We start from the raw sequence: 55,547 nt of genomic DNA, 5'->3' as shown, positions 1-55,547 counted from the left end.
ACGGTCTAAATAGGCTGATTCAAGGCATTTACGGGAGAAAAAATCGGCTCAAACATGAAGAAATGAAATGACTGAGTCAGCCGAGAAGAATTTCCCCGCTTATTCGCACCTTCCCAAACACTTCGCGTTTGGCGGGTAGTCTGAATGCCATAATTTGTTTTACTTTAGTAAAAAATCATAATATATCAGACACATATTACAATTAAAATGATATCGCACCTGGAATGTACCCTGCATTCCTGTCATTTTACCCAGCGAAGACGTAACTATACCGACCGACTTTGCGAAACCCTGTCTGCCGGGTTAAATCCTTCGTTTATAGCGAGTCAGATACGCCACGAAAATGCTAAGATAGTCCATGAGGTATATTCAAAGTGGATTGCAGGTATGAAAGTGCATCGGGTTGTGACGCTGAGTGACCGACTGCAAACGTTACTGCCCCATTATGCCCTCAGGCTTAAACGATACTGGATAATGTCGTTTAAAATTAGTAGGATAGCCACTTCATATTTAATACCTTAAAAATTATGCGTCTGGTTTTATCATCCTTTTTTGCACTTGGTCTGTTTAGCAGCCAGGCCTTTGCCGCGCCCGGGCAAACGCAGCAGCCTGACATTCGTGACAGCGGCTTCGTCTATTGCGTAAGCGGCCAGGTGGATACCTTCAACCCGCAAAAAGCGGGCAGCGGCCTGATTGTGGATACCCTTGCCGCGCAGCTTTACGATCGTCTGCTTGATGTAGACCCGTACACTTACCGTCTCGTGCCCGAGCTTGCGGAAAGCTGGGAAGTGCTGGATAACGGCGCAACCTACCGTTTTCACCTGCGCGATGATGTTGTGTTTCAGCGCACGCCGTGGTTTACCCCCTCGCGCAAGCTGAATGCGGATGACGTGGTCTTCACCTTCCAGCGTATCTTCAACCGCAATCACCCGTGGCATAACGTTAACGGCAGCAATTTCCCCTATTTCGACAGCCTGCAGTTTGCCGACACCGTGAAAAGCGTGCGCAAGCTGGATAACCGCACGGTTGAATTCACGCTGACGCGCCCGGATGCCTCATTCCTGTGGCATCTGGCAACCCACTATGCGTCCGTCATGTCGGCCGAATACGCGGCGAAGCTGACGAAAAAAGATCGTCAGGAACTGCTCGATCGTCAGCCGGTCGGCACCGGTCCGTTCCAGTTGGCCGAATACCGCGCCGGGCAATATATTCGTCTGCAGCGCCACGAGCATTTCTGGCGGGGTACGCCGCTGATGCCGCAGGTGGTGGTCGATCTGGGTTCCGGCGGGACGGGACGTCTGTCAAAACTGCTCACCGGGGAATGTGATGTGCTTGCCTGGCCTGCCGCCAGCCAGCTCACGATTTTGCGCGACGATCCGCGCCTGCGTCTGACGCTACGTCCGGGGATGAACATCGCCTATCTGGCCTTTAACACCGATAAGCCGCCGTTGAATAACCCTGCCGTTCGTCACGCCCTTGCGCTGGCCATCAACAACCAGCGCCTGATGCAGTCGATTTATTACGGTACGGCGGAAACCGCCGCCTCAATTTTACCGCGCGCCTCGTGGGCCTACGACGGTGAGGCTAAAATTACGGAATACAATCCGGCAAAAGCACGTGAACAGCTGAAAGCGCTAGGCGCAGAAAACCTCACGCTGCAGCTTTGGGTGCCCACCAGCTCCCAGGCGTGGAACCCGAGCCCGCTCAAGACCGCCGAACTGCTGCAGGCGGATATGGCGCAGGTGGGCGTCAAAGTGATCATCGTACCGGTTGAAGGCCGTTTCCAGGAGGCGCGCCTGATGGACATGAATCATGATTTAACCCTCACCGGCTGGGCGACCGACAGTAACGATCCGGACAGCTTCTTCCGGCCGCTGCTGAGCTGTGCGGCGATAAACTCGCAGACCAACTACGCCCACTGGTGTAACCGGGAGTTTGACACCGTGCTGCAAAAAGCGCTGGCTTCCCAACAGCTGGCCTCGCGCATCGACGCCTATGATGAAGCGCAGAAGATCCTTGCCCAGGAACTCCCGGTGCTGCCGCTGGCCTCTTCCCTGCGCCTTCAGGCGTATCGCTATGATATTAAAGGCCTGGTGCTGAGCCCGTTTGGCAACGCCTCGTTCGCTGGCGTGTCGCGTGAAAAAGAACAAGAGGTGAAAAAACCATGATTATTTTTACCTTGCGCCGGCTCCTGTTGCTGCTGGTGACGCTCTTTTTCCTGAACTTTGTCGGCTTTAGCCTGAGCTATTTCACGCCCCACGCCCCGCTCCAGGGATCGTCGCTGTGGGATGCCTGGCTCTTCTGGTTTAACGGGCTGCTGCACTGGGATTTCGGCGTGTCCAGCATTAACGGGCAGCTTATTTCCGATCAGTTGAAAGAGGTTTTCCCGGCCACGATGGAGCTGTGCATTCTGGCCTTCGGGTTTGCCCTGATGGTCGGGATTCCCGTGGGCATGCTGGCCGGGATATATCGCAACAAATGGCAGGATAAGTTTATTAGCGCCCTCGCCCTGCTCGGCTTCTCCATTCCGGTTTTCTGGCTGGCGCTTCTGCTGACGCTTTTCTTCTCGCTGACAATGGGCTGGCTCCCGGTTTCTGGCCGTTTTGACCTGCTCTACACGGTTAAATCGGTGACGGGCTTTGCCATCATCGATGCGTGGCTGTCTGATTCGGTGTGGCGTCACGAGATGATCGTCAGCGCCCTGCGCCATATGGTATTGCCGGTGCTGACGCTGGCGGTTGCGCCAACAACCGAAGTGATCCGCCTGATGCGCCTGAGCACCATCGAGGTGTTTGACCAGAATTATGTCAAAGCCGCCGCCACACGCGGACTGTCGCGCCTGACCATCCTGCGCCGCAACGTCCTGCACAACGCGCTGCCGCCGGTTATTCCGCGTCTGGGATTACAGTTTTCCACCATGCTCACGCTGGCCATGATCACCGAGATGGTCTTTAGCTGGCCTGGCCTCGGGCGGTGGCTTATTAACGCTATCCGCCAGCAGGACTACGCCGCGATTTCCGCAGGGGTGATGGTGATTGGTTCGCTGGTGATTATTGTTAACGTGTTGTCCGATATTCTGGGTGCCATGGCCAACCCATTGAAGCATAAGGAATGGTATGCCCTACGATAACGTATACAGTGAAAAGCGCACGCCCGGTGTGCTGCGTACCGTGTGGCGTAAATTCTATGGTGATACCACGGCAATGATCGGCCTTTATGGCTGCGCCGGTCTGGTGTTGCTCTGTGTCTTTGGCTCCTGGTTTGCGCCGTACGGCATTGACCAGCAGTTCCTTGGCTATCAGCTGCTGCCGCCGTCCTGGTCGCGCTACGGAGAGGTCTCTTTCTTCCTGGGAACGGACGACCTCGGACGTGACGTGTTGAGCCGCCTGCTGAGCGGTGCGGCCCCGACGGTGGGCGGCGCGTTTGTGGTGACGCTCGCGGCCACGATCTGCGGGCTGGCGCTGGGTATTTTTGCGGGATCCACGCATGGCCTGCGCTCGGCGGTGCTTAACCACATTCTGGATACGCTGCTGTCGATTCCGTCACTGCTGCTGGCGATCGTTGTGGTTGCCTTTGCAGGTCCGCACCTGTCGCATGCCATGTTCGCCGTCTGGCTGGCTATCCTGCCCCGCATCGTGCGCTCGGTTTACAGCATGGTGCATGACGAGCTGGAAAAAGAGTATGTCGTCGCTGCGCGTCTGGACGGCGCGACCACCTTCAATATCCTGTGGTTTGCCGTGCTGCCTAACATCGCGTCCGGGCTGGTCACCGAGATCACCCGTGCCCTGTCGATGGCGATTCTGGACATTGCGGCGCTCGGCTTCCTCGACCTCGGCGCGCAGCTGCCGTCGCCCGAATGGGGTGCGATGCTCGGTGACGCGCTGGAGTTAATTTACGTGGCACCGTGGACGGTTATGCTGCCGGGTGCGGCCATTATGGTGAGCGTGCTGCTGATCAACCTGCTGGGTGACGGTATTCGCCGTGCAATTAACGCGGGGGTGCAATAATGCCGCTTCTTGATATTCGCAACCTCACCATTGAATTCAAAACCGGTGAAGGCTGGGTTAAAGCCGTCGATCGCATCAGCATCACCCTCGCGGAGGGTGAAATTCGCGGGCTGGTGGGGGAATCCGGATCAGGCAAAAGCCTGATCGCCAAAGCCATCTGCGGCGTGGCGAAAGATAACTGGCGCGTCACCGCAGACCGTATGCGGTTTGATGATATCGACCTGCTGCGCCTCTCTCCCCGCGAGCGGCGTAAACTGGTCGGGCACAACGTCTCCATGATTTTCCAGGAGCCGCAGTCCTGTCTCGACCCGTCCGAGCGCGTGGGCAAACAGCTGATGCAGAACATCCCCGGCTGGACCTATAAAGGCCGCTGGTGGCAGCGCGTGGGCTGGCGCAAGCGTCGCGCCATTGAGCTTTTACACCGCGTCGGGATCAAAGATCACAAAGATGCGATGCGCAGCTTCCCGTACGAGCTGACCGACGGTGAATGTCAGAAAGTGATGATTGCCATCGCGCTGGCCAATCAGCCGCGACTGCTGATTGCGGATGAACCGACGAACGCGATGGAGCCCACCACGCAGGCGCAAATTTTCCGCCTGCTGTCGCGTCTCAACCAAAACAACAACACCACCATTTTGCTGATCAGCCATGACCTGCAAATGCTCAGTAAATGGGCGGATAAGATTGACGTGATGTACTGCGGACAAACGGTCGAAACCGCGCCGAGTGAAGACCTGATCACCGCGCCGCACCACCCGTATACGCAGGCGCTAATCCGCGCTATTCCCGATTTTGGCAGCGCCATGCCGCATAAGAGCCGCCTGAATACCCTGCCCGGGGCGATTCCGCTGCTGGAATCGTTGCCGATAGGCTGTCGTCTGGGGCCACGTTGCCCGTATGCACAGCGTAAATGTATCGAGACGCCACGCCTGACCGGGGCCAAAAATCATCTTTACGCCTGTCATTTCCCGCTGAACATGGAGAGAGAGTGAAATGGTCGAAACCTTGCTGGAAGTCCGCAACCTGAGTAAGACCTTTCGCTACCGCACGGGGCTGTTTCATCGTCAAACTGTCGACGCGGTAAAACCGCTGAGCTTTACCCTGCGTGAAAAACAGACCCTGGCAATCATCGGCGAGAACGGTTCCGGAAAATCCACCCTGGCGAAAATGCTCGCCGGCATGGTTGAACCTACGGCTGGGGAAGTATTGATTGACGATCACCCTCTCACGTTCGGGGATTACTCTTTCCGCAGCCAGCGCATCCGCATGATCTTCCAGGATCCGTCGACCTCGCTCAACCCGCGCCAGCGCATTTCGCAGATCCTCGATTTTCCGCTGCGTCTGAACACCGACCTGGAGCCCGAGGCGCGCCGCAAACGTATCTTCGAAACACTGCGCATGGTTGGGCTATTACCGGACCACGAAAGCTACTACCCGCACATGCTGGCTCCCGGCCAGAAACAGCGTCTGGGTCTGGCGCGTGCGTTGATTTTGCGCCCGAAAGTGATCATTGCTGACGAAGCGCTTGCCTCGCTGGATATGTCGATGCGTTCACAGCTGATTAACCTGATGCTGGAGCTGCAGGAAAAACAGGGCATCTCGTATATCTACGTCACCCAGCATCTGGGGATGATGAAGCACATCAGCGATCAGGTGATGGTTATGCACCAGGGTGAAGTGGTCGAACGCGGCAGCACGGCGGATGTGATGGCCTCCCCGCTTCACGAGCTGACAAAACGGCTGATAGCCGGGCATTTCGGTGAAGCATTGACGGCCGATGCGTGGCGCAAAGATCGGTAAACAAACGTTGCATCGCATAATAAGGATTAAATAGCCTTAACACGCTGTTTAATCCTTAACTTTTTCATCTCCATTGCTGCTCCATATTCTCAGCAAAATACATCAACAGTTCTTCTCCAGAATATCCGGACATTACGAAGGAGAAGAAATGAACAACGCCACTTACGTTCTCAAATATACCGAGTACCTCATCAGAAAATGTCGTTCATTTTTAATGACGGACCTGTACTTTCATACTGTGAGGCTCAAGAAGAAATCGGGGAAGCACCCTGACATTAAATCCCCCACGACGTTGAGTGAAAAAATATGTCATCGTCTGGTCTATGACCACAATAACGTCTATACCCTGCTTGCCGATAAACTCGCCGTTCGGGAATACGTAACCTCCAGAACAACGCGTGCGAAAACGGTGCCATTACTTGGCGTGTACAGCAAGGTGTCCCAGATTGATTTTTCGACGCTCCCTGAAAAATTTGTCCTTAAGTGCAACCATGACAGTGGCAGCACAATAATATGTACGAACAAAGCGCAATTTAACGTCAGGGAAGCGTGTAAAAAACTCAGTCTCGCGTTAAAGAAAAATATGTACTACACCACGCGCGAATGGCAGTACAAAAACATTACGCCAAAAATACTTTGCGAACCGTTTGTCGATCTCTTCGATGATGCAGACAGGAACACCGCGCCCGAAATGCTGAGGATCCATTGCTTTCATGGCGTTGCCCACTATGTTGAAGCGGATTTTACGGATGACAGCGGCAAAGGTTTCATCAACGTTTACGACAGGTACTGGAACTTACAACCCTTTCAGATGGAATATCCGAATACACCGTTGGCGCCAGGCGAACCGGCCTTGTTCCGACAAGCGTTGCTGGCATCCCAGGAGCTGGCGGATGGTATTGACTACTGCCGCGTTGACCTCATGCTAAAAAAAGATGAAATCTATTTCAGTGAAATAACCTTAAGCCCGAGACGCGGTAAACTGTCGATTACCCCACAGGAATGGGATGCTAAGCTAGGAAAAATATGGCATTTACCGCCGGCAGGCACATTTGACCTGCCGCTGACGCTCACGAGTCGGGCCAGGTGAGTTTAAATATCGAGTGGTTTTGCGTTGATAAGGTATAGGTAACATCGCCACCATGCGCCAGCATGATGGCTTTTACCACCGACAAGCCCAAACCACAGCCTTCCGGGTTCAACTGTCTGGCGCCGTTATCGCGCTGAAAGGGCTGAAACAGGAAGTCATGAAACTCCCTGGGGATACCCGGTCCCCCATCCTGAATCAGGATAAAATTGCCTTTATCCGAAACACCATTTTTTACGGTGAGCTTGCGCGAGGTGGAATAGTGTAAGGCATTGTCAAATAAAACGGTCAGACACTGATTGATGCGTAAGGGATCGAATGCGCACTGCTGCTCCCTCAGTTCGGTATGGACGGTAAATGCCTTACGGTTGAACTCGGGCATGAAGGTATCGAGCGCATCCTGTATTGTCCCTTTCAGATCCGTTCTGGCCTGGTATAACGTGTATCCTGCCCCGCCATCCGAACTGATAACCCGGAGATCTTCAATCAGACGGGTTAATCCTTCCGTCTGTTTGAGGAGGTTAGTAAACAGCACCGGGTCCGGGGTAAACACACCGTCAACCAGCCCCTGAAGCCTTCCGCGTAAAATGGTGACCGGGGTTCTGAGTTCATGCGCAATCGCAGCATTCCAGGATTTCCGCTGGATATCCAGCGTTTGCAGCTTTTCTGCCATTTCATTGAAATCCGTAACCAGGTGATTGATCTCTCCCAGCCGGGAACTGGCACAGAATGCCCTGGCGTCCAGATCGCCCTGAGAAATTTTTTTCAGGCTGGACGCGACCGCGTTTAGCGGGGTGAGTATTCGCGATGAAAGTTTGACCGTAAAGAATACGGCAATGATCAGGCTGATCGTTGTCGCGGTCCCAATCCATACCCAGTCCCACATCGTCATCTGCTCGTCATCGCCCGCAGCAGGGCCGCCGGGAAGATGATCCAGAATAAAGGAGTAGAAAAACCAGGAGCCCAATATGGCGATGGCAATTATCGTAAACGTCAGCAACAGCATATACGTTAAGATCTGACGACTCAGGACAGACTCTTTATTCATTTTTTTTCCCCAAGCCGGTAACCCATGCCCCTGATGCTCTCGGGAACGCCATAAAGACCGGCCAGCTCCAGTTTTTTTCGCAGCTTGCTCATATGGCTGTCGACGGTTCTGTCGAGCGTATCGCCTTCCGGCAAACACGCGTTGAGCAACTCTTCACGGGAACAGACCTTGCGCGGATACCGCACCAGGTAAGAAAGCAATTTAAATTCGGTCGTCGTTAAGACCGGGGAGATAACCTCGGGCCCCGCAGTAACCTCCACGTAGAAATCATCCGGATAGACCGTAATGAATGGCGTTCTGAGCGGCAGGGCCCCCGCCTGCTGAAGCGCAGGCTTTGTTCTACGCAGCACCGCCTCAACCCGTGCGACAACTTCCGAAGGGTTGAAGGGTTTGATGACGTAATCATCCGCGCCGAGCCTCAGACCCATAAGTTTATCGACGTCCTGATCGAGAGCGGAAACCATAATGACGGGGACAGCGCTTTCATGGCGAAGCGTGGTAAGCACGCTCCAGCCGTCACACACGGGCAGGTGAATGTCCAGCAAGATGAGATCCGGTTTATGGAGGCGATTGAGCGTTATCGCCTGCTCGCCCTGCCTGGCCCTGAGCGTTTTCATTCCCGAACGCTCTAAGTAGCTCATCAGTATATCGGCGATTTCGTCTTCATCTTCAACAACAAGGATCAGCGTATTTTTGTTCATATTATCTCCGCGGGTGAAATCCCTTTAAGCACGCTATCAGATATCTTGAGCACAATAAGACACAGCCTCCGGGAAAAAGTGCCGTAGTCACGAAAATTTCCCGGTTGATTTAAATGCCCGGTTATTTCTCCACACAGCCTACACATTCAGTCAATAAAGACTCGACAATGCCCGTTCAAAATCGCTAATGAGGCATAACGCGTTGTGCATTGCGGGCTGCAAATTACCACTGTTTCTTAAAGATTTTATGAAGTTGGCTGAAATAATGAACATGGAACTTTCTAAATGTTTTTCTCCTAAAAAACTGGGTATATATTCCCTGTTTCTGCTGCTGTCGTGGGGATTACTTTATACCTGGCTGGTGCTGGTACACAGAATAGATGAGAAAGTCGCCTCGACGCTGCTCTCTTCACCCCTTATCTATGGCTGCATCGCATTGTCAGTGGTTTCTCTGGTCATACAAAATAAAGCCGGCGCGTTCATTGAGCTACTTATCATCGCCTTCTGGCTGATGGTGATTTTTGTTTATCTCATTATTACGTTCACCGTGCTGTTAAACGCGATGCCCGATATTGAGGATCTGATCTTTTACTATGAATGTTATTTGATCATTTTTTTTGGTGGAGCACCGCTGTACCTCATTATGAGAATGATCTGAGCCCTTGCTCCACACGGCCTCCATAAACCGCCCACTTCTGCTAAACAGGTGCGCGGTAGACTTTCTACCTCACAATTTTGCACAAAAAAACCAATGCCTCATTTTTTTATTGACCGTCCTATTTTCGCCTGGGTCGTGGCGCTGTTTATCGTCCTGACGGGTCTCCTGTCTATTCCTCGTTTGCCGGTTGCGCAGTATCCGGCGGTGGCACCGCCGGGCATCATTATTTCCGTCAGTTACCCGGGGGCCAGCCCCGATATCATGAATACGTCGGTAGTATCGTTAATCGAACGCGAAATCTCTGGCGTAGATAATTTGCTCTACTTCGAATCATCCAGCGACACAACCGGTTCGGCGTCTATTACCGTCACGTTTAAACCCGGCACGGACATCAAGCTGGCACAGATGGATCTGCAGAACCAGATTAAGATCGTCGAGCCTCGTCTTCCTCAGGCGGTAAGACAAAACGGCATTAACGTCGAGGCCGCTAATTCTGGATTTTTAATGATGGTGGGGCTGAAGTCCACCAGCGGTCAATTCGAGGAAGCCGACTTAAGCGACTATTTTGCCCGAAACGTCAGTGACGAGCTTCGTCGCGTGCCCGGCGTAGGGAAAGTTCAGCTGTTTGGCGGCGAAAAAGCGCTGCGTATCTGGCTGGATCCGATGAAGCTCCACAGCTACGGCCTTTCGGTGAGCGATGTACTTACTGCTGTTGGCCAGCAAAATGCCCTGGTTTCGCCCGGCAAAACGGGAGATGAACCAGCATCTGCGGGACAAGGCGTAACGTATCCCATCACCGTGAAGGGGCAACTCACTTCGGTAGAGGCGTTCAGAAACATTACCCTGAAATCAGATGCATCGGGCGCGAGGCTGAAACTGTCCGACGTCGCGCGCGTTGAGTCCGGCCTGCAAAGTTACGCTTTCGGTATCCGCGAAAATGGTGTGCCCGCAACGGCGGCGGCAATCCAGCTGTCGCCGGGTGCCAACGCAATGAGTACAGCTTCAGGCGTACGCGCGCGCATCGACGAGCTTTCCCTGGTGTTACCGGAAGGAATGGCGTTTACGGTTCCCTTCGATACCGCGCCGTTTGTGAAACTTTCTATCATGAAGGTGGTTCAGACATTTGTCGAAGCGATGGTCCTGGTCTTCCTGGTGATGCTTCTGTTTCTGCACAAGATACGCTGTACGCTTATCCCGGCGATAGTTGCTCCCGTCGCACTTCTTGGCACCTTCACGGTGATGTTATTGAGCGGATACTCCATCAATATTCTGACGATGTTCGGCATGGTGCTGGCGATAGGGATTATCGTTGATGATGCCATTGTGGTTGTGGAGAACGTCGAACGACTGATGGCGGAAAAAAGCCTCTCCCCACGGGACGCTACCCGGCAGGCCATGCAGGAGATCGCCCCGGCGATTATCGGGATCACGCTGGTGCTGACTGCCGTCTTTATCCCCATGGGGTTTGCTGAGGGTTCGGTCGGGATTATCTATCGACAATTTTGTATTTCTATGGCGGTCTCCATACTGCTGTCCGCGTTTCTAGCCCTGACGCTAACGCCTGCCCTGTGCGCAACGTTACTCAAGCCGCACAAGGCAGGAAAGAGCGGAAGTGGAAGGTTCGCGGCCAGGTTTAACGCGCGCTTCCGTTTGCTCACCGTCTGTTACGAAGCCGGGCTGGGTGCCGTTCTGAAGCGAACCGGGCGTATGCTGCTCCTGTACGTTGCGCTTTGCACGGCGCTGTTTGTTGGATTGTCTTCGCTACCGTCGTCCTTTCTGCCGGATGAAGATCAGGGCTACTTTATGTCCTCTATCCAGCTGCCTTCTGATGCCACGATGCAGCGCACCCTCGACGTGGTCAAAAAATTTGAAGCGGAAATTGCGGTCCGGCCGGACATTGAAAGCAACATTATGATCCTGGGGTTTGGCTTTTCAGGTTCAGGACCGAATTCGGCTATGGCCTTCACCACGCTGAAGGACTGGAAAAATCGGCAGGGCTCGACGGCTCAGGATGAAGCCGACCACATACAGGCCAGCATGACGAACGTCACTGATGCCGTCACAATGAGCCTGCTCCCGCCGGCCATTTCGGATATGGGCACCTCCTCGGGCTTCACATGGTACGTTCAGGACAGAGCGGGAGCGGGCTATGAGGCTCTAAAGAGGGCCGCCGACGCGCTGGTTTTGCAGGCTAATCAACGCCCTGAACTCAGCGATGTCTATATAGACGGTCTGCCGGAAGGAACCAGCCTTGCGCTCCAGGTTGACCGGGAAAAGGCGGAAGCGATGGGCGTCTCATTCGATGAAATCAACCAGACGCTCTCCGTCACCCTGGGCTCAAATTACGTCAACGACTATACCAACAACGGCCGCGTTCAACAGGTGATTATTCAGGCCGATGCCCCTTACCGAATGCAGCCTGAGCAGATACTGAAACTATCAGTGAAAAACCGGATGGGTGAGATGGTGCCGGTATCAACGTTTGCGACGATCTCCTGGAACGTTGCGCCGCAGCAGTTGACGCGCTACCAGGGTTATTCTGCTATACGGATAACCGGAAATGCGGCGTCAGGCGTATCCAGCGGCACCGCAATGAAGGCCATGGAGGGCTTGTCCAGGAGCCTGCCTCAGGGCATGGCGGGTGAGTGGGCCGGGAGTTCGTTGCAGGAGAAAAAATCGGAATCGCAGCTTCCGGGCCTGATCGCCCTGTCGATACTGGTCGTGTTTATGGTGCTCTCCGCCCTGTATGAGAGCTGGTCTATTCCTTTTGCGGTCATGCTGGTTGTTCCACTGGGCCTTATCGGCGCGGTGATAGCGGTGTTTGTTGCCGGTATGACGAATGACGTTTTCTTCAAGGTGGGTCTGATTACGCTCATCGGCCTGTCGGCCAAGAACGCCATTCTGATTGTGGAGTTTGCCAGGCAGCTGCATCGCGAAGGGCAACCCCTGCTGGCGGCGACCATTCATGCCGCCAGTCAGCGCCTGCGCCCCATTCTGATGACATCGTTAGCCTTTACCTTAGGGGTTGTTCCTCTGATGCTGGCCAGTGGTGCAAGCGACAGTACGCAGCATGCCATCGGTACCGGCGTATTTGGCGGCATGATTAGCGGTACGCTTCTCGCGATCTTCTTCGTACCGGTTTTCTTTATCGTTATTGCGCGCTTCATCGGCAACATCAGGAAAGCGTGAACACCCTTGCAGGATCGCGCCTCCTCGCTGGTTGGATGAGGCGAAGCTGTTGCCGGGTGATATACTGGACGAATGCTGAAATTTCGCGCCCCCGCGAGTCCGCGGCGCATTCTTCGGGGCATGCGACTTCGGAGAAGTGCGAGAAATATCGTGACACAAAGGGCCGTGAGTGGGCTATAATTTCGAGCTAATTTCGAATGATTTTGAAATACTGCCTGTAACGCTATGAATTACAAGGCAAAATAAGCAATGAATATAAGGATTAAAGCTATGGGTTTTCTTTCCGGTAAGCGCATTCTGGTGACTGGCGTTGCCAGCAAACTGTCCATCGCATACGGCATCGCACAGGCAATGCATCGCGAAGGCGCTGAGCTGGCGTTCACCTACCAGAACGACAAGCTGAAAGGCCGTGTTGAAGAGTTTGCCGCGCAGCTGGGTTCCAGCATTGTTCTGGAATGTGACGTTGCACAAGACGAAAGCATCGACGGCATGTTTGCTGAACTGGCAAAAGCATGGCCGAAATTCGACGGTTTCGTTCACTCCATCGGCTTCGCGCCTGGCGACCAGCTGGACGGCGACTACGTGAACGCGGTAACCCGTGATGGCTTCAAAATCGCGCACGACATCAGCTCCTACAGCTTCGTTGCGATGGCGAAATCCTGCCGCGCGATGCTGAACCCGGGCGCAGCCCTGCTGACCCTGTCCTACCTGGGTGCTGAGCGTGCTATCCCTAACTACAACGTAATGGGTCTGGCTAAGGCGTCTCTGGAAGCCAACGTACGCTACATGGCGAACGCAATGGGTCCTGAAGGCGTGCGCGTTAACGCCATCTCTGCGGGTCCAATTCGCACCCTGGCCGCTTCCGGTATTAAAGATTTCCGTAAAATGCTGGCACACTGCGAAGCGGTTACCCCGATTCGTCGTACTGTTACCATTGAAGATGTGGGTAACTCTGCAGCATTCCTGTGCTCTGACCTTTCCGCGGGTATCTCCGGCGAAGTGGTTCACGTTGACGGCGGCTTCAACATCGCTGCAATGAACGAGCTGGAAATTAAATAAGCTGTGACTCTCTTCCCGCCCGGGAAGAGAGTATTTCCCCCCCCGGGTCACCCCTTCGTTATTCCGTTCTGCTATTTGTTATCACCTAACAATATTTTTCCCTTTATCTGCCTTACGCCAGGATATTGATCGCCATTTTGAGATCAAGGAACGCACATGGAACAACGCCGTTTTTCCGGCAAAGGCCACTGGTATCATGAAACCCAGTCAAACCACGCGCAGACGGATGTTCTGCCCCTGGTGCCCGAAGCCGCTAACGTCGACGATCGTTTTTTGCTCGATTTAGCCCTGCCTGATGAGATTGTCGCCGCCTGTTCTGGCTGGCTTACCCCTGCCAGAGCCTTATGCCACCAGCTGTTTCCGCTCTCAATTCCCGTGAACCGACTGCATACGCTCAGCGCTTACGATCGGCTCAGTACCGCGCTAACGGTCGCTCAGGCCTGCGGCGTTCAGCGGCTCTGTAACCACTACGCCGCCCTCCTCGCCCCGCTTCCCGGCCCGGACTCCTCGCGCGAAAGCAACCGCCGCCTGGCACAGATCACCCAGTATGCCCGCCAGCTCGCCAGCTCACCTGATGTCATTGATGATAAAGCCCGGAACCAGCTTGATGAGGTGGGCCTGTCCACGTACGACATCGTGGTGATTAACCAGATTATCGGCTTTATCGGTTTTCAGGCGCGCGTGGTCGCGATTTTTCAGGCGCTGTTGGGACACCCTGTTCGCTGGTTGCCGGGGCACCATATTCAGCCGCACACGCTTCCCGCGAGCCACGATGCGTGGATGCCGCTTTTACCCGTCGTCGAACTGCGCTATGCGAATGCGCATCAGCTGGAGTCCCTCTCCCGCTGGCAGGCCGAACCCGCGCTCGAGGCGTTGACGCCGGTGCTTTGTCATGAGCCGACGCTGCTCGACCTGACCGGAGAACTCCTGTTAAACAGCCGCGCGGAGATCCCGCAGACGTCACCCGCACTTTCGGCAGCGGTCGAACTGCTGACCCGCTCGCCAGACCGCTTCAGCGCCGCGCAGTTTACCCCGCTCACGGATCAAGGATTCCAGGGCGAATATGCCATCACGCTGCTTACCCAAAGTGCGTTTGATGGCTGGCTTAATCGTCTGAAAGTGGCGTTTGGTAAAGAGGAATAACCACACTCATTACCCAAAGACCCCTTGCTGAGACAGTGAGAATCGCGTAAAACTGTCAGCCGCTCAATGGCTACGAAAATAGAACATTATGTTTCAGGACAACCCGCTGCTAGCGCAGCTTAAACAGCAACTGCATTCCCAGACGCCGCGTGCAGAAGGGGTCGTAAAAGCCACGGAAAAGGGCTTTGGCTTCCTTGAAGTTGACGCGCAGAAAAGCTACTTTATTCCGCCACCGCAGATGAAGAAAGTGATGCATGGCGACCGCGTCATGGCCGTCATTCATACCGAAAAGGAACGTGAGTCCGCCGAGCCGGAAGAACTGATCGAACCGTTCCTGACCCGCTTTGTGGGCAAGGTGCAGAGAAAAGACGATCGTCTTTCTATCGTGCCGGATCATCCTCTGCTGAAAGATGCCATTCCCTGCCGCGCCGCCCGTGGCGTTGAGCATGATTTTAAAGAAGGTGACTGGGCCGTAGCAGAAATGCGCCGTCATCCTCTGAAGGGCGATCGCGGTTTTTATGCGGAACTGACCCAGTTCATTACCTTTGGCGCCGATCATTTCGTGCCATGGTGGGTTACGCTGGCACGCCACAATCTTGAAAAAGAAGCGCCGAACGGCGTGGCAACCGAGATGCAGGACGAAGGTCTGACGCGTCGCGATCTCACCGCGCTGGAGTTTGTCACCATCGACAGCGCCAGCACCGAAGATATGGACGATGCGCTCTACGCTGAAGAGAGCGCCGACGGCAAACTGCACCTGACCGTTGCCATTGCCGATCCCACCGCCTGGATTGTTGAAGGCAGCAAGCTTGACGAAACGGCGAAAATCCGTGCGTTCACGAACTACCTGCCGGGCTTCAACATCCCAATGCTGCCGCGTGAACTGTCAGACGATCTCTGCTCGCTGCGTCCGAATGAAGTGCGTCCGGTCCTTGCCTGCCGCATGACCATTGCCGCGGATGGCGCGATTGAAGACGATATCGAGTTCTTTGCTGCCACCATCGAGTCGAAAGCCAAGCTGGCCTACGATAACGTCTCCGACTGGCTGGAAAATACCGGTAGCTGGAAACCAGAATCAGACGCCATTGCCGCGCAGATCCGTCTGCTGCATCGCATCTGTCTGAACCGCGGCGAGTGGCGTCAAACCCATGCGCTGGTGTTCAAAGATCGCCCGGATTATCGCTTTGTTCTGGGTGAGAAAGGCGAAGTGCTGGATATCGTGGCCGAGCCGCGACGCATTGCGAACCGCATCGTTGAAGAAGCGATGATTTCCGCCAACATCTGTGCCGCACGCGTGCTGCGCGACAAGCTGGGCTTTGGCATTTACAACATTCATACCGGCTTCGACCCGGCGAATACCGAAGCGCTGGCAGCCCTGCTGAAGAATCACGACGTGCACGTCGATCCGGAAGAAGTGCTGACCCTGCCGGGCTTCTGCAAGCTTCGCCGCGAACTGGACGCGCAGCCATCGGGCTTCCTGGACAGCCGCATTCGTCGCTTCCAGTCCTTCGCTGAAATCAGCACCGAGCCTGGCCCGCACTTTGGTCTCGGCCTCGAAGCCTATGCGACCTGGACGTCACCGATCCGTAAGTATGGCGATATGGTTAACCACCGTCTGCTGAAAGCGATTATCAAAGGCGAAACCGTTGCCCGCCCTCAGGAGGAGACCACGCTGCAGATGGCCGATCGTCGCCGTCTGAACCGCATGGCAGAACGTGACGTTGGCGACTGGCTGTACGCGCGCTTCCTGCAGGATAAAGCCGGTACGGATACCCGTTTCGCCGCCGAGATCATTGATATTAGCCGCGGAGGAATGCGCGTCCGTCTGGTCGATAACGGTGCTGTCGCGTTTATTCCTGCGCCATTCCTGCATGCTGTTCGTGATGAAATGGTCTGTAGTCAGGAAAACGGTACGGTGCAAATTAAAGGTGAAACAGTTTACAAAGTCACCGACGTGATTGACGTCACTATCGCTGAAGTCCGTATGGAAACCCGCAGTATTATCGCGCGTCCTGTCGCCTGATAACCTGTTCAATTGTCGGTCATTTCCTTTGCGGAAAGGCCGACAATTTTTCTTTTTATCCCCGCCACAAAATCATTATTTTTTCTTACTATTTTCAGTCTCCCCTCGCCCAAATTCGCCATAATTATCTACAGTAAAAGAGTGTTGTTATATTCGGTTACGTGAATTTTTATACGCTCAGTATCCTTTTAAATCTGACTCGTTTTATTATAAGAATTCAGGGAAAAACAATAAGTTCACTTCGGTTTTGCCGCTGCTTCTCAACGGAAAAGTCGACTGCAAATGAATAATTGGTGCGCTACTGAACAGCTGCGGGAGAAAACATGATGGACGATCTGGAGCAGAATTTGCTGTTTCGCTACATGGGAACCCACAGCCCATGGTGGCGCTTGTCAGCTGACAGCAACGCTCTGCACCTTGCCGCCAGTGAAAATGCCGATGTCACTCAGGTGATTGCGCTGGACGACGATCAGGCCGATCTCATCCGTCATTTAACCGTTATTACCTCCAGCATTTCCATGACGCTCTCGTTATTCGGGGAAGATGTCCCGGTTCACCTTGTGGGCCGTAAAATTACCCGTAACGAGTGGGCCGGTACGGCTTCCGCCTGGAACGATACGCCCTCCGTGGCGCGCGACCTGGCTCAGGGACTCTCTTTTGCGGAACAGGTGGTGTCAGAGGCTAACTCCGTGATTGTTATTCTCGATCAGAACGGCAATATTCAGCGTTTTAACCGGCTGAGCGAAGAGTATACCGGCCTCAAAGAGCAAGAAGTGATTGGCCAGAACGTGTTTAAGCTCTTTATGAGCCGCAGCGAAGCGGCTGCCTCAAAGCGCAATATTACCGGTTTCTTCCGCAACGGCAGCTCCTACGAAGTCGAACGCTGGATCAAAACGCGTAAAGGGCAACGACTGTTTCTGTTCAGAAACAAATTCGTTCACAGCGGCAGCGGTAAAAATGAAATTTTCCTTATCTGTTCCGGTACAGATATTACCGAGGAACGCCGCGCTCAGGAGCGGCTGCGCGTGCTGGCCAATACCGATACCATCACCGGCTTACCAAACCGCAATGCGATCCACGACCTGATCTCTGACGCCATCAGTCACCGCGGCGACACGCAGGTTGGCGTGGTGTATCTCGACCTGGATAACTTTAAAAAGGTCAACGACGCTTACGGGCATATGTTTGGCGATCAGCTGTTACAGGCTGTGGCGCTCGCCATTTTGAGCTGTCTGGATGAGGGACAGGTGCTGGCACGACTTGGCGGAGATGAGTTTATCGTCATGGCCACCCATACCTCTCAGGGCTCTCTGGAAGCGATGGCGTCGCGCATTTTAACCCGCCTGCGCCAGCCGTTCCGAATCGGCTTGATCGAAATTTACACCGGCTGTTCCCTGGGCATCGCCCTCGCCCCGCAGCACGGTAACGACCGGGAAAGCGTCATTCGTAACGCCGATACCGCCATGTACACCGCTAAAGAGAATGGCCGGGGCAAGTTCTGCGTCTTCTCGCCCGAGATGAACCAGCGCGTGTTTGAGTATCTCTGGCTGGATACCAACCTGCGTAAGGCGCTGGATAACGACCAGCTCCTGATCCACTACCAGCCTAAAATCACCTGGCGCGGAGAGGTCAGAAGTCTTGAAGCGTTGGTCCGCTGGCAATCGCCCGAACGCGGGTTGATCCCGCCGCTGGAGTTTATCTCTTATGCCGAGGAGTCAGGGTTGATTGTGCCGCTGGGCCGCTGGGTGATGCTGGATGTGGTTCGCCAGGTGGCAAAATGGCGCGATAAGGGAATTAACCTGCGCGTGGCCGTGAACGTCTCTGCGCGTCAGCTGGCCGACCAGACTATCTTTAGCGACTTAAAGCAGGCGCTGAAGGATCTGAACTTTGAATACTGCCCGGTCGACGTCGAATTAACCGAAAGCTGTCTCATCGAGAACGAAGAGCTGGCGCTCTCCGTGATCCAGCAGTTCAGCAGGCTGGGGGCGCAAATTCATCTCGACGATTTTGGTACCGGCTACTCCTCCCTTTCTCAGCTGGCCCGCTTCCCTATTGACGCCATAAAACTCGATCAATCGTTCGTCAGGGATATTCACAAGCAGTCCATCTCCCAGTCTCTGGTGCGCGCCATCGTCGCGGTGGCGCAGGCGTTAAACCTGCAGGTGATTGCCGAAGGGGTGGAAAATGCAAAAGAAGACGCCTTTCTGACCAAGAACGGCGTCAACGAACGGCAGGGTTTTCTGTTTGCTAAGCCGATGCCCGCTGCCGCATTCGAGCGATGGCTAAAACGATATCAGGCGCGGAAACAGCATTAACTGGCTTTACGCAACCCCGCCGCGTGATGGCGGTTTTGCAGCATGACCAGACGCTCCATGTAGGCGATATCTTTCGGTTCCAGACAGAAAGCCGCGTCTACCCAGTCTTCCGTGATGTCCATTAATTCACTGCGCGGCAATTGCAGAACGCGCGTACGGGCGCGCAGCATCGCTCTTACGCCATTCAGTTTTGGCCGTAGCGTGTCGATGAAGGTTCGTGTGGAGACATAGCTTTGTCCGGGTTCAAACAGGAGATCCACTAGGCCATGTTGTTCGTACCATTCCGCCGTATGGGATTCCCCCTTGTAGATGAGTTCCTCAGCCAGCTTCATTCCTGAACGGCGAGCTACCAGGGAATATCCCCCCATGCCCGGAAACAGGTTAAAAGCAATCTCGGGAAAACCTAAACGTGCATCGCGCTGCGCCAGAACGAAATGGTGCGCAAGAGCGGCCTCAAACCCGCCCCCTAACGCGCTGCCTTCGACCATGGCCAGCGAGATGGCCCCCGTATCAAACCCCCGGGAGGCCGCATGCACGCAATCGACACAGGCGCGCGCATAGGCCCGTAACGCTTCACGTCGACTGTGCTGAATGCACTCGACGAAAAACTGCAGGTCACCGCCCACATTGTACATCTCAGGCACCAGCGATCCGGTCACCCAAAAATCGACCGCAAAACCAGACTGGCGGACGAGCCATGAAAGGTTCATGATCTCCTCTATTAACGCATGGTTGAAGCAAGGACGTGGCTGAGCCCGCAACATCATCCAGACTGTATGTCGCTCTGCCTCGTAATAGCCTGACAGCTGGGTGAACCGTTCAGTATCGGTAAACAGTGTGCAGGTAGGCTGATTGATAACTGTCATAGTCTAATTCCTCTTATAAAAAAGCGCGTTGCGCGCAGTTTTAGACTAATCCACTCAATAAGCCCGCAGCATGAGGGGGAATAATTTTATCACTTCCGTTTATGTAATTTGGTTATTGCATTTTTTCCCTTCTCTTTTGAACCCAATTTCTGCATCATTGAAAATATTAACTTTTCGCGCCTGGGGTGAGATTATGTCAACTATTGACGCACAAGCTGTAGCACAACGAATTGATACCGTGCTGGATATCCTGGTGGCGGGCGATTATCACTCTGCTATCCGTAATCTTGAGATCCTGAAGTCTGAACTTCTTGCTCAGAATGGCGCTGACGATGCGCCCGAAAACAGACAGCCAAAAGCGCCGTGGGAAGTTTAACCCCCACCGTTTCCGACCTCGTTTCGCTTTATTAAATGGATGCTATGAATTCCCGACAACAACTCATTTTGCAGATGGTCATCGATCAGGGACGCGTAAGCGTAGTCGATCTCGCTAAAACCACTGGCGTTTCTGAAGTCACCATCCGTCAGGATCTTAATCTGCTGGAAAAACAGAGCTACCTGCGTCGCGCGCACGGCTATGCGGTCCCGCTGGACAGTGATGACGTAGAGACGCGCATGATGAACAACTACGCGCTCAAACGTGAACTGGCGGAATTTGCTGCGTCCCTGGTGAACAACGGCGAGACCGTCTTTATTGAAAACGGCAGCAGTAATGCCCTTCTGGCGCGAAAGCTTGCCGATCAAAAAGACGTTACCATTATCACCGTCAGCAGCTATATCGCGCATTTACTTAAAGAGACGCGCTGCGAGGTGATTCTGCTGGGCGGCATCTATCAGAAAAAAAGTGAAAGCATGGTTGGCCCGCTGACCCGTCAGTACGTCCAGCAGGTTCATTTCAGTAAGGCCTTTATCGGGATTGACGGCTGGCAGCCGGAGACAGGCTTTACCGGCCGGGATATGATGCGCTCTGACGTGGTGAATGCCGTACTGGAAAAAGAGTGCGAAGCCATTGTGCTCACCGACAGCTCTAAATTTGGTGCCGTTCACCCTTACACGATGGGTCCCGCTGCACGCTTTAGCCGCGTGATTACCGATGACCGTTTGAGCGAAGCGCATCGCAATAAACTCGAAGAGAGCGGTTTGATCGTCAATATTATTAAAGCCAGCGCCTGATTTCCCTCCGCGCCCGTATTTCGGGCGCACACGTCTTTCTCTGAGATGATTCTTAACCCTGCTTTAAGAGTTTTTACCTGTTTAACCTGCCCTAAAGTCGTAAAATTACTATTAGCGATATAACAGGAAGTGACTATCACCTGCGTGATGAAGTAACGCCTGCGCGACCAGCTTTCACGGGGAAAAGAATTAAGTATTCGATTAGTCTATACTTAACGTGTACATCTTTCCGTGAATCGATAATTCAGGAGAAAGTATTATGACCTTAACCAGCAAAAAATTAGCCGCCGCTGTTCTGGCAATCACTGTCGCTATGTCCCTGAGCGCATGCTCTAACTGGTCTAAACGTGACCGTAACACCGCGATTGGTGCCGGTGCCGGTGCTCTCGGTGGTGCAGTATTAACGGATGGTAGTACGCTGGGTACATTAGGTGGCGCTGCTGTCGGTGGTATTATCGGTCACCAGGTTGGCAAATAACTATTATCTAAGCCTTCCTCGATGTTGCGATATTTAAACGCATTTCAGGTCTGACACACGCACGTATATAACACGAGCCACGGCATTTGCCGTGGCTCATTTATTTTAGCCGCCTGCCAGTTTGACTTTCATGCCTTTGGCTTCGAGCAGTGATTTAATTAAATCACGTTTATCACCCTGGATTTCGATAATGCCGTCCTTCACGGCCCCGCCGCATCCACATTTCTTTTTCAGTTCGGCAGCCAGCTTTGTCAGTTCAGCATCATCCAGATCAATACCGGAAATAAGGCAGACCCCTTTCCCCTTACGTCCGCTGGTCTGACGCTGAATGCGCACGATACCGTCCCCCTTAGGACGTTCCACTTTCGTTTTCGGTTCGTCGATACGCCCGCTCTCGGTTGAGTAGACCAGACGGCTGTTGGAATCGGTCATTACGCCCCCTTTTTCAGCGATGCGTTGATAGCCTTAAGCGTCTCTGCCGGGTTTGCAGACTGCGTCACCGGACGTCCAATGACCATATAGTCAACGCCCGCCGCCAGCGCCTGCTCAGGCGTCATGATGCGACGCTGATCGCCCACGTCGCTGCCCGCAGGACGGATCCCCGGCGTAACGAGTTTAAAATCCTGGCCCAGCGCTGATTTGAAACGTACCGCTTCCTGCGCGGAGCAGACTACGCCATCCAGGCCGCACTGCTGCGTCAGACGCGCGAGACGTTCGGCATGTTCCGCAGGTGACAACGTCACGCTAAGGTCGCGTAAATCATTTTCGTCCATACTGGTCAGCACGGTGACGGCGATAAGCAGCGGCGCGTCGTTACCGAACGGCAGGAGCGCCTCACGGGCAGCGGTCATCATTCTTGCCCCACCCGACGCATGGACGTTGACCATCCATACGCCCAGCTCGGCGGCTGCAGCAACGGCGTGGGCCGTGGTGTTCGGAATATCATGGAATTTGAGGTCGAGGAAAACGTCAAAGCCGCGCTGTTGCAGATCGCGAACGATTTGCGGTCCAAACAGCGTGAACATCTCTTTGCCAACTTTCAGGCGGCAATCGCGAGGGTCGATACCGTCGACAAACGCCAGTGCAGCGTCACGCTTATTGTAATCAAGCGCAACAACAACAGGAGAATCCGTAATTACGCGGGAAGTGGAGGATGTAACAGACGTCATGACCAACCCTTTTCGTCTATGGGCGCGCAGCGGCGCGGAACAGATAAACGGCCAGCATTCTACCTGCCGACGCCGCAAATTGACAGAATCCATTTATCTGGCTGCCAGGCCGGCAAACCGCACGGTGCTCAGAAAACGTTAAATACCATCAGTATGTTGTAACTAAAATGAAGGCTTTTAAAAATTACTGCCCGTCCAGGCCGCGGATGGGCTTGATGGTGGACCAGGCCCGGCAGGACGGACAATGCCAGTAGAGCGTGTAGGCGGTAAAACCACACTTCTGGCAACGGTAGCGCGGTTTGCTGCGCACCTGCTCGCCAACCATGTCGCGAAGCACCATCAGGCTCTCTTTCGCGCGCCCTTCTTCCGCGTCGTTCAGGTGGTAATCTATCAGCTTATGGAAGACCCGCATGGTCGGATGACGCTGAAGCTGTCGGGTGATATAGACCTGCGCGGTGTCGCCCCCCTCATACTGCTCAACAACGTCAGCAAGCATCAGTTCCGCGGTTGCGCCGGTATTCTCTTCCACGCAGCGACGCAGAAATGCCACCCACTCTTCCCGCTTGTCCAGCTGTTGATAGCAGGTTTGCAGCATTTCCAGCGTTTCACTGACCAGCTCTTTGTCCTGGTCGATAACCCGCAGCAGGCTTTCAACGGCTTTGGCGTAGTCGCCATTCGCCATAAAAACGCGCCCCATCATGATGGAGATACGGGCGCTGTTGCGGTCCGCGGCGGCACCTTTCTTCAGCAGCGCCATGGCTTTGTCCATGTCGTCATTGCCCATCTGCTGAAGGGCAAGCTCACAGTAGAAATGGGCGATCTCAACGCGCTGCTTATCTTTACCCAGCTTCACCAGACGTTCAGCCGTATCAATGGCTTTCTGCCAGTCGCTGGTGGCCTGATAAATCTGCAGGAGCTGCTGCAGCGCGCCGATGCGGAAATCTGTTTCATCCACCAGCTGCGCAAACATATCTTCCGCGCGATCGTACAGCCCCGCAGCCATGTAATCTCGTCCCAACTGCTGTACGGCCAGCAGTCGTTGATCGTAGGTCAGCGAGGCGCTTTCCATCAGGGTCTGGTGAATACGAATGGCGCGGTCAACCTCGCCGCGAGAGCGGAACAGGTTACCGAGAGTGAGATGGGCTTCTACGGTCCCCGTATCCTCTTTCAGCATATCGAGGAACAGGTCTACCGCTTTGTCCTGCTGATTGCTCAGGAGGAAGTTCACCCCCGCAACGTAGTCGCGGGAGAGCCGGTTGGCCTCATCCTGTTTTGTTTGTTGCGCACTTCTGCGGCCCATATACCAGCCATAGGCTGCGGCGACAGGCAAAAGCAGAAACAACAACTCCAGCATCGTCGATTATTCCTTCACGACCGGCACGCCAGAGCTTTCCGGCATGTCGGACGCAGGCGCAATGTGATGTTCGAGTCGTTTGATTTTACGTTCAGCGCGCGCAAGCGAAACACGGACTTTTAACCAGAACAAACCGCAAACCAGCCAGCCAATGGCAAAGCCTGCAGCAAATAAGACCGCGAGCAGGCTCGACACGCGATACTCGCCCTGAGCCAGCAGATAGTTAAACGTCACCTGCTGATCGTTTTGTGCACCCAATGTGACTGAAATGACAAAAATCGCCAATACCAGTAAGAAAATGAGTAAATATTTCACATTACTTCCCGTTATGTGGTTCAAGCGAATAAAGTATGTTCAACTTACCGCAATCAGCCTTATAAACTACCATTTTAGTGACGGGCGCGAAATGGAAAAAGTGACGCGCCAGTCATGGTTCTATGGGCAAAATGCGCAATATCAACCTTCAGGCGTCCGTTTGGTCCCTTTCGGCTATTTCTTCTTTCTCTTCCGGCGGTGGCGTTAGCGGGCCGCAGAATCGTTCAGCCAGCCAGGTCGCCAGCATCACCAGCATCCACGAGATGAGCGTGGCGACGACCAGGTCCCGTGGCCAGTGCATCCCCAGCAATAAGCGGCTGCCCATCACTCCCGTCGCCCAGACCAGTAAAATGACGATGGTGACCGTTCGACGTCTAGGCCAAAGCAGCCCAACCCCCAGCAGCGCCCAGCTGGCCGCAAACATGGTGTGGCCGGAGGGAAACGCGAACCCGGTCTCTTTCTGCCAGTGTTTACGCAAGAATTTCGGGATATCCTGCTGTTCCGCAAGCTGTTCTTTCACCAGTGCGCCACGATCTTTACGCTTTAAAGTGTAGAACTCATCCACCGGAATATGGTGCGTTTTTTCCAGCCAGACGACAAAAGGACGCGGCTCCTGAACGCGATCTTTCACCCAGGATTTTACGCCCTGACCGATAAGGATAGCGCCGCCGAGGATCGCAAAGAGCATTAGCGCCGCGCGCAGACGAAAGCGCAGGCACCACAGAAACCAGGCGCACAGGAGGACGTGGGTGATAATTCCCCAGGGCTGGGTGACCGTTTCCGTAATCCAGTATAAGGTTTTCAGCCACGTGGCGTTCTGCCCGGGCTGCCACATCCACCCTGAAAGCCATACGGCCAAAGGCATAATCAGTAAAATGGCCGCACCTGCTGCCGTACGTCTGGCGATTGAATGCATGTCTTCTCCTTTTTGCTAAGCGTCACAATCATAACTGAAATTTGTTCGCTGGGTGGAGATGTCGGATCGTGCTTTTAACGGTCATATCGCATGGTGCCCATTAGGCGAACCTGCTGAGCTTGTGGCAAAATAAACTGATACAGAAAGCAAAACAGGGCACAGGCACGAAACGTGTCAGCCTACTCTGGAGAATCACATGCAGCTTAAACGTGTGGCAGAGGCCAAACTGCCAACCCCATGGGGCGATTTCCTGATGGTGGGTTTTGAAGAACTGGCAACCGGACAGGATCATGTCGCACTGGTATATGGCGACATTTCAGGGCAGACGCCGGTGCTGTCCCGCGTCCATTCAGAGTGTCTCACCGGCGACGCGCTGTTCAGCCTGCGCTGTGATTGCGGTTTCCAGCTGGAAGCAGCCCTTTCTCATATTGCTGAAGAAGGCCGCGGCGTGCTGCTTTATCACCGTCAGGAAGGGCGTAACATTGGTTTGCTGAATAAAATTCGCGCCTACGCGCTTCAGGACCAGGGCTACGATACGGTTGAAGCCAACCATCAGCTCGGTTTTGCCGCTGACGAACGTGACTTCACCTTATGCGCCGATATGTTCAAGCTGCTGGGCGTAGACGAAGTTCGTCTGCTGACCAATAACCCGAAAAAAGTGGAAATCCTGACCGAAGCCGGGATCAACATCGTTGAACGTGTACCGCTGATTGTCGGCCGTAACCCGAAAAATGCCCACTACCTTGATACCAAAGCCGCCAAAATGGGCCATCTGCTGAAAGAGTGATGTAAAAAGCCCGGCACGCGTGCCGGGCTCGTTTCATCAATCCAGCATCTTACGAATCACGTAATGTAAAATGCCGTCGTTCTGGTAGTAGGTCAGCTCGGTTGCCGTATCAATACGGCACCGACAATCCAGCACCTCGGTTTTCCCGTCTGCCCGCGTTAACGTTACCGGCACCGTTTTACCCGGCTGCAGGTTTTGCAGGCCGCTAATGTCAATCTGCTCTTCCCCGGTCAGGCCCAGCGTTTTACGCGTCACGCCCTGCGGGAACTCAAGCGGCAGGATCCCCATGCCGATCAGATTCGAACGGTGAATACGTTCGAACGATTCGGCGATGACCACCCGAACGCCAAGCAGGCGCGGGCCTTTCGCCGCCCAGTCGCGGCTGGAGCCGGAACCGTACTCTTTCCCGGCAATCACCGCCAGCGGCGTCCCTTCCTGTTGGTATTTGACCGCCGCATCATAAATCGACACGACTTCCGTCCCCGGCAGATGGCGCGTCATGCCCCCTTCCACGCCCGGCACCATTTCGTTACGAATGCGGATGTTGGCAAAGGTCCCGCGCATCATGACTTCATGGTTACCGCGGCGCGAGCCGTAGGAGTTAAAATCGCGGCGTTCGACACCCCGACTTTGCAGGTAACGGCCTGCCGGGCTATCGGCTTTGATGCTCCCCGCCGGAGAGATATGATCCGTCGTGACAGAATCCCCCAGCATGGCCAGGATACGCGCGCCATGGATATCCTTAAGCGGCGCCGGCTCGGCCAGCATCTCATCAAAGAACGGCGACAGACGAATATAGGTCGAGTCATCCTGCCAGCCATAGGTATCCGAACCTGCAACGTTGATGGCTTTCCATTCCGGCGTGCCTTCAAAGACTTCCGCGTACTCTTTGCGGAACATCTCGGTAGAGACCTTCTCAACGGCCAGCGCGATTTCACGTGAAGAAGGCCAAATATCTTTCAGATAGACAGGATCATTCTTACGATCGTGACCAATCGGATCGGTCACCAGGTTGATATTCATTTTCCCTGCGAGAGCGTATGCCACCACCAGCGGCGGCGAAGCAAGCCAGTTGGTTTTTACCAGCGGGTGAATGCGCCCTTCAAAGTTTCGGTTACCGGAAAGAACGGCGCCTACCGTCAGGTCACCCTGCTTGATCGCCGTTTCGATGGGTTCAGGCAGTGGCCCGGAGTTACCAATACAGGTCGTACAGCCGTAGCCCACGAGGTTAAAGCCCAGCTCGTCCAGGTACGGCGTCAGTTTGGCCTGAGCCAGGTAATCCGACACCACTTTGGAGCCCGGTGCCAGCGAGGCCTTAACCCACGGCTGAGGTTTTAGCCCAAGCTCTACCGCTTTCTTAGCCAGCAGACCGGCCGCCATTAATACGCTGGGGTTGGACGTGTTGGTGCAGGAGGTAATCGCGGCAATCACAACCGCGCCGTCCGGAAGCTGATACTGATGTCCGTTCAGAACATAGTCGACGGGACGATGGTCTTTCTGCGCCACGTTCACTTCCAGGGCATTGCTGTCGGCAAACGCTTTCGGCACGTCGGTCAGCGCAACCCTGTCCTGCGGGCGTTTCGGCCCCGCGAGGCTCGCTTCGACGCTTCCCATATCGAGTTCAAGCGTGCTGGTGAAAACAGGCTCATCGCCCGGATTGCGCCACATGCCCTGCGCTTTGGTATACGCTTCCACCAGCGCGACCTGCTCTTCGCTGCGGCCGCTGAGGCGCATGTACTCCAGCGTGACGTCGTCAATGGGGAAAAAGCCGCAGGTGGCACCGTATTCCGGCGCCATATTGGCAATGGTGGCGCGGTCGGCCAGCGGCAGTGAATCCAGTCCGTCACCGTAGAATTCGACAAACTTGCCTACCACACCATGCTTGCGCAGCATCTGGGTGACGGTCAGCACCAGATCGGTGGCGGTAATGCCTTCAGACAGTTTTCCGGTGAGCTTGAAGCCCACCACATCCGGAATCAGCATGGATACCGGCTGGCCGAGCATGGCGGCTTCCGCTTCAATACCGCCGACGCCCCAGCCCAGCACGCCCAGACCGTTGATCATGGTGGTATGTGAATCCGTGCCCACCAGCGTGTCCGGATAAGCCACCCACTCTTTATCCTGCAATTCGCTCCAGACGGCTTTACCCAGATATTCAAGGTTTACCTGGTGACAAATGCCGGTGCCTGGCGGGACCACGCTAAATCGGCTGAACGCCTGCTGTCCCCACTTCAGGAAGACGTAGCGCTCGTGGTTACGCTCCATCTCGAGACGAACGTTTTCACCAAAGGCATCGTCATCACCGAAGTGGTCAACGGTCACGGAGTGGTCAATGACGAGGTCAACGGGGGAAAGCGGGTTAACCTTTGCCGTATCTCCGCCGAGACGCTTCACGGCTTCGCGCATCGCGGCTAAATCAACCACGGCCGGAACACCGGTAAAGTCCTGCATCAGCACCCTTGCCGGGCGGTAGGCGATTTCTCTGTCGGCATGGGCCTTCTCAAGCCACCCTGCCAGCGCCTGGATATCATCGAGCGTGACGGATTCACCGTCCTGCCAGCGCAAGAGATTTTCAAGTAAAACTTTCAAGGACTTGGGTAAACGCGAAATGTCCCCAAGCGTTCTGGCAGCCAGCGGCAGGCTGTAGTAGTGCCAGGTTTTATTTTCTGCCTGTAACGTATCCTTACTGGCTTCGCGTAGGGTTAACGACATAAGCTCCTCCTTAATCACAGAGATGTCCCGACAATCATCAGGGCTGTAATTAAAGATAACACAAAGATGTCGTAACGTTTTGATAACAACCCAAATTGATAAATTTCGGATTGGTCCACAAGGGGGAAACAAAAAACCCCGCCGTAGCGAGGTTTTACAATTTAGTGGAGCGCCAGCCAGATGAGCTGACTCCAGAACAGAATCGACACGGTAAAAACGCCGATCCACGACCAGTATTTGTGAGACGTCATGTTATTCATCATAGGGACACCAGGCATTATTTATAAAAATTCCGAGGTTGTTCCTCAGTGCTATATTGCTGATGTGTATTTATTAAAGAGTACAAAAGTGCAGAGTCGATATTCAGACTATTTGCATCATTACGCAATAAACTAAATTATTGTTTTTTGGGTTCGTCTTCTGCGAACACATCAATAAACGCTTGCTGCTGCGGCGTCAGTTTCCAGGACGCAGGTACAACAGTTGCAGGTGCTTTACGCCCTCTGTGGCCGTTGTCACGATGCTGACACATCTGTTTTACCGAAGCGGTACGTACCGTCACTGCCATATTTAACCCCAATATCTCCAGGCCAGGAGAGCAACAGCCACCCAAAACAAGGCGGAGACGAGAAAGACCGCCAGCCAGGCTTTACGCTTGAGCGCAGGATCCCTTTGCGGTTCTTCACTTCCTGAAGGCATTGCTAACCTCATACAATCGACATCGCTTATCATTTAGGACCAAACAATTGGTACAATTAATCATCTGTTGAGATAAATCCTAAAGAAACTTTAGCCGAAAAGCCAGTGAATTTACGCACCGGGAGGTATGAAATATTCAATCTTTTGACCAGAAATAAATTATTGAAAAGAAAAATTTGCGGAGGCGTAAATTAGTTTCTACTTTTGTCGCCAATTCACGACATTAAAACCTTACAAAGCAAATGGCTAATGACATTATATGGCAGGGAAAGCAGATGATGATAATTCTAATTTAGCTTTGAGGCGTTATTTCGGTATCTTTCCCTGGGGGAAAGATACCGGGTGTGATTATTTTTCGGGGAGTTTGATGTCTTTAAACATCTCTTCAATATCTTCATTTGAGCGTAATGCCACGGCGGTATCCACCACGTCACGCGTTAAATGAGGGGCAAAGCGCTGAATAAAATCATACATATAGCTGCGCAGGAAGGTGCTGCGGCGGAACCCAATTTTTGTGGTGCTATGGCTGAAAACGTCGTGCGCATCAAGACGCACCAGGTCAGGGTCTGACACCGGATCGACCGCCATGCTGGCGATGACGCCCACGCCCAATCCAAGCCGGACATAGGTCTTAATCACGTCGGCATCGGTCGCGGTAAAGACAATGCGCGGCGTTAACCCTGCCCGGTTAAATGCCGTATCAAGCTCGGACCGGCCAGTAAAGCCAAACGTATAGGTCACCAGAGGATACTGGGCCAGCTCTTCGATAGTGACCGACCCTTTACCCGCCAAGGGGTGATCGGGGGTCACCACAATAGAACGGTTCCAGTGGTAGCACGGGAGCATCACCAGATCGTCATACAGGTGAAGCGCTTCGGTGGCGATGGCAAAGTCTGCATTCCCCTTAGAGACGGCTTCAGCGATTTGCGTTGGCGAGCCCTGGTGCATATGCAACGAGACGCGAGGATAACGCTCGATAAAGCCTTTGATCACGCCGGGTAGCGCATAGCGCGCCTGAGTATGCGTCGTGGCAATATACAGCGAGCCTTTATCCGGCCAGGTATGCTCCCCCGCCACAGACTTAATCGCATCGACTTTAGAGAGGACTTCACGCGCAATGCGGATGATTTCCTGCCCTGCAGGCGTCACCTGAGTGAGATGCTTACCGCTGCGGGCGAAGATCTGAATGCCTAACTCATCCTCCAGCATACGAACTTGTTTGCTGATGCCCGGTTGCGAGGTATATAGCCCCTCGGCGGTAGAAGAGACGTTAAGGTTATGATTCACCACCTCAACAATATAACGAAGCTGCTGTAATTTCATGCCAGACCATCCGATTTAGCGCATGCGGTCATTCGCTTAAGACGATTTAATAATAAGAAACGGGTTAACTATAACCACTATATCATTTATAGCCTGACTGTATAGTACGGAACAAAAAATAATAACAAGGTAATAAAAAAGGGCCGGAAATCCGGCCCTTTTACAGGTAAGTTACGGTTAGGGAAGATTATTTCTTGCCTTCAACCCATTTGCCATCGACAAAGAAGGCTGACCATCCGGTCGCTTTACCTTCTTTCTCTGCCGCAACATACTGCTGCTTTGTTTTACGGCTAAAACGCACCACGGTTTTGTTGCCTTCCGGATCCTGCTGCGGCGCATCGGCCAGATAACGCAGTTTCTCCGGCAGACGATCGCGGAAGCGATATAGCTCTTCCACCAGCGGCGCGCGGGTTTCGCGCGATTTCGGGAAGGTGTTGGCGGCCAGGAAGACACCTGCCGCGCCGTCACGCAGCACGAAGTACGCGTCGGATTTCTCACACGGCAATTCTGGCAGCGGAACCGGATCTTCCTTCGGCGGGGCCACTTCACCGTTACGCAGAATTTTGCGCGTGTTTTTACATTCGTCGTTGGTGCAGGCCATGTACTTACCGAAACGTCCCATTTTCAGGTGCATTTCAGAACCACACTTCTCGCACTCCACAATCGGGCCGTCATAGCCTTTAATGCGGAACTCGCCCTCTTCGATCTCATACCCGTCACACGTTGGGTTATTACCACACACGTGCAGCTTGCGTTTTGGATCGATCAGGTAGCTGTCCATTGCCGTGCCGCATTTTTTGCAGCGGCGCTTGGCACGCAGAGCGTTCGTTTCCGCATCGTCACCTTCCAGCACGTTGAGAACTTCGTTCTCCGGCACCAGGTTGATGGTGGTTTTGCAGCGCTCTTTTGGCGACAGCGCATAGCCGGAGCAGCCCAGGAACACGCCCGTGGTGGCAGTACGGATCCCCATCTTGCGGCCACAGGTTGGGCAGTCGATGCTGGTCAGTACCATCTGGTTAGGCAGCATGCCGCCCTCTTCAGGGTCTTTCTCCGCTTTTTCAAGCTGGTCGGTGAAGTCGCTGAAGAAGCTGTCGAGGACCTTTTTCCATTCCGCCTGGTGGCTGGCAACCTGGTCGAGACTGTCTTCCATTTGCGCGGTGAAATCGTAGTTCATCAGCTCGCGGAAGTTGGCTTCCAGACGATCGGTGACGATCTCACCCATTTTTTCCGCATAGAAACGACGGTTTTCAACACGGACGTAACCGCGATCCTGAATCGTCGAGATAATTGACGCGTAGGTCGACGGACGGCCAATACCGCGTTTTTCCAGCTCTTTTACCAGAGATGCTTCACTGAAGCGTGCCGGTGGCTTGGTGAAGTGCTGAGCCGGGATCAGCTCAACCAGAGACAGTTCATCACCTTTGTTCACCGCAGGCAGCGTTCGGTCTTCATCACCTTTACGCAGCGCAGGCATCACTTTCGTCCAGCCGTCGAAACGCAGAATACGACCGCGCGCCTTGAGACGGAAATCACCCGCGCCAACGGTCAGCGTGGTGGAGTCGTACTGGGCCGGGGTCATCTGGCACGCCACGAACTGACGCCAGATCAGCTGATACAGCTTCTGCGCGTCGGCTTCCATATCTTTCAGCGATTCAGCCAGCACGGAGACATCAGAAGGACGAATCGCTTCGTGCGCTTCCTGAGAATTCTCTTTGCTGGCGAACTGGTTAGCGCTTTCCGGCAGGTATTTCTTACCGAAGTTGTCGCTGATGTAGCCACGCACCATGTTGACCGCGTCCTGACTCAGGTTGGTTGAGTCGGTACGCATGTAGGTGATGTAACCCGCTTCATACAACCGCTGGGCCATCATCATGGTCTTCTTCACGCCGTAACCCAGACGGGTGCTGGCCGCCTGTTGCAGGGTGGAGGTGATAAACGGCGCACCAGGCTTGCTGCTGGTCGGCTTGTCTTCACGTTCCAGCACCTGATAGCGTGCCTTTTCCAGCAGCGCCACGGCGGCCATGGTCTGGTCGCGGTTTTCCGGACGGAAAGGCTTATCGTTCTGGTGGGTAACCTGCAGCGGCAGAGCGTCACCGCCCGGCGTGGTCACACTGGCATCGACCTCCCAGAACTCTTCCGGCACGAAGGCTTTAATTTCGCGCTCGCGCTCAACGACCAGACGCACGGCGACGGATTGCACACGACCTGCGGACAGGCCACGGGCAATCTTTTTCCACAGCAGTGGAGAAACCATGTAGCCTACAACGCGGTCCATAAAGCGACGCGCCTGCTGGGCGTTAACACGGTCGATGTTTAGCTCGCCCGGCTTCTCAAACGCCTGACGAATCGCATTCTTCGTAATTTCGTTAAACACTACGCGGCTGTAGCGTTTGTCATCACCCCCGATAACTTCCCGCAGGTGCCACGCAATGGCTTCCCCTTCGCGGTCAAGGTCGGTTGCGAGATAGATGTGGTCTGCTTTTTCAGCCAGCTGCTTCAGCTCGTTAACGACTTTTTCTTTCCCTGGAAGCACTTCATATTGTGCATCCCAGTTATGCCATGGGTTAACACCCATGCGGTTGACAAGCGCGCTACGTTCATCCTTTTTAGGCTTTTTAGCCCCTTTGGTGGAGGTAGAGTCTGCGCTCTTTTTGCTGGCTGAGCCACTGGTCGGCAAATCGCGGATATGACCAACGCTGGACTTAACCACGTAGTCATTACCCAGATACTTATTGATCGTTTTGGCTTTTGCCGGGGACTCAACGATGACGAGAGCTTTACCCATATTCACCTTTACCTAATTTAATTCTTCCAGGAATACGCCGCACGTTGATTTCCCTTCCGCTGACGACGAGCCAATGATATTGCGACTGCGTCAGGAGATATCAACCCCTTTGTCTTACCGGGCGTTAAAGAAAAGACGCCCAGGTGATTGAGTTCTCGGGTATTTTTCTCACATCTCGTGTAATTCGTGACGAATTCCCGGTTGAATGTCAAGCAATTCTGTTGCCAGAATGACGAAAGCGCACACTCTACCTGATAAAATTCGTTACGCAACTTTATTAGCATGCAAAAGCAAATCCTGCCAGCCAGGCCCCTGCACCTTATCCCCTCACATTACAGGGAAAATTTGCCCCCAAAGCGCCCTCGGCGTAGACTATTGTCACTGTTTAAGGAGTGGATTATGCAGAATACGACCCAACCTATTGACCGAGCCTCTCTGCTTATCGAAGCAAACAAGCTTATTCGTGACCATGAAGATACGCTGGCAGGCATTGAAGCCACCGGCGTTGAGCAGCGTAATGGCGTGCTGGTTTTCAGCGGCGAATACTTCCTTGATGAACAGGGCTTACCGACCCCGAAAAGCACCGCCGTGTTTAACATGTTTAAATACCTGGCACATACGCTTTCCGAGAAATATCACCTGGTCGATTAACGTAAAACGCGAGGCATAAGCCTCGCGTTTTTGTTTACAGCAGCGGTTTTTGTCCACGCTGTAGCCAGCGGAGCAGCAGGCGGTCCGCGCTTTCTGCCGCACTGTTGGTAAAGCGGTCAAGGAGTCGCTTGCGCTGGGCAAAGCGGACGCCCACCAGTTCCCGGCCTTCCATCAGGTTGAGCAGCAGATCGTCGCTGGTTCCGACTTCATCTACAAGCCCTTTCTCCTGCGCCTGAACGCCGTACCAGTGCTCACCCGTTGCGACCTGCTCAATGTCCAGCGTCGGGCGCATACGGTGCACAAAGTCTTTAAAGAGATGATGCGTTTCGTTGAGATCCTCACGGAATTTTTGGCGCCCTTCTTCCGTGTTTTCCCCCAGCAGCGTCAGGGTGCGTTTGTACTGACCCGCAGTGTGAAGCTCGATATCAATCTCTTTATTTTTCAGGAAGCGGTTAAAGTTCGGGATCTGTGCGACCACGCCGATCGAGCCGATAATCGAGAACGGTGCGGCCACAATTTTGTCCGCCACGCAGGCCATCATGTAGCCACCACTCGCTGCCACTTTATCTACGGCCACGGTCAGCGGGATCTGTTTTTCACGCAGACGCTGCAGCTGAGAGGCCGCCAGGCCGTAGCCGTGCACCACGCCTCCCGGGCTTTCAAGACGAACAACGACCTGATCCTGCGGCGTCGCCACGGCCAGCACGGCAGTGACCTCTTCGCGCAAAGACGCGACTTCATGCGCATCCATGCTGCCTTTAAAATCGAGCACGTAAACCCGTGGCGTGACCTTATCCTGTGGCGTATTGAGCTTCGCCTTTGCCTTTGCCGCTTTGGCTTCCTGTTTATGCTTTTTCTTCTGCGCTTTGAGCCACAGCTTCTGTTGATGACTGTCAAGCAGCGCCAGAGACATCTCTTCCTGCATCTCTTTATACTGCTCGCTCAGGCGGGTGATGCGTAACTCCCCTCGCTGACGCTTGCGCTGCGTCAGGTTGACAATCAGAACGGCAACCACCGCAATGGCAATCACCACCGTCGCGATTTTCGCCAAAAACAACCCATATTGAGAAAGTAATTCCACGCGTTCCACCTTGATTTAACCACGAATCTTTCACGGCAGTGTACAACACCCCTGCCCATGCGTCTCGCTCGTGACACTACCTCTGCGAGGCGCCTTCAGGAATCCCCGGTCTGGCGTTTAAATATTTGCAAATTGTTAATTTTACAGCAATGCGTCCTGTAGACTGATTGAATTATCAGGCGAATTCGGGCATAAAGCCGAAAAGTCACAAAAGAAGGCGTGTTTAAGTCACCGTGCGCCGAGGAGTCACCTTGCATTATCAACCGCAAAAAAATCTGCTGCAGAACCGCATCATTCTTGTCACTGGGGCCAGCGACGGGATTGGCCGTGAAGCGGCGCTGACCTACGCTGAGTATGGCGCGAGCGTCATCCTGACCGGCCGCAACGAAGAAAAACTTAAAGGGGTGGCGCAGGAGATTGAAGCCGCAGGTGGGATTCCTGCTCGCTGGTACACGCTCGATCTGCTCACCTGCACGCCCGCGTCATGTCAGGAGCTTGCTCACCGCATCAGCACCCATTACCCGCGCCTGGACGGCGTACTGCATAATGCCGGCTTGCTTGGCGAAGTTCGCCCGATGGATGAACAGGATCCCGAGATCTGGCAGGAGGTCATGCAGGTCAACGTCAACGGGACGTTTTTCCTGACCCAGGCACTCCTTCCTTTATTACTCAAATCGGATTCGGGTTCACTGGTGTTCACCTCCTCCAGCGTAGGCCGTGAGGGGCGCGCAAACTGGGGTGCCTATGCCGTATCAAAATTCGCAACCGAGGGCATGATGCAGGTGTTGGCAGAGGAGTACCAAAGCCGCCATCTGCGCGTAAACTGCATTAACCCGGGCGGTACGCGCACCAAAATGCGCGCCAGCGCCTTCCCGACGGAAGACCCGCAGAAGCTGAAAACGCCGGCAGACATTATGCCGCTCTATCTCTGGCTGATGGGCGACGACAGCCGCCGCAAAACCGGGATGACCTTTGACGCCCAGCCGGGCCGTAAACCAGGAATCTCGCAATGAGTGAAGAACGTCATCAGCAGCGCCAGCAGCGTCTGAAGGAACAGGTCGATGCGCGCGTCGCGGCCGCTCAGGACGAGCGCGGGATCGTCATCGTCTTTACCGGCAACGGCAAAGGGAAAACCACGGCCGCATTCGGCACGGCGACACGCGCCGTCGGCCACGGGCAGAAGGTCGGCGTTATCCAGTTTATTAAAGGTGAGTGGCCTAACGGCGAGCGTAATCTGCTTGAGCCTCACGGCGTTGAGTTCCAAGTGATGGCGACCGGATTTACGTGGGACACCCAGAACCGCGAAACCGATACCGCAGCCTGTCTGGCCGTCTGGGAGCACGCTAAAAGAATGCTGGCCGATCCTTCACTCAATATGGTTCTGCTGGATGAAATCACGTATATGGTCGCCTACGACTATTTGCCGCTGGAAGAGGTGCTTAATGCACTGAAAAACCGTCCCGCCCATCAGACGGTCATCATCACGGGGCGCGGGTGTCATCGGGATATTCTGGAGCTGGCAGATACCGTCAGCGAGCTGCGTCCGGTTAAACATGCGTTTGATGCGGGCATCAAAGCGCAGATGGGTATTGATTACTAAAGAAAAAAGCCCGGTGTCTTCACCGGGCTTTTACATTAACCGTTGTTATTACGGCTGCCAGAGCGGCGGTTGCTGCTCACCTGGCTGTGACGCTTCACCGCACGGCGAATCTGGTTCGCCTTCATGCGGCGACGATCTTTTTCCACCGCCACTTTAGAGGTGGTTTCCGGCGTCAGACCGACCAGCTCGCGCAGATAGTTGGTCTGGGTCAGATCCAGTTCGGTATAACCCCCACGCGGCAGGCCTTTTGGCAGCAGGATGTCGCCGTAACGGACACGGATCAGGCGGCTAACCTGCACGCCTACCGCTTCCCAGAGACGACGCACCTCGCGGTTGCGGCCTTCGGTCAGGGTCACGTTGTACCACTGGTTGATGCCTTCCCCACCGGTAAATTTGATGGTTTTGAACGCCGCAGGACCGTCTTCCAGCTGAACGCCACGCGACAGGTCGCGCAGTTTATTCTCATCAACCTGGCCGAACACGCGCACCGCGTATTCACGTTCCACTTCACGGCTTGGATGCATCAGACGGTTTGCCAGTTCACCATCGGTGGTAAACAGCAGCAGACCGCAGGTGTTCACGTCCAGACGGCCAACGGCAATCCAGCGAGCGCCACGCAGTTTAGGCAGACGGTCAAACACCGTCGGGCGACCTTCCGGGTCATTGCGGGTACACAGCTCGCCTTCCGGCTTATAGTAAGCCAGCACGCGGCAGATCTGCTCAGCGGACTCTTTCACGGAGATAAGATGACCGTCGATGCGGATCTTCAGCCCCGGTACGATTTCTACGCGGTCACCCAGCGTGGCGATTTTACCGTCCACACTCACGCGGCCCGCTTCAATAATGGCTTCGATTTCACGGCGTGAACCGTGGCCGGCACGCGCCAGCACTTTCTGTAACTTCTCGCTCATTGAGCTTCCTCAGGTGTCGCCTTCACAGGCGTCGAATCAGGTCAAAAGAGGGCTGAGCCCTGCTTTGATGGCCGCGTAGTATATCTGCTTATACCATTACAAGAAAGGCTTTACGTCACCCACGCCTTCTCGAATCACTTCCGGTGCATCTTCGGTTAAGTCGACCACGGTGGTCGGCTGCTGGCCGAGATAACCGCCGTGAATAATCAGCTCGACCACCTTCTCCAGACGATCTTTGATCTCTTCCGGATCGGACTCGGTAAACTCGCTGCCCGGCAGCATCAGCGAGGTAGAGAGCATCGGTTCGCCGAGGGTTTCCAGCAGCGCCTGCGCAATCGGATTCGACGGCACGCGCATGCCGATAGTCTTACGCTTTTCCTGCAGCAGGCGGCGCGGCACCTCTTTCGTCCCTTTCAGGATGAAGGTGTAGTTGCCCGGCGTGTTGTTCTTGATCAGGCGAAACGCCACGTTATCCACATAAGCATAGGTGGAAAGCTCAGAGAGATCGCGGCACATCAGGGTAAAGTTATGGCCGTCCGGCAGCTGGCGAATACGGCAAATGCGTTCCATCGCCCCTTTATCTTCAATTTTGCAGCCCAGCGCGTAGCCTGAATCGGTCGGATAGACAATCACGCCGCCTTTGCGGACGATCTCCACGGCCTGGTTAATCAGACGTGGCTGCGGGTTGTCCGGATGGATATAGAAAAACTGACTCATACTTCCCTCTCTTCAATTTGCTGCGGCTGTTCCCAGAGCTGCCAGACCGGCTCAACGCCAGCAGGCAGCCAGAGCTTGCGCCCCAGTTCGATCCAGGCGCAGGGCTGATGGAAATCAGAACCCTGTGAGCCAAGCAGACCGTACTGTCGGGCATAGGTCGCGAGCTGCGCGCGCTCATTGGGCGCCTGCTGACACTGGGCGACTTCCATCGCCTCACCACCGTTTTCGGCAAAGTGCGCCAGCAGCCTTTTCAGCCATTTAGCAGAAAGATTATACCGCCCCGGATGGGCCAGCACGGCCTTACCGCCAGAATGATGAATCACATCAATACCTTGTTTTATTGTACACCACTGTGGCGGAACGTATCCGGTTTTCCCGCGCGCCAGATACTTTTTAAAGACATCCGCCATCGTCGTGGCTTTACCCGCCTCTACCAGAAAACGGGCGAAATGACCGCGCGTAACCGCCCCGCCGTTCGCCAGCTTTTGCGCACCTTCCAGCGCGCCAGGAATATGTGCCTTTTCCAGACGCTCGCCGATCATCTCTGCGCGCTGGTTGCGGCGCGTTTTTTGTTCTTGCAAAAACTCAATAAGTGCCGGATGGTCTATATCGATGTTCAGGCCAACGATATGAATCTCATGGTTTTCCCAGACGGTCGAAATCTCGACGCCGGGCACCAGATTGAGTGCCAGCCCGCAGCGGGCAATCTCGGCGCGCGCTGCCGGAATGGCATCCGTCGTATCGTGATCGGTTATCGCCAGCGTGCCGATGCGCATTTCAACGGCACGATGAACCAGGGCTTCGGGTGTCAGCAGGCCATCAGAGGCCTGAGTATGGCTGTGTAAATCATAAATAATCGCGTAGGTGGTATCGCTCAAAGCACTTCCCATAACAGGTTGAAGACATCCGAAACCGCCATGATACCGACTTAACGTGAAATTCTGAAATCAAGGGTTGACAACCAGCCATTGAACTAGTTAACTAGTACGCAAGTTCACACGAGAAAGGTATCTGAAAATGACAGCACATTTCACTCTGCACGGCTGGTGGCGTACTCCCTGATCTTCGGGCAGTGTCACGCGTCTGCGAAATGCAAACAGATACCCGCCCGCTACTCAGCGGGCTTTTTTTTGAACAGAATAAATGAGAACACCAACATGCAAACAGCCAAACCCCATCTCGAATTGCTGACCTGCGAGGCGGCCTATCGCCACAACCCGACCGCGCTGTTTCATCAGGTGTGCGGGGCTCGCCCGGCAACGCTGCTGCTGGAATCTGCGGACATCGACAGCAAGGACGATCTGAAAAGCCTTCTGCTGGTCGACAGCGCGTTGCGCATTACCGCCTTAGGTGACACCGTCACTATTAAGGCTTTGTCAGACAATGGCGCATCGCTGCTGCCGCTGCTGGATGCCGCCCTGCCTTCAGGCATCGAAAACGAACGTCATCCAGAAATGCGCATTCTGCATTTCCCGCCGGTTAGCCAACTGTTAGATGAAGACGCGCGCCTCTGTTCCCTGTCCGTCTTTGATGCCTTCCGCCTGCTGCAAAACCTGGTTACCGTTCCGCACGATGAGCGTGAAGCGATGTTCTTTGGCGGGCTGTTTGCTTACGACCTGGTCGCGGGATTTGAAGATTTGCCGGAAACCGAGCAGGGCAATCGCTGCCCGGACTACTGTTTCTATCTGGCCGAAACCCTGCTGGTGATCGACCATCAGAAACAATACACCCGCATTCAGGCCAGCCTGTTCACGCCTTCTGGCGCTGAGAAAACCCGTCTGGAGCACCGCATTGCCCAACTGCAGCAGCAAATGACGGAAGCGCCGCCTGCGCTACCGGTGCAGCGCGTCGAGAAGATGACCTGCGATGTGAACCAGACCGACGATCAGTACGGTGCCGTGGTTCGCCAGATGCAAAAGGCGATTCGCGCCGGGGAAATTTTCCAGGTTGTACCGTCCCGTCGCTTCTCTCTGCCCTGCCCGTCCCCGCTGGCCGCTTACGACGTGCTGAAAAAGAGCAACCCAAGCCCATACATGTTCTTTATGCAGGACAATGACTTCACGCTGTTCGGCGCCTCGCCGGAAAGCTCGCTGAAATATGACGCCACCAGCCGCCAGATTGAGATCTACCCGATCGCCGGAACCCGTCCGCGCGGACGTCGCGCCGACGGCTCGCTGGATCGCGATCTCGACAGCCGCATCGAGCTGGAAATGCGCACCGACCACAAAGAACTCTCCGAGCACCTGATGCTGGTTGACCTGGCACGTAACGATCTGGCCCGTATTTGCACCCCGGGCAGCCGCTACGTGGCGGACCTGACTAAAGTCGACCGCTATTCGTTCGTGATGCACCTGGTCTCCCGCGTGGTGGGCGAGCTGCGCCACGACCTCGACGTGCTGCACGCCTACCGCGCCTGCATGAACATGGGCACCCTGAGCGGTGCGCCGAAAGTGCGCGCCATGCAGCTGATTGCCGCCGCCGAAGGACGCCGTCGCGGCAGCTACGGCGGCGCGGTGGGCTATTTTACGGCCCACGGTGACCTCGATACCTGCATCGTGATCCGCTCCGCCTATGTCGAAGACGGTATTGCCACCGTCCAGGCGGGTGCCGGGATTGTTCTTGATTCTGTTCCGCAGTCTGAAGCTGACGAAACGCGCAGCAAAGCGCGTGCGGTCCTTCGCGCCATTGCTACCGCACACCATGCACAGGAGATTTTCTGATGGCTGACATTCTGCTGCTCGATAATATCGACTCCTTTACCTATAACCTGGCAGATCAGCTGCGTGCGAATGGACATAACGTCGTTATCTATCGCAACCACGTCCCGGCGCAGACCCTGATTGACCGTCTGGCAACCATGCAAAACCCGGTGCTGATGCTCTCCCCCGGGCCAGGCGCGCCGAGCGAAGCGGGCTGTATGCCGGAGCTGCTGACCCGCATGCGCGGCAAGCTGCCGATTATCGGCATCTGTCTCGGCCATCAGGCGATTGTGGAGGCCTACGGCGGCTACGTCGGCCAGGCAGGTGAAATCCTCCACGGTAAAGCGTCCAGCATCGAACATGACGGCCAGGCAATGTTTGCCGGGCTGCCGAATCCGCTCCCGGTCGCGCGCTATCATTCGCTGGTCGGCAGCAACATTCCGGCCGGGCTGACCATCAACGCCTCGTTTGAAGGGATGGTGATGGCGGTACGCCACGATGCGGATCGCGTCTGCGGGATGCAGTTCCACCCGGAATCTATTTTGACCTCCAATGGCGCCCGCCTGCTGGAGCAGACCCTCGACTGGGCGTTACAGAAGCTGGAGCAGACCAACACCCTGCAGCCGATTCTGGAAAAACTGTATCAGGCCCAGACCCTGAGCCAGCAGGAGAGCCACCAGCTCTTCTCCTCCGTGGTTCGCGGTGAGCTAAAGCCGGAACAGCTGGCGGCCGCGCTGGTGAGCATGAAGGTCCGCGGTGAAAGCCCGCAGGAGATCGCCGGTGCCGCTACGGCCCTGCTGGAAAATGCCGCCCCGTTCCCGCGCCCGGACTATCCGTTTGCCGATATTGTCGGTACCGGCGGTGACGGCAGCAACAGTATCAATATTTCAACCGCCAGCGCCTTTGTGGCCGCAGCGTGTGGCCTGAAGGTGGCGAAGCACGGTAACCGCAGCGTGTCCAGCCGGTCGGGCTCGTCTGATTTGCTCGCGGCATTCGGCATTAATCTCGATATGAACGCCGAACGTTCCCGTGAAGCGCTGGATGACCTGGGCGTCTGCTTCCTGTTTGCGCCGAAGTATCACACCGGTTTCCGCCACGCAATGCCGGTTCGTCAGCAGCTGAAAACCCGCACGCTGTTTAACGTGCTCGGCCCGCTGATCAACCCGGCCCATCCGCCGCTGGCGCTGATCGGTGTCTACAGTCCGGAACTGGTCCTGCCGATTGCCGAGACCCTGCGCGTGCTGGGTTACCAGCGTGCCGCCGTGGTGCACAGCGGCGGAATGGACGAAGTGTCTCTGCATGCCCCGACGCTGGTAGCCGAACTGCGCGACGGTGAAATCCTGAGCTACCAGCTCGAAGCCGCTGACTTTGGTTTAACTCCGTATCACCAGGAAGCGCTGGCAGGCGGTACCCCGGAAGAAAACCGTGACATTCTGACGCGCTTATTACAAGGTAAGGGAGAGGTCGCCCATGAGGCCGCCGTTGCCGCCAACGTCGCCATGCTGATGCGTTTGCACGGTGAGGAAGACCTTAAGGCCAACGTTCAAAAAGTTCTGGATGTACTGCGCTCCGGTGCAGCTTACGATCGCGTTACCGCACTTGCGGCAAGAGGGTAAAGAATGCAGACCGTTTTAGCGAAAATCGTTGCCGATAAGGCCATCTGGGTGGAAGCCCGCAAGCAACAGCAGCCGCTTGCCAGTTTTCAGAATGACGTCGTCCCGAGCAGCCGTCGTTTCTATGACGCCCTGCAGGGTGCGCGCACCGCGTTTATTCTTGAGTGCAAAAAAGCGTCTCCGTCTAAAGGCGTTATCCGTGACGATTTCGACCCGGCGCGTATTGCCGGCATTTATAAGCATCATGCGTCAGCCATCTCCGTGCTGACGGATGAGAAATATTTTCAGGGCAGCTTCGATTTTCTGCCGATCGTCAGCGGCATCGCGCCGCAGCCGATCCTGTGCAAAGACTTTATTATCGACCCTTATCAGATTTGGCTGGCGCGCTTTTACCAGGCCGACGCCTGCCTGCTGATGCTCTCGGTGCTTGACGACGAGCAGTATCGCCAGCTTTCTGCCGTCGCGCACAGCCTGAAAATGGGCGTGCTGACCGAAGTGAGTAATGAAGAGGAGCTGGAGCGCGCGATTGCGCTGGAAGCCAAAGTGGTCGGCATTAACAACCGCGATCTGCGTGACCTGTCCATTGACCTGAACCGCACGCGCCAGCTGGCGCCGCGTCTGGGATCTGGCGTCACGGTCATCAGCGAATCCGGCATTAACAGCTACGCCCAGGTGCGCGAGCTGAGCCACTTCGCCAACGGTTTCCTGATTGGCTCCGCCATGATGGAACATGACGATCTCAATGCGGCAGTACGTCGCGTGCTGCTGGGTGAAAACAAAGTCTGCGGTTTAACCCGCGAACAGGACGCCCAGGCCGCGTATGAAGCCGGAGCGATTTATGGCGGGCTGATTTTTGTGGATTCCTCTCCTCGCGCGGTCAGCGAAGAGCAGGCGCGTAAGGTCATCGCCGCGGCACCACTCAGCTATGTTGGCGTGTTCCGCAATGCGGATATCGCAGAGGTGGTTGAAAAAGTCGACGCGTTATCCCTGAGCGCGGTGCAGCTTCACGGCGATGAAGATCAGGCCTATATCGATGCCCTACGCGCCACGCTGGCGCCGCAGGTACAGATCTGGAAAGCGCAACGCGTTGACGATACGTTGCCCCCGCGTAACCTGAACCACGTGGATAAATACGTTCTCGATAACGGTCAAGGCGGAACCGGCCAGCGTTTTGACTGGTCCCTGCTGAACGGCGAAAAGCTGGACAACGTTCTGCTGGCGGGCGGATTAAGCCCGGATAACTGTGTAGAAGCCGCGAAAACCGGCTGCGCAGGCCTCGATTTCAATTCAGGCGTAGAGTCCCAGCCGGGTAGTAAAGATGCCAGCAAACTGGCCTCGGTTTTTAAAACTCTGCGTGCATATTAAGGAAGAGAAGATGACGACATTACTTAACCCGTATTTTGGTGAGTTCGGCGGGATGTACGTCCCGCAAATCCTGATGCCCGCGCTGCGCCAGCTGGAAGAAGCGTTTGTGAGCGCGCAGAAGGATCCGGCATTTCAGGCGGAATTTACCGACCTGCTGAAAAACTATGCAGGCCGCCCAACGGCCCTGACCAAATGCCGCAATCTGACGGAAGGCACGAAAACTACGCTGTATCTTAAGCGTGAAGACCTGCTGCACGGCGGCGCGCACAAGACTAACCAGGTGCTGGGCCAGGCGCTGCTTGCGAAGCGTATGGGCAAAACCGAAATCATCGCCGAAACCGGCGCAGGCCAGCATGGCGTGGCCTCGGCGCTCGCCAGCGCCCTGCTCGGCCTGAAATGCCGCATCTATATGGGGGCGAAAGACGTTGAGCGTCAGTCTCCAAACGTCTTCCGTATGCGTCTGATGGGTGCAGAAGTGATCCCGGTGCACAGCGGCTCCGCGACGCTGAAGGATGCCTGTAACGAAGCGCTGCGCGACTGGTCTGGCAGCTACGAAACCGCGCACTATATGCTTGGTACCGCAGCGGGCCCGCACCCGTTCCCGACCATCGTGCGTGAGTTCCAGCGCATGATCGGGGAAGAGACCAAAGCGCAGATCCTCGAAAAAGAGGGTCGTCTCCCGGATGCGGTCATCGCCTGCGTCGGCGGCGGATCTAACGCCATCGGTATGTTCGCAGACTTTATCGACGACACCCGCGTGGGTCTGATTGGCGTCGAGCCTGCGGGTCACGGCATTGAATCGGGTGAACACGGCGCGCCGCTGAAGCATGGCCGCGTGGGGATCTACTTCGGCATGAAATCCCCGATGATGCAGACCGATGAAGGCCAGATTGAAGAGTCTTACTCTATCTCCGCTGGCCTCGACTTCCCGTCCGTCGGGCCGCAGCACGCCTATCTGAACAGCACCGGTCGTGCGGACTATGTCTCCATTACCGATGACGAAGCGCTGGAAGCGTTCAAAACGCTGTGCCGCAGCGAAGGGATCATCCCGGCGCTGGAATCTTCACACGCTCTGGCCCATGCGCTGAAAATGATGAAAGACAATCCGGAAAAAGAACAGCTGCTGGTGGTCAACCTTTCCGGACGCGGTGACAAAGATATCTTCACCGTTCACGATATTCTGAAAGCACGAGGGGAAATCTGATGGAACGCTACGATAACGTATTTGCAGAACTGAAATCCCGCCAGGAAGGCGCGTTCGTTCCCTTCGTCACCCTGGGCGATCCGGGCCCTGAACAGTCGCTGAAGATCATCGACACCCTGATAGAGGCCGGTGCCGATGCGCTGGAGCTGGGGATCCCGTTCTCTGACCCGCTGGCGGATGGCCCGACTATCCAGAATGCGACGCTGCGCGCGTTTGCTTCGGGCGTGACGCCAACCCAGTGCTTCGAAATGCTGGCGGCGATCCGTCAGAAGCACCCCACTATCCCGATTGGCCTGCTGATGTACGCCAACCTCGTGTTCAACCGCGGTATCGATGAATTTTACGCCGAGTGCGCACGCGTGGGCGTCGACTCTGTTCTGGTCGCCGACGTGCCGGTCGAGGAGTCCGCGCCGTTCCGCCAGGCGGCGATGCGTCACAACGTCGCCCCGATTTTCATCTGCCCGCCGAATGCCGATGACACACTGCTGCGCCAGATAGCCTCTTACGGGCGCGGTTACACGTATCTGCTCTCCCGCGCAGGCGTGACCGGTGTCGAGAATAAAGCGGCCCTGCCGCTGCATCATCTGGTGGAAAAGCTGGCCGAGTACCATGCCGCGCCGCCGCTGCAGGGCTTCGGGATCTCATCTCCGGATCAGGTCACCGCGGCGATTGACGCGAAGGCCGCGGGTGCCATTTCCGGCTCTGCGATTGTGAAGATCATCGAGAAGAACGTGGACAAGCCCGAGCAGATGCTGGCCGAGCTGAAGGCGTTTGTGACCGCCATGAAGGCGGCGACGCGTAAAGTCTGACCCCTCCACCGTCTGGCACCCTTGCCAGACGGTTACCCTTTCTTCCCCGCCTTCAACAAAGGATTACGTCAAAATTGATCCTATCGATATTTTCGGTGTGAATGGCTTTTCAAACTGTCATGTAAGCGTATGATCTGGACTCTTTTTTATCTTTAATCCTTCTGAGTTCAGAGGCTTATTCATGTCATGGCAATCCTTCAAACAGGCTTACCTGGTTAAGTTCTGGTCACCCGTTCCGGCCGTTATCGCGGCAGGCATTCTCTCTACTTATTATTTTGGCATTACCGGTACCTTCTGGGCCGTGACCGGCGAGTTTACCCGCTGGGGTGGACAGCTGCTGCAGCTCGCAGGGGTGCACGCCGAAGAGTGGGGATACTTTAAGCTCATCCACCTCGACGGTACGCCGCTCACCCGTATTGACGGGATGATGATCATCGGCATGTTCGGCGGCTGCTTCGCTGCCGCGCTGTGGGCAAACAACGTTAAGTTGCGTATGCCCAAAAGCCGGATCCGCATTTTGCAGGCGGTTGTCGGCGGCATGATTGCCGGATTCGGCGCGCGTCTGGCGATGGGGTGTAACCTTGCCGCCTTCTTTACCGGGATCCCGCAGTTTTCGCTTCACGCCTGGTTCTTTGCCGTCGCCACGGCCATCGGCTCTTACTTTGGCGCAAAATTCACCCTGCTGCCGCTGTTTCGTATTCCAGTGAAAATGACAAAAGTCAGCGCAGCATCTCCGTTAACCCAGAAGCCCTCTCAGGCCCGCCGCCGTTTCCGCCTCGGAATGCTGGTCTTTTTCGCCATGGTGGCATGGGCACTCTGCACCGCCCTGAACCAGCCTAAGCTCGGTCTGGCGATGCTGTTCGGCGTGGGTTTTGGTCTACTCATTGAACGCGCGCAGATCTGCTTCACCTCCGCGTTTCGCGATATGTGGATCACCGGGCGCACGATGATGGCGAAGGCGATTATCGCCGGGATGGCGGTCAGCGCCATCGGCATCTTCAGCTATGTTCAACTGGGCGTCGAACCAAAAATCATGTGGGCCGGTCCTAACGCGGTCATTGGCGGCCTTCTGTTCGGCTTCGGGATCGTGCTGGCTGGCGGGTGTGAAACCGGCTGGATGTATCGCGCCGTCGAAGGCCAGGTGCACTACTGGTGGGTGGGGCTGGGCAATGTGATTGGCTCGACGATCCTGGCGTACTGCTGGGATGACGTGTCACCCGTCCTGGCCACCCGCTGGGATAAGGTCAACCTGCTGAATACCTTCGGGCCTCTCGGCGGCCTGCTCGTCACCTACGCCCTGCTGTTGGTCGCTTTTTTACTGGTCGTCGCACAGGAGAGACGTTTCTTCCGCCGTGCGGGCGTTAAAACAGAAACGCAGGAGAATGCAGCATGAAAGAGATCGTGCCTGATTATCGTCTGGATATGGTTGGCGAGCCCTGTCCATATCCGGCGGTGGCTACGCTTGAAGCGCTGCCGCAGCTTAAGAAAGGTGAAATTCTGGAGGTGGTCAGCGACTGCCCGCAGTCCATCAACAACATACCGCTGGATGCGAAAAACCACGGTTATACGGTGCTGGATATCCAGCAGGATGGCCCAACCATTCGCTATCTGATTCAAAAATGATCGCTAAGGGCCTCGTCAGGGGCCTTTAGCGCATTGAATTATAAGACATCTTGATCCACGGCAAAAACGTTATTTATGACTTAAGTAAAATCTCAATACCCTTTTGAAAGAGGTTTTCGCGGTTTGATGTATTTACGAGCTTTACTGGTCTTCGCCTTATTGATTCCCTTCCACGCGCTGTCCCTGAATTTCTCTTCTACTTTCCTGCGTCTTAATTGTCCGCAAAGAGGACTTGTCGAGGTTATTCTGCACGTTTATGACCACACTCAGGAACGGTGGCGCGGCCATTTTGAAACCGGTGCGGGGCATAAACGTGCGGGTGATACCGAAATGATCCCGTTTGCCAACGGCGATATTCTCTTCCATTCCGTATCCAGCGACGCTTTCAGCTATTTATATGATGGGGAAACGATCCTGAGGCACTGCGTAAAGCTGGATGAGCGGCCGGTTTATCCGTCGTTTTGACGTGAGCAAAGCAAACTGGCCACCCTGTGGCCAGTTTGACGGGGATCAGAAACGATAACCCGCAGAGAACATAAACACCCACGGATCCAGACGAGTGCTGATACTTTGCTGCTGGCCGCCCGCCTTGAAGCGTACGTCCGTATCAATATCCATGTACCAGACCGAGGCGTTGATCAGCCAGTCGCGGTTAATCAGATAATCCAGGCCAACCTGCCCCGCCATGCCCCACGAATCTTTCAGGCTGAGATCCGTCAGACCCGCCTCTTTACCGGTATCGTTGAATTTCTCATCAAAGAAGGTGGTGTAGTTCACACCGGCGCCAATATATGGACGCACCTTGCTGCTTGAGTCGCCGAAGTACCACTGCGCCATCAGCGTTGGCGGTAAATGGTGAACCGTGGCGATATCACCGGTTGGCCCGAGGCCCACGCGATGACGGAACGGTGTTGCGGCCAGAAGCTCAACGCCCACGTTATCCGTCGCCATATAGGTGAAGGTTAAACCTAACTGGGTGTTATTACTGACGTTAAAACCGCCCATTCCCAGCACGTTATCCGAACCTTCAGTTGGGCGAGCCGTAGCCGAACCGGCACGAATAAAGAATTCGCCTGCTTCATGCGCATACGCGCCGCCAGAGAGACTGCTTAATACAAGGGCTGCCACCGCTAATTTTTTCATATCCGCTCCATCGTTGTGGTTTTAATCGCGGATGAGAATATACTCACAAAAGAGTAATAAGTGATCTGCCACAGATCACATTAAAACCAGTAACTTAACATTCATTGATCTGGATTAATTTTTTGTTACGCACTCAAAACCAATAAGTTGTTTCCATGTCAATTTTTGGCATTTCACGGTTACAAAATTTTCCCTTTTCCCCCTCTTGCTCTTCCTCTGGCGGCTGGATAATTTATCGCTCTCACAAATTGATTTGATGCGTTCTTCTTTTGCAGGTGTGCCATGAGTGATATCAACCCGTGCATGACGTGCGGAGCCTGTTGTGCGTATTTTCGAGTCTCTTTCTACTGGGCCGAAGCCAGCGATGGCGGTGGTACCGTTCCGGTTCATCTTACCGAGCCGTTAACCCCCTTTTTGCGCTGCATGAGCGGCACGAACCAAAAGCAGGCCCGCTGTGTGGCGCTACAGGGTGAGCCTGGGGTCTCGACCCGATGTTCCATCTATGAGGATCGCCCTAGCCCGTGCCGGGAATTTGCCATGTCGGGGGAAGATGGCCAGGTCAACGAAGCCTGTAACCGCGCCCGCGCGCGGGTTGGATTACCGCCGCTTTACAAAGATATGCTTTTCCATACAAGCCTTGATGCTGCCACAGCAGGTGCATCCGGTGTACAATTGCCGGCTAATTAACACCTGCAATACTCAAGGAGAGTGCATGTCTATCACGGCGAAGTCTGTCTACCGTGACACGGGAAACTTTTTCCGCAATCAGTTCATTACCTTTTTACTGATCGCGTTGCTTTGCGCCTTTATCACGGTGGTGCTGGGCCATGCCTTCTCACCGAGTGAAGAACAGATTGCCAGCCTGAGCCAGGGCGACCATCTTGCGGGTAGCGTGGGGTTGTTTGAGCTGGTGCAAAATATGACGCCGGAGCAGCAGCAAATCCTGCTGCGCGCCTCTGCCGCGTCCACGTTCTCAGGCCTGATTGGTAATGCAATTCTGGCGGGCGGCGTTTTGCTGATGATTCAGCTGGTATCGGCGGGTCACCGCGTCAGCGCCTTACGGGCGATTGGTGCGAGTGCACCGGTCTTACCTAAGCTGTTTATCCTGATCTTTTTAACCACGATGCTGGTGCAAATGGGGATTATGCTGGTCGTGGTGCCGGGCGTTTTACTGGCTATCGTGCTCGCATTTGCGCCGGTGATGATTGTGCAGGATAAGATGGGAATTTTTACCGCGATGCGCAGCAGCATCAGACTGGCATGGGCTAATATGCGTCTGGTGGCGCCCGCCGTGATCGGCTGGCTGCTGGCCAAAACGCTCCTGTTATTGTTTGCACCGAATTTTGCGGTATTAACGCCTAACGTCGGCGCCGTGGTGGCGAATACGCTGAGCAATCTCATTTCAGCGGTACTGCTCGTCTATCTGTTCCGCCTGTATATGTTAATTCGTCAGTAATCCCGAGGCGGGGGCATCGCTGTCTCCCGCCCCGCTCAGAAGATGGAATCACAGAATGAAGCAGTTTCTTGATTTTTTACCGCTCGCGGTGTTTTTCGCTGTCTATAAGTTGTACGACATTTTTACTGCAACAAAAGCATTAATCGTTGTGACCGCCGTTGTGCTGATCTACAGCTGGATTCGCTATCGCAAAGTCGAAAAAATGGCGCTTATCACGTTCGTTTTAGTAGCGGTGTTCGGTGGATTGACCATTGCCTTTCATGATGTTGAATTTATTAAGTGGAAGGTGACTGTTATTTATGCGTTGTTTGCAGCAGCATTACTGTTCAGTCAATGGTTCATGAAAAAGCCCCTTATCCAGAGCATGTTAGGTAAAGAACTAACGCTGCCGCAGGTGGTCTGGTCGCGTCTGAATACTGCCTGGGCAATCTTCTTTATTCTCTGCGGTCTCGCTAATATCTATATCGCCTTCTGGCTGCCGCAGGATATCTGGGTCAACTTTAAGGTCTTTGGCCTGACCGCGCTGACGCTTATCTTCACGCTGTTAAGCGGCGTATACATCTATCGTCATATGCCGCAGGACGACAACCACTGATTACTGACTGACCAGAACGTCAACGACGGGCGTTCTGGTCTATTCTCTCCGCACGCGAATCATAGTAGCATCCCGCCTGAAGTCTTCCGTTACGAGTTAAAACAATGACAACAACTAACGCCCCTCAGGGCGAACTGGTTTTACGCACACTGGCAATGCCCGCTGACACCAATGCCAATGGCGATATTTTTGGCGGCTGGCTGATGTCGCAGATGGATATGGGCGGCGCAATTCTGGCAAAAGAGATTGCCCACGGGCGCGTGGTCACCGTGAGAGTGGACGGCATGACCTTCCTGCGCCCGGTTGCGGTAGGTGATGTGGTTTGCTGCTACGCGCGCTGCGTGAAGCGCGGTAATACCTCCATTTCCATCAACATCGAAGTCTGGGTGAAGAAAGTCTCTTCTGAGCCGATTGGGCAACGCTATAAGGCCACTGAAGCGTTGTTTATTTATGTCGCCGTGGACAGCGAGGGTAAACCTCGTCAGCTTCCGCAGCCCTGATCGACAGGCAAAAAAAAGCCTCCTTTCGGAGGCTTTTTTTATTCCATCTGCGCCCCGCCGTTCAGGCGGAAAACAATATTGACGATCAATCCGCTGCCCGGCTTGCCTGACTCATAGCGCCATCTGCGCATGGCAGATTTCACTTCGCGCTCAAACATATTAGAAGGTTGCGCAGACAAGATTTCCACGTTATCCACGCGGCCATCCGCAGTTACGTCAAATTTCACCCGTACGCGCCCTTCAATACGCAAGGCCTGAGCTCGCGCCGGATACTGAGGCTGATTGCGGCTTACGGCGCGCGGGCCCGCTGGCGCGGTTACGGTTGGCTTTGACGTCGTTGCCGTATTGTTCATCACCGGACGTGAAGGCGCTGCATTTTCGACCGGCTGGGTCGCGCGCGGTTCAACCGGACGTTCCTCGCGTTTCGGACGCTCCTCGACCTTCTTCACCGGCTTTGGCTTCGGCTTAGGTTTTGGCTTCGGTTCAGGTTTGTGGATCACCACCGGGGCTTCCTTCGGTGGCTCCGGAACGGGCTCGGGTTCTGGCTCCGGTTCAGCCACCGGCTGTGGCGGCGGAGGGGCAACCTGCGGCGGTTCAAGATCCGCTGGCGAGACCATCGTCACCGAGATCGGCTGCGCGGGCGCGGGCATTTCAATAACCTGATGAACCGAGGTATACAGCAGACCCGCCACAACGGCACCGTGAATCACGACAGAAAGCAGCGTCGGCCAGGGAAAGCGGCGAGGTAAATCAAGGGTCATCGAAGTCATAGTCATCAACGTTAAAAAACCGAACCCTGATTTTAAATGCAAATAGCAATCATATTCAATAAGACACTTTGCTCTGACGCAATTTTAGCGCCCAAGAGGCCAAAAAAGGCGCATACAGATCAGGGTATTAACATTGTTTTTATTTTACATTGCAGTCGTTTGCCCTTTCACATAACGTAACTGACACTTTTATCGGTTAAGGAGCTTCGCCGTGTTTTACGTGATTTACTCTGAAGATGTTGCTGATTCGCTCGAAAAACGCCAGTCTGTGCGCCCTGCGCATCTGGCACGTTTGCAGTTGCTTCAGGATGAAGGCCGATTACTGACCGCTGGCCCCATGCCCGCAGTAGACAGCAACGATCCGGGTGCTGCCGGTTTCTCCGGCTCCACGGTCATTGCTGAGTTTGAATCCCAGGAAGCCGCTCAGGCCTGGGCAGACGCAGACCCGTACGTTGCAGCGGGCGTGTATGCAAAAGTGACGGTCAGACCGTACAAGAAAGTGTTCTGATACCAAAGCGGCTCCGAAAGGAGCCTTTTTTAGGCGCGATTACGCCCCTCTGTACCGGGTAAACTGCTGCTCTGTAATCAGGCTCCCCCACTGGTCGCCTTCCCACTCCTTTACCAGCGTAAACCCAAACGACTCGTACAGACGCCGGGCGGCGGTCAGCTTATTGAACGTCCAGAGGTGCACGGCAGAAAAACCGGCACTGTCGCAGAACCGCATCGCTTCATTCAACAGTTTTTTCCCCACGCCGTGTCCCCGGCAGCCATCATCAAGAATAAACCAGCGAAGATGGGCTTCACCCGGCGCCAGATCCTCGCCATCGATCGCCACCGAGCCGACAATTTTGTCGTTGAGCACTGCCAGCCAAATCTGGTTACAGGGCTTCTCCAGTCTTTCACTAAACTCAGCCAGCCCCGAAGCCACTTTGGCCTCGAAGAAGCGACCAAAATTATGCTCCCGCGAATAATAACTGCCATGCATCTCCGCGATACGGCCAATCATGCCCGGGATATACCCCTGCACTATCTTCAGCTCATCGGGCTTCATATCGTTGCCCACCTCCCGACACGCCAGCAGCGCGTTGGCATAAAGGGAGAGACCCTCAGAAATGGTCAGCTGCTGGGCAGGAGCAAGACGCTTTATTGCTGTGACCACGCGCTCATTGCTGAAGGCATTAATTTTGCTGACCGTCTCGTGACCTTTCGCGGTCAGCCTGAGGCTCTTTGCTCTCGCATCCTCGGTAGAAATGACCTCCTCGAGTTCGCCGGCGGCAATCAGGCGAGCCAGCATCCGGCTGACGCTGGACTTTTCCAGGCCCAGCAGCTGTACCAGCTGACTCGCCGTCATCTCTTTTCGTAGGGCAATTTCGACCAGAGTATGGACGGCCGAAGGCGAATAATTCGTTGAGGCCAGGGTAGAACCCATAAAACCTAACTCTCGCACCATCAGGCGCGAGGAACGTCGAATAACACTGACTACCGGGGTTTCGCTGTGCATATTATGCCCTCACCATTTAGTTGTACTATACAACTAAATGGTGAGGGATTGTCAAACACAATGAAAAAAGGCTCCCGCAGGAGCTTTTCAAAACGCTTCAAAACAATGAAATAAAAGGATTTATTTCAGGTCGCGTCCACAAATTGACCACATCGATACGCTGAGCCCCGCAAACGTGGGGCTTGTTTGATTTAGCGAAAATGACTACCGTGCTCATTTTTGTAGTTTACTGAGATAAAAATAGTTAAGGAAATGTCCTGATTTATGTAATATTCCTCCTTGAATCTTACATTTAACTATCATTTCCTGAGGAAATCATGAGCATAATTGAAGAATGGAAACGCAAATTTCATGAAGCCAAAACTCAAGCCTACCTAACCAAAAACATAAAAAAATTCAAAGGGCTTCACAAAGAGCAATCTCAAAGAGCATCATATTTCGTTGAAATGGAAAAACTAATACAAGAACTAGGAATTTCCAACCCACATGAAAAATCCGCTTTGAGCATTGAGCCAACACACCCAGTCCAGCATAAATACATGGATAGAGAGTTTGCAAAACTAAATAACTACCCTCCAATTATTAAAGATTATAAGAAATATAAGCTAACGTTAATCTCCCTTGAGATGATCAAACAATACTCACCTAACTCAGATGCAATTCATATTATCAACTCAGGTAAAAATTCTCCCTTATATCTTTTAGACAATCTTTATGGTTTCGTCTTCCTGCCAGAGAAGAATAAAATAGCTAACCACTGCTTAGCAATCGACACTTGGAAAGCACATTTAAAAACGATGCCAACAGGTCTTTCAAAAAAACTATGGGAAAAACGTGCAGATAATATGCTTTCAGGGGGAGCTTTTGCTGCAAGAATTTTACTAAAGAACATCATTCCTGATGAACCCGATCGGATGATTCAACCAACCCCACCCGTAATTCAGGTTGATTCTGAAGAAGAGTTATTTGAATTCTTAGAAAAACTTCGCGATAACTCAAAACATATCCCTGATATGAAATTCTGGTTTCGCGGTCAAAACAAGGATTATCTGACTCCCGACAGAAAAAAACTCAGTCTGACAGGGATAACACCATATTGCAATATTCAAGACTCAGACTTCACGCCTTCGTTATACAGGCATTATGATAGTTTTATAGATTCCCCTGAACGTTATGAGGATCTTGTATTAGAACTAGCAAAATGGACAAGTCATGCAAATCAGATATTATCCCCGCAAGTTTATGATGAACTCATAAGAGGAAAGAAAGGGGTGGCATCTGTAGATGAGTTAGGATTAAAATCCTATCAAAAGGGTTTGATTTTGCAACAATACGGGGCACCATCAGCTTATTTAGACATTACCTCTGATGTTAATGTAGCCATTTGGTTTGCCACTAATAAATGCAACATGCAAAATAATAAAATGTCTTATGGCAAATATCAATTCAATTACACCAATAGTAGCCCTGAAGATTGGCCAACAATATTTATCTTCCCATTAGTTAAAGGCATCCACCCTCATTTAAATCTTAACGAAATATTTTCCAACTTCAAGAACGAAAGACCCGCCAGACAGAAATGCGGTCTACTAGGGAAGGTGCGAATAAGCGGGGAAATTCTTCTCGGCTGACTCAGTCATTTCATTTCTTCATGTTTGAGCCGATTTTTTCTCCCGTAAATGCCTTGAATCAGCCTATTTAG

The 55,547-nt window shown here is 54.3% G+C and carries 56 protein-coding genes and 1 other annotated feature; of the genes, 33 read left to right on the top strand and 23 right to left on the bottom strand.

Annotated features, from left to right (window positions below):
• The first annotated feature begins 527 nt into the window (after window positions 1–527).
• The 6 genes from sapA to FHC52_RS19005 all read left to right on the top strand — a co-directional run bounded on the left by sapA (window position 528) and on the right by FHC52_RS19005 (window position 6,897).
• Complete coding sequence (gene sapA / locus FHC52_RS19030; RefSeq protein ID WP_220420203.1) at window positions 528–2,168, top strand: ABC transporter substrate-binding protein SapA; 1,641 nt, start codon at window positions 528–530, stop codon at window positions 2,166–2,168.
• Window positions 2,165–3,130: a putrescine export ABC transporter permease SapB gene (sapB, locus tag FHC52_RS19025; RefSeq protein WP_023616846.1), complete on the top strand. Its 966-nt coding sequence runs from the start codon at window positions 2,165–2,167 to the stop codon at window positions 3,128–3,130. The genes sapA and sapB overlap by 4 nt, the downstream gene beginning before the upstream one ends.
• The gene (gene sapC / locus FHC52_RS19020) at window positions 3,117–4,007 is read left to right on the top strand and encodes a putrescine export ABC transporter permease SapC (RefSeq protein ID WP_025913072.1); all 891 of its coding nucleotides are present in this window, start codon (window positions 3,117–3,119) and stop codon (window positions 4,005–4,007) included. Before sapB ends, sapC begins: the two co-directional genes overlap by 14 nt.
• A complete protein-coding gene (sapD, locus tag FHC52_RS19015) occupies window positions 4,007–4,999 on the top strand; it encodes a putrescine export ABC transporter ATP-binding protein SapD (protein WP_008501228.1) in 993 nt (330 codons plus the stop codon). The genes sapC and sapD overlap by 1 nt, the downstream gene beginning before the upstream one ends.
• A 1-nt stretch (window position 5,000) precedes the next feature.
• Window positions 5,001–5,807: a putrescine export ABC transporter ATP-binding protein SapF gene (gene sapF, locus FHC52_RS19010; protein ID WP_008501227.1), complete on the top strand. Its 807-nt coding sequence runs from the start codon at window positions 5,001–5,003 to the stop codon at window positions 5,805–5,807.
• A 148-nt stretch (window positions 5,808–5,955) separates the two neighbouring features.
• Window positions 5,956–6,897 (top strand): ATP-grasp fold amidoligase family protein, encoded by a 942-nt coding sequence (locus FHC52_RS19005; protein WP_220420202.1) that lies wholly within the window; start codon window positions 5,956–5,958, stop codon window positions 6,895–6,897.
• On the opposite strand, the gene FHC52_RS19000 is transcribed toward FHC52_RS19005, so the two are convergent.
• Complete coding sequence (locus tag FHC52_RS19000; RefSeq protein ID WP_049122302.1) at window positions 6,878–7,942, bottom strand: ATP-binding protein; 1,065 nt, start codon at window positions 7,940–7,942, stop codon at window positions 6,878–6,880. The two genes, FHC52_RS19005 and FHC52_RS19000, sit on opposite strands and share 20 nt — an antisense overlap.
• On the bottom strand, window positions 7,939–8,643 hold the full coding sequence (locus FHC52_RS18995) for a response regulator (protein ID WP_008501224.1): 705 nt from the start codon (window positions 8,641–8,643) through the stop codon (window positions 7,939–7,941). Before FHC52_RS18995 ends, FHC52_RS19000 begins: the two co-directional genes overlap by 4 nt.
• Window positions 8,644–8,890: 247 nt before the next feature.
• Between FHC52_RS18995 and FHC52_RS18990 the strand changes: the two genes are divergently transcribed.
• From FHC52_RS18990 to pdeR, 6 genes are all read left to right on the top strand, one after another.
• Window positions 8,891–9,301 (top strand): transporter, encoded by a 411-nt coding sequence (locus tag FHC52_RS18990; RefSeq protein ID WP_126288965.1) that lies wholly within the window; start codon window positions 8,891–8,893, stop codon window positions 9,299–9,301.
• A gap of 93 nt (window positions 9,302–9,394) precedes the next feature.
• Window positions 9,395–12,490, top strand: a complete 3,096-nt coding sequence (locus FHC52_RS18985; protein WP_220420201.1) for a multidrug efflux RND transporter permease subunit — start codon at window positions 9,395–9,397, stop codon at window positions 12,488–12,490.
• 270 nt (window positions 12,491–12,760) lie between these two features.
• Window positions 12,761–13,549: an enoyl-ACP reductase FabI gene (gene fabI, locus FHC52_RS18980; protein ID WP_003856831.1), complete on the top strand. Its 789-nt coding sequence runs from the start codon at window positions 12,761–12,763 to the stop codon at window positions 13,547–13,549.
• Window positions 13,550–13,705: 156 nt separating this feature from the next.
• Window positions 13,706–14,692, top strand: coding sequence for a CMD domain-containing protein (locus FHC52_RS18975; RefSeq protein WP_220420200.1), 987 nt, complete (start codon window positions 13,706–13,708; stop codon window positions 14,690–14,692).
• Window positions 14,693–14,780: 88 nt separating this feature from the next.
• Window positions 14,781–16,715 carry an exoribonuclease II gene (locus FHC52_RS18970; protein ID WP_220420199.1) on the top strand — a complete coding sequence of 645 codons (1,935 nt, stop codon included), beginning with the start codon at window positions 14,781–14,783 and terminating at the stop codon, window positions 16,713–16,715.
• A 323-nt stretch (window positions 16,716–17,038) separates the two neighbouring features.
• Window positions 17,039–19,030 (top strand): cyclic di-GMP phosphodiesterase, encoded by a 1,992-nt coding sequence (gene pdeR / locus FHC52_RS18965; RefSeq protein ID WP_021240293.1) that lies wholly within the window; start codon window positions 17,039–17,041, stop codon window positions 19,028–19,030.
• On the opposite strand, the gene FHC52_RS18960 is transcribed toward pdeR, so the two are convergent.
• On the bottom strand, window positions 19,027–19,896 hold the full coding sequence (locus tag FHC52_RS18960; RefSeq protein ID WP_135346394.1) for a crotonase/enoyl-CoA hydratase family protein: 870 nt from the start codon (window positions 19,894–19,896) through the stop codon (window positions 19,027–19,029). The genes pdeR and FHC52_RS18960 overlap by 4 nt on opposite strands.
• Before the next feature lie 193 nt (window positions 19,897–20,089).
• Between FHC52_RS18960 and FHC52_RS18955 the strand changes: the two genes are divergently transcribed.
• The 3 genes from FHC52_RS18955 (at window position 20,090) to osmB (ending at window position 21,547) form a co-directional block, all read left to right on the top strand.
• Window positions 20,090–20,272: a hypothetical protein gene (locus FHC52_RS18955; RefSeq protein ID WP_021240294.1), complete on the top strand. Its 183-nt coding sequence runs from the start codon at window positions 20,090–20,092 to the stop codon at window positions 20,270–20,272.
• Between the two features lie 44 nt (window positions 20,273–20,316).
• Window positions 20,317–21,069, top strand: coding sequence for a DNA-binding transcriptional regulator YciT (locus FHC52_RS18950; protein ID WP_126288961.1), 753 nt, complete (start codon window positions 20,317–20,319; stop codon window positions 21,067–21,069).
• Between the two features lie 259 nt (window positions 21,070–21,328).
• Window positions 21,329–21,547, top strand: coding sequence for an osmotically-inducible lipoprotein OsmB (gene osmB / locus FHC52_RS18945; RefSeq protein ID WP_008501216.1), 219 nt, complete (start codon window positions 21,329–21,331; stop codon window positions 21,545–21,547).
• A gap of 105 nt (window positions 21,548–21,652) precedes the next feature.
• On the opposite strand, the gene yciH is transcribed toward osmB, so the two are convergent.
• The 5 genes from yciH to pgpB form a co-directional block, all read right to left on the bottom strand.
• Window positions 21,653–21,979: a stress response translation initiation inhibitor YciH gene (yciH, locus tag FHC52_RS18940; RefSeq protein ID WP_008501215.1), complete on the bottom strand. Its 327-nt coding sequence runs from the start codon at window positions 21,977–21,979 to the stop codon at window positions 21,653–21,655.
• Entirely contained in the window at window positions 21,979–22,716 is a 738-nt protein-coding gene (pyrF, locus tag FHC52_RS18935; protein WP_126288960.1) for an orotidine-5'-phosphate decarboxylase, read from the bottom strand. Before pyrF ends, yciH begins: the two co-directional genes overlap by 1 nt.
• 184 nt (window positions 22,717–22,900) lie before the next feature.
• On the bottom strand, window positions 22,901–24,070 hold the full coding sequence (lapB, locus tag FHC52_RS18930) for a lipopolysaccharide assembly protein LapB (protein ID WP_126288959.1): 1,170 nt from the start codon (window positions 24,068–24,070) through the stop codon (window positions 22,901–22,903).
• A 6-nt stretch (window positions 24,071–24,076) separates the two neighbouring features.
• Window positions 24,077–24,385: a LapA family protein gene (locus tag FHC52_RS18925; protein ID WP_008501212.1), complete on the bottom strand. Its 309-nt coding sequence runs from the start codon at window positions 24,383–24,385 to the stop codon at window positions 24,077–24,079.
• 148 nt (window positions 24,386–24,533) lie between these two features.
• Window positions 24,534–25,301 carry a phosphatidylglycerophosphatase B gene (gene pgpB / locus FHC52_RS18920; protein ID WP_025913078.1) on the bottom strand — a complete coding sequence of 256 codons (768 nt, stop codon included), beginning with the start codon at window positions 25,299–25,301 and terminating at the stop codon, window positions 24,534–24,536.
• A gap of 196 nt (window positions 25,302–25,497) precedes the next feature.
• Between pgpB and ribA the strand changes: the two genes are divergently transcribed.
• Entirely contained in the window at window positions 25,498–26,088 is a 591-nt protein-coding gene (gene ribA / locus FHC52_RS18915; protein ID WP_008501210.1) for a GTP cyclohydrolase II, read from the top strand.
• 36 nt (window positions 26,089–26,124) lie between these two features.
• Here ribA and acnA read toward each other — a convergent pair whose 3' ends face one another.
• The 6 genes from acnA to topA form a co-directional block, all read right to left on the bottom strand.
• Window positions 26,125–28,800, bottom strand: a complete 2,676-nt coding sequence (acnA, locus tag FHC52_RS18910; protein ID WP_128299427.1) for an aconitate hydratase AcnA — start codon at window positions 28,798–28,800, stop codon at window positions 26,125–26,127.
• Between the two features lie 161 nt (window positions 28,801–28,961).
• Complete coding sequence (ymiC, locus tag FHC52_RS22830) at window positions 28,962–29,060, bottom strand: small membrane protein YmiC (RefSeq protein WP_032623144.1); 99 nt, start codon at window positions 29,058–29,060, stop codon at window positions 28,962–28,964.
• A gap of 137 nt (window positions 29,061–29,197) precedes the next feature.
• Window positions 29,198–29,368, bottom strand: a complete 171-nt coding sequence (locus FHC52_RS18905; RefSeq protein ID WP_021240301.1) for a hypothetical protein — start codon at window positions 29,366–29,368, stop codon at window positions 29,198–29,200.
• Window positions 29,369–29,370: 2 nt separating this feature from the next.
• Window positions 29,371–29,511 (bottom strand): YmiA family putative membrane protein, encoded by a 141-nt coding sequence (locus FHC52_RS18900; RefSeq protein ID WP_213374860.1) that lies wholly within the window; start codon window positions 29,509–29,511, stop codon window positions 29,371–29,373.
• A 336-nt stretch (window positions 29,512–29,847) separates the two neighbouring features.
• Window positions 29,848–30,822, bottom strand: a complete 975-nt coding sequence (gene cysB / locus FHC52_RS18895; protein WP_008502814.1) for an HTH-type transcriptional regulator CysB — start codon at window positions 30,820–30,822, stop codon at window positions 29,848–29,850.
• 187 nt (window positions 30,823–31,009) lie between these two features.
• On the bottom strand, window positions 31,010–33,607 hold the full coding sequence (topA, locus tag FHC52_RS18890; protein ID WP_008502813.1) for a type I DNA topoisomerase: 2,598 nt from the start codon (window positions 33,605–33,607) through the stop codon (window positions 31,010–31,012).
• A gap of 399 nt (window positions 33,608–34,006) precedes the next feature.
• On the opposite strand from topA, the gene FHC52_RS18885 reads away from it, so the two are divergent.
• Window positions 34,007–34,258 carry a YciN family protein gene (locus FHC52_RS18885; RefSeq protein WP_003856804.1) on the top strand — a complete coding sequence of 84 codons (252 nt, stop codon included), beginning with the start codon at window positions 34,007–34,009 and terminating at the stop codon, window positions 34,256–34,258.
• Window positions 34,259–34,292: 34 nt separating this feature from the next.
• On the opposite strand, the gene sohB is transcribed toward FHC52_RS18885, so the two are convergent.
• The gene (sohB, locus tag FHC52_RS18880) at window positions 34,293–35,339 is read right to left on the bottom strand and encodes a protease SohB (protein WP_008502812.1); all 1,047 of its coding nucleotides are present in this window, start codon (window positions 35,337–35,339) and stop codon (window positions 34,293–34,295) included.
• A gap of 251 nt (window positions 35,340–35,590) precedes the next feature.
• Here sohB and FHC52_RS18875 point away from each other — a divergent pair, with 251 nt between their 5' ends.
• Together FHC52_RS18875 and cobO are read left to right on the top strand one after the other, a co-directional pair.
• Complete coding sequence (locus FHC52_RS18875) at window positions 35,591–36,352, top strand: YciK family oxidoreductase (RefSeq protein WP_008502811.1); 762 nt, start codon at window positions 35,591–35,593, stop codon at window positions 36,350–36,352.
• Window positions 36,349–36,939, top strand: coding sequence for a cob(I)yrinic acid a,c-diamide adenosyltransferase (gene cobO, locus FHC52_RS18870; protein ID WP_023292241.1), 591 nt, complete (start codon window positions 36,349–36,351; stop codon window positions 36,937–36,939). Before FHC52_RS18875 ends, cobO begins: the two co-directional genes overlap by 4 nt.
• Window positions 36,940–36,974: 35 nt before the next feature.
• Here the strand turns inward: cobO and rluB are convergent, their stop codons facing one another.
• The 3 genes from rluB to rnm all read right to left on the bottom strand — a co-directional run bounded on the left by rluB (window position 36,975) and on the right by rnm (window position 39,445).
• On the bottom strand, window positions 36,975–37,850 hold the full coding sequence (gene rluB / locus FHC52_RS18865; RefSeq protein ID WP_008502809.1) for a 23S rRNA pseudouridine(2605) synthase RluB: 876 nt from the start codon (window positions 37,848–37,850) through the stop codon (window positions 36,975–36,977).
• 96 nt (window positions 37,851–37,946) lie between these two features.
• Window positions 37,947–38,567, bottom strand: a complete 621-nt coding sequence (locus tag FHC52_RS18860) for an L-threonylcarbamoyladenylate synthase (protein ID WP_003856793.1) — start codon at window positions 38,565–38,567, stop codon at window positions 37,947–37,949.
• Window positions 38,564–39,445, bottom strand: coding sequence for an RNase RNM (gene rnm / locus FHC52_RS18855; protein WP_220420198.1), 882 nt, complete (start codon window positions 39,443–39,445; stop codon window positions 38,564–38,566). Before rnm ends, FHC52_RS18860 begins: the two co-directional genes overlap by 4 nt.
• Before the next feature lie 139 nt (window positions 39,446–39,584).
• On the opposite strand from rnm, the gene trpL reads away from it, so the two are divergent.
• The 8 genes from trpL (at window position 39,585) to yedF (ending at window position 47,880) form a co-directional block, all read left to right on the top strand.
• Window positions 39,585–39,629 (top strand): trp operon leader peptide, encoded by a 45-nt coding sequence (gene trpL, locus FHC52_RS23070; protein ID WP_116311720.1) that lies wholly within the window; start codon window positions 39,585–39,587, stop codon window positions 39,627–39,629.
• Window positions 39,606–39,699, top strand: a sequence feature (Trp leader region). It overlaps the preceding gene by 24 nt.
• Window positions 39,700–39,724: 25 nt before the next feature.
• Window positions 39,725–41,287, top strand: coding sequence for an anthranilate synthase component 1 (locus FHC52_RS18845; RefSeq protein WP_008502807.1), 1,563 nt, complete (start codon window positions 39,725–39,727; stop codon window positions 41,285–41,287).
• Window positions 41,287–42,882, top strand: coding sequence for a bifunctional anthranilate synthase glutamate amidotransferase component TrpG/anthranilate phosphoribosyltransferase TrpD (trpD, locus tag FHC52_RS18840; RefSeq protein ID WP_046092007.1), 1,596 nt, complete (start codon window positions 41,287–41,289; stop codon window positions 42,880–42,882). The genes FHC52_RS18845 and trpD overlap by 1 nt, the downstream gene beginning before the upstream one ends.
• A gap of 3 nt (window positions 42,883–42,885) precedes the next feature.
• A complete protein-coding gene (trpCF, locus tag FHC52_RS18835; RefSeq protein WP_046092006.1) occupies window positions 42,886–44,244 on the top strand; it encodes a bifunctional indole-3-glycerol-phosphate synthase TrpC/phosphoribosylanthranilate isomerase TrpF in 1,359 nt (452 codons plus the stop codon).
• Between the two features lie 10 nt (window positions 44,245–44,254).
• Window positions 44,255–45,448, top strand: coding sequence for a tryptophan synthase subunit beta (gene trpB / locus FHC52_RS18830; RefSeq protein WP_008502804.1), 1,194 nt, complete (start codon window positions 44,255–44,257; stop codon window positions 45,446–45,448).
• On the top strand, window positions 45,448–46,257 hold the full coding sequence (gene trpA / locus FHC52_RS18825; RefSeq protein ID WP_046092005.1) for a tryptophan synthase subunit alpha: 810 nt from the start codon (window positions 45,448–45,450) through the stop codon (window positions 46,255–46,257). The genes trpB and trpA overlap by 1 nt, the downstream gene beginning before the upstream one ends.
• Before the next feature lie 181 nt (window positions 46,258–46,438).
• On the top strand, window positions 46,439–47,650 hold the full coding sequence (yedE, locus tag FHC52_RS18820) for a selenium metabolism membrane protein YedE/FdhT (RefSeq protein ID WP_008502802.1): 1,212 nt from the start codon (window positions 46,439–46,441) through the stop codon (window positions 47,648–47,650).
• Window positions 47,647–47,880 carry a sulfurtransferase-like selenium metabolism protein YedF gene (yedF, locus tag FHC52_RS18815; RefSeq protein WP_003856774.1) on the top strand — a complete coding sequence of 78 codons (234 nt, stop codon included), beginning with the start codon at window positions 47,647–47,649 and terminating at the stop codon, window positions 47,878–47,880. Before yedE ends, yedF begins: the two co-directional genes overlap by 4 nt.
• Window positions 47,881–48,036: 156 nt before the next feature.
• Here the strand turns inward: yedF and FHC52_RS18810 are convergent, their stop codons facing one another.
• From FHC52_RS18810 to FHC52_RS18800, 3 genes are all read right to left on the bottom strand, one after another.
• Window positions 48,037–48,246: a hypothetical protein gene (locus tag FHC52_RS18810; protein ID WP_008502801.1), complete on the bottom strand. Its 210-nt coding sequence runs from the start codon at window positions 48,244–48,246 to the stop codon at window positions 48,037–48,039.
• A 144-nt stretch (window positions 48,247–48,390) separates the two neighbouring features.
• Complete coding sequence (gene ompW / locus FHC52_RS18805; protein ID WP_008502800.1) at window positions 48,391–49,023, bottom strand: outer membrane protein OmpW; 633 nt, start codon at window positions 49,021–49,023, stop codon at window positions 48,391–48,393.
• Between the two features lie 114 nt (window positions 49,024–49,137).
• Window positions 49,138–49,413 carry a hypothetical protein gene (locus tag FHC52_RS18800; protein WP_162790894.1) on the bottom strand — a complete coding sequence of 92 codons (276 nt, stop codon included), beginning with the start codon at window positions 49,411–49,413 and terminating at the stop codon, window positions 49,138–49,140.
• Between FHC52_RS18800 and FHC52_RS18795 the strand changes: the two genes are divergently transcribed.
• The 4 genes from FHC52_RS18795 to yciA all read left to right on the top strand — a co-directional run bounded on the left by FHC52_RS18795 (window position 49,306) and on the right by yciA (window position 51,574).
• Window positions 49,306–49,710 (top strand): YkgJ family cysteine cluster protein, encoded by a 405-nt coding sequence (locus tag FHC52_RS18795; protein WP_021240310.1) that lies wholly within the window; start codon window positions 49,306–49,308, stop codon window positions 49,708–49,710. The genes FHC52_RS18800 and FHC52_RS18795 overlap by 108 nt on opposite strands.
• A gap of 25 nt (window positions 49,711–49,735) precedes the next feature.
• Entirely contained in the window at window positions 49,736–50,479 is a 744-nt protein-coding gene (locus FHC52_RS18790; RefSeq protein ID WP_023344342.1) for a YciC family protein, read from the top strand.
• Between the two features lie 55 nt (window positions 50,480–50,534).
• Window positions 50,535–51,074, top strand: coding sequence for a septation protein A (locus tag FHC52_RS18785; RefSeq protein WP_046092003.1), 540 nt, complete (start codon window positions 50,535–50,537; stop codon window positions 51,072–51,074).
• A gap of 104 nt (window positions 51,075–51,178) precedes the next feature.
• Window positions 51,179–51,574: an acyl-CoA thioester hydrolase YciA gene (gene yciA, locus FHC52_RS18780; RefSeq protein ID WP_220420197.1), complete on the top strand. Its 396-nt coding sequence runs from the start codon at window positions 51,179–51,181 to the stop codon at window positions 51,572–51,574.
• Window positions 51,575–51,612: 38 nt separating this feature from the next.
• Here the strand turns inward: yciA and tonB are convergent, their stop codons facing one another.
• Complete coding sequence (tonB, locus tag FHC52_RS18775; RefSeq protein WP_220420204.1) at window positions 51,613–52,335, bottom strand: TonB system transport protein TonB; 723 nt, start codon at window positions 52,333–52,335, stop codon at window positions 51,613–51,615.
• A gap of 220 nt (window positions 52,336–52,555) precedes the next feature.
• Between tonB and FHC52_RS18770 the strand changes: the two genes are divergently transcribed.
• Window positions 52,556–52,852 carry a YciI family protein gene (locus FHC52_RS18770; protein ID WP_008502794.1) on the top strand — a complete coding sequence of 99 codons (297 nt, stop codon included), beginning with the start codon at window positions 52,556–52,558 and terminating at the stop codon, window positions 52,850–52,852.
• A 39-nt stretch (window positions 52,853–52,891) separates the two neighbouring features.
• Here FHC52_RS18770 and FHC52_RS18765 read toward each other — a convergent pair whose 3' ends face one another.
• Window positions 52,892–53,845 carry a helix-turn-helix domain-containing GNAT family N-acetyltransferase gene (locus FHC52_RS18765; protein ID WP_126288952.1) on the bottom strand — a complete coding sequence of 318 codons (954 nt, stop codon included), beginning with the start codon at window positions 53,843–53,845 and terminating at the stop codon, window positions 52,892–52,894.
• Window positions 53,846–54,162: 317 nt separating this feature from the next.
• Here FHC52_RS18765 and FHC52_RS18760 point away from each other — a divergent pair, with 317 nt between their 5' ends.
• Window positions 54,163–55,476, top strand: coding sequence for a hypothetical protein (locus tag FHC52_RS18760; RefSeq protein ID WP_220420196.1), 1,314 nt, complete (start codon window positions 54,163–54,165; stop codon window positions 55,474–55,476).
• Window positions 55,477–55,547 lie beyond the last annotated feature (71 nt).

Origin of the sequence: Enterobacter sp. EC_64, from assembly GCF_019584165.1 — a bacterium.
GTDB lineage: Bacteria > Pseudomonadota > Gammaproteobacteria > Enterobacterales > Enterobacteriaceae > Enterobacter > Enterobacter roggenkampii.
The sequence above is the reverse complement of the archived record's forward strand: the minus strand, read 5'-3'. Positions and strand labels throughout refer to the sequence as shown.

Coding starts and splice junctions, on each gene's coding strand:
- topA (WP_008502813.1), bottom strand. CDS start 33,607: ATGGGTAAAGCTCTCGTCATCGTTGAGTCCCCGGCAAAAGCCAAAACG.
- tonB (WP_220420204.1), bottom strand. CDS start 52,335: ATGACCCTTGATTTACCTCGCCGCTTTCCCTGGCCGACGCTGCTTTCT.
- pgpB (WP_025913078.1), bottom strand. CDS start 25,301: ATGCATTCAATCGCCAGACGTACGGCAGCAGGTGCGGCCATTTTACTG.
- pyrF (WP_126288960.1), bottom strand. CDS start 22,716: ATGACGTCTGTTACATCCTCCACTTCCCGCGTAATTACGGATTCTCCT.
- ymiC (WP_032623144.1), bottom strand. CDS start 29,060: ATGAATAACATGACGTCTCACAAATACTGGTCGTGGATCGGCGTTTTT.
- FHC52_RS18950 (WP_126288961.1), top strand. CDS start 20,317: ATGAATTCCCGACAACAACTCATTTTGCAGATGGTCATCGATCAGGGA.
- lapB (WP_126288959.1), bottom strand. CDS start 24,070: ATGCTGGAGTTGTTGTTTCTGCTTTTGCCTGTCGCCGCAGCCTATGGC.
- sapB (WP_023616846.1), top strand. CDS start 2,165: ATGATTATTTTTACCTTGCGCCGGCTCCTGTTGCTGCTGGTGACGCTC.
- FHC52_RS18970 (WP_220420199.1), top strand. CDS start 14,781: ATGTTTCAGGACAACCCGCTGCTAGCGCAGCTTAAACAGCAACTGCAT.
- trpCF (WP_046092006.1), top strand. CDS start 42,886: ATGCAGACCGTTTTAGCGAAAATCGTTGCCGATAAGGCCATCTGGGTG.
- FHC52_RS18845 (WP_008502807.1), top strand. CDS start 39,725: ATGCAAACAGCCAAACCCCATCTCGAATTGCTGACCTGCGAGGCGGCC.
- cobO (WP_023292241.1), top strand. CDS start 36,349: ATGAGTGAAGAACGTCATCAGCAGCGCCAGCAGCGTCTGAAGGAACAG.
- osmB (WP_008501216.1), top strand. CDS start 21,329: ATGACCTTAACCAGCAAAAAATTAGCCGCCGCTGTTCTGGCAATCACT.
- trpB (WP_008502804.1), top strand. CDS start 44,255: ATGACGACATTACTTAACCCGTATTTTGGTGAGTTCGGCGGGATGTAC.
- pdeR (WP_021240293.1), top strand. CDS start 17,039: ATGATGGACGATCTGGAGCAGAATTTGCTGTTTCGCTACATGGGAACC.
- FHC52_RS18955 (WP_021240294.1), top strand. CDS start 20,090: ATGTCAACTATTGACGCACAAGCTGTAGCACAACGAATTGATACCGTG.
- ribA (WP_008501210.1), top strand. CDS start 25,498: ATGCAGCTTAAACGTGTGGCAGAGGCCAAACTGCCAACCCCATGGGGC.
- FHC52_RS18900 (WP_213374860.1), bottom strand. CDS start 29,511: ATGAGGTTAGCAATGCCTTCAGGAAGTGAAGAACCGCAAAGGGATCCT.
- rluB (WP_008502809.1), bottom strand. CDS start 37,850: ATGAGCGAGAAGTTACAGAAAGTGCTGGCGCGTGCCGGCCACGGTTCA.
- ompW (WP_008502800.1), bottom strand. CDS start 49,023: ATGAAAAAATTAGCGGTGGCAGCCCTTGTATTAAGCAGTCTCTCTGGC.
- FHC52_RS18860 (WP_003856793.1), bottom strand. CDS start 38,567: ATGAGTCAGTTTTTCTATATCCATCCGGACAACCCGCAGCCACGTCTG.
- FHC52_RS19000 (WP_049122302.1), bottom strand. CDS start 7,942: ATGAATAAAGAGTCTGTCCTGAGTCGTCAGATCTTAACGTATATGCTG.
- FHC52_RS18760 (WP_220420196.1), top strand. CDS start 54,163: ATGAGCATAATTGAAGAATGGAAACGCAAATTTCATGAAGCCAAAACT.
- trpD (WP_046092007.1), top strand. CDS start 41,287: ATGGCTGACATTCTGCTGCTCGATAATATCGACTCCTTTACCTATAAC.
- sapA (WP_220420203.1), top strand. CDS start 528: ATGCGTCTGGTTTTATCATCCTTTTTTGCACTTGGTCTGTTTAGCAGC.
- sapF (WP_008501227.1), top strand. CDS start 5,001: ATGGTCGAAACCTTGCTGGAAGTCCGCAACCTGAGTAAGACCTTTCGC.
- FHC52_RS18905 (WP_021240301.1), bottom strand. CDS start 29,368: ATGGCAGTGACGGTACGTACCGCTTCGGTAAAACAGATGTGTCAGCAT.
- sapC (WP_025913072.1), top strand. CDS start 3,117: ATGCCCTACGATAACGTATACAGTGAAAAGCGCACGCCCGGTGTGCTG.
- FHC52_RS18795 (WP_021240310.1), top strand. CDS start 49,306: ATGAGTGATATCAACCCGTGCATGACGTGCGGAGCCTGTTGTGCGTAT.
- cysB (WP_008502814.1), bottom strand. CDS start 30,822: ATGAAATTACAGCAGCTTCGTTATATTGTTGAGGTGGTGAATCATAAC.
- FHC52_RS18765 (WP_126288952.1), bottom strand. CDS start 53,845: ATGCACAGCGAAACCCCGGTAGTCAGTGTTATTCGACGTTCCTCGCGC.
- FHC52_RS18975 (WP_220420200.1), top strand. CDS start 13,706: ATGGAACAACGCCGTTTTTCCGGCAAAGGCCACTGGTATCATGAAACC.
- trpA (WP_046092005.1), top strand. CDS start 45,448: ATGGAACGCTACGATAACGTATTTGCAGAACTGAAATCCCGCCAGGAA.
- FHC52_RS18790 (WP_023344342.1), top strand. CDS start 49,736: ATGTCTATCACGGCGAAGTCTGTCTACCGTGACACGGGAAACTTTTTC.
- FHC52_RS18995 (WP_008501224.1), bottom strand. CDS start 8,643: ATGAACAAAAATACGCTGATCCTTGTTGTTGAAGATGAAGACGAAATC.
- FHC52_RS18885 (WP_003856804.1), top strand. CDS start 34,007: ATGCAGAATACGACCCAACCTATTGACCGAGCCTCTCTGCTTATCGAA.
- FHC52_RS18785 (WP_046092003.1), top strand. CDS start 50,535: ATGAAGCAGTTTCTTGATTTTTTACCGCTCGCGGTGTTTTTCGCTGTC.
- sapD (WP_008501228.1), top strand. CDS start 4,007: ATGCCGCTTCTTGATATTCGCAACCTCACCATTGAATTCAAAACCGGT.
- yedE (WP_008502802.1), top strand. CDS start 46,439: ATGTCATGGCAATCCTTCAAACAGGCTTACCTGGTTAAGTTCTGGTCA.
- FHC52_RS18990 (WP_126288965.1), top strand. CDS start 8,891: ATGAAGTTGGCTGAAATAATGAACATGGAACTTTCTAAATGTTTTTCT.
- fabI (WP_003856831.1), top strand. CDS start 12,761: ATGGGTTTTCTTTCCGGTAAGCGCATTCTGGTGACTGGCGTTGCCAGC.
- FHC52_RS18810 (WP_008502801.1), bottom strand. CDS start 48,246: ATGGAAGAGAATATCGCCGTTGGCAAACGGGATCATTTCGGTATCACC.
- yedF (WP_003856774.1), top strand. CDS start 47,647: ATGAAAGAGATCGTGCCTGATTATCGTCTGGATATGGTTGGCGAGCCC.
- FHC52_RS18985 (WP_220420201.1), top strand. CDS start 9,395: ATGCCTCATTTTTTTATTGACCGTCCTATTTTCGCCTGGGTCGTGGCG.
- yciH (WP_008501215.1), bottom strand. CDS start 21,979: ATGACCGATTCCAACAGCCGTCTGGTCTACTCAACCGAGAGCGGGCGT.
- acnA (WP_128299427.1), bottom strand. CDS start 28,800: ATGTCGTTAACCCTACGCGAAGCCAGTAAGGATACGTTACAGGCAGAA.
- FHC52_RS19005 (WP_220420202.1), top strand. CDS start 5,956: ATGAACAACGCCACTTACGTTCTCAAATATACCGAGTACCTCATCAGA.
- FHC52_RS18800 (WP_162790894.1), bottom strand. CDS start 49,413: ATGAACCGGAACGGTACCACCGCCATCGCTGGCTTCGGCCCAGTAGAA.
- yciA (WP_220420197.1), top strand. CDS start 51,179: ATGACAACAACTAACGCCCCTCAGGGCGAACTGGTTTTACGCACACTG.
- FHC52_RS18960 (WP_135346394.1), bottom strand. CDS start 19,896: ATGACAGTTATCAATCAGCCTACCTGCACACTGTTTACCGATACTGAA.